A 57671-nucleotide genomic window follows, 5' to 3' on the forward strand; every position below is an offset into this window, starting at 1 on the left:
CATGACGACTTCTTCGAGCTCGGGGGGCACTCGATGCTCGCCATCCAGGTCATCGCCCGCATCAACGACGTCCACGACACCGACATCAACCTGCGGGTGCTCTTCGACACGCCCAGCGTCGCGGCGCTCGCACAGCAGGTTGAGAGTGCGTCCGGCGGCGCGGGCGTCTGACGGCTCGTGGTGAACCGACAGGGGAGAAGACGGGAACTGTGAACCAGGACGTACAGATAACGACGTTGGCCGAGCGACCCGACCTGAGGGGGAAGGTCTCGGCACTCAAGGACAGCTGGCCGGAGTTCATGCGGCACGAGCCGATCGGCGAGCGGTTCCACATCGACGCCCATACGGACTATCCCGACTACGTCCTCGTCGCCGTGTCGGCCACGGATCCGGGGGAGGTGCTCGCACGGGGCTACTGCGTGCCCATCGGCCTTGACGACGTGCCGCCCAAGGGCCTGCCCGACAGCGGGTGGGACGGAGCCGTGCGTCAGGCTCACCTCGCGCGGCTGGCGGGGTACAAGGGCGACGCGGTCTGCGGGCTCGAGGTCGTGGTCCGCCAGGGCCTCCGCGGGACGGGAATCGGCACCCACATGCTGCGGGCCATGCACAGGCTGGCTGAGACGAGGGGCTTCCGTCACTACGTCGCGCCGGTGCGGCCACCCGGCAAGGCGGAGGTTCCGGACCTTCCGATGAGCGAGTACATCCAGAGGACCAGGAACGGGCTCCCGCAGGACCCTCTGCTACGCGCGCACGTCAAGCTGGGTGCGGACATCGTGGGGGTGGCTCCGGCGTCGATGGTGGTGGTGGGGTCGCTGGACAACTGGCGGGAGTGGACGGGCCTCCCCTTCGACACGCACGGTCCGACGATCGTCCCGGAGGCATTGACCCCGGTTCACTGCGACCTGCGCCACGACACGGCGGTCTACGTCGAGCCCAACGTCTGGGTTCATCGGCGTCTCTAGTGCGGTGACCGGCGACGTCCACGGGTCTGCCAGGGACGAAGGGAGAGTGAGGCAGGGCGCGTGCCCCCCGCCGCTGCCGGAAGCCGGATTTCCCGGGCCGCCGCCTCGGCGGCGGCCCGCTCGGTGGCGGCGCGCCCGGCGGAAGCCGGGCTCAGGCCGCTGCCGACGACGTGGTGCCCGGCCAGGGCCAGCCCGATGGCCTGGGTGCCGGTCCCGCACGAGCAGTCCACAACGGTGTGTGGTCCCGCGCCGTGAGTGGGGCGGACGAGCCTGCCCACTCCCTCGGCCTGGCCGGGCATGCCCGTGTCCCAGTCCCGGAACACCAGGCGGTGGTCACGTGCCGGATCGTCGGAGAAGTCCGGCACGGAGAGCTCGGACAGGGATGCCACCGCCACGGAGAGCTCGGACAGATATGCCACCGCAGCGCGTGGCCGCCGGGGAGCGCGGGGAGCTTTCGGGCCCCGGCCGCCGGGCCCCGCCCCCCAGCGGATGCCCACCGCTCATGGTCGCCGTCGGCTGGCCGGGCGTGTGGTGCGAGGCGCCTGGAAGACCCGGTCCGGACTCCAGCGGCGGTCCAGGTGCTGGGGGGACGAACTCTTTCAGCGCTGGGCAGCGCCGCATCCGGCCCTCCTTCGGGCGCGCCCGCCACGGGTCCGCCAGGACCTGCGGCGGAACGACGGCGCTGGCCCCGTACCGACCCCTCGGCCAACCCCGTAACAGCAGCGGCCCGCCGGTGCCCCGGGCCAAGGACGGCGGTCCTTCGGCCCGGCCCCGGCCGCATCCCGCCGCCGGGGCCGCGCCCCACCGGCGACAGCACATGCGTCAACCGCGCGGCGTGAAGGGCGAGCCCGTGTCAGGACACGCGCACGGAGGTCACCACGGATCTCCAACGGATCTCCAGCGGCCGGGCACACCCCAGGGCGTGTGCCCGGCGCCGGGCGGAGGGGCGTCGGCCCGACCGCTCGCAGCTGCCGTGCCAAAGACCGCTGCGCCTGGTCCTGCCTCGCCCGGTTACTCCGCCACCGCGGGGACCAGTTCGAAGAGGTACCCGTTGGGCGGTGTGGTGGTGGGGTGGATCGCCCTGCACTCCCAGCCGCCCTCGGTGAAGGCTTCCAGCCACTGGTCGTACGTGGGCAGATAGTCCCCCATCAGCGCGTGGACCGCTTCGAATCCGAGCGTGAAGATGGTGGTGTCCGGACCCGGCAGCTCGGTCGTGCGCACGACGTCGCAGATGAAGAGCCGCTTGGCCGCGGGGAAGGCCTCACGCAGTGTGCGCAGGGTGTTGACACAGCTCTCGTACGGCCAGAAGTCGTGTCCCATGAAGACGCAGGTGACCGTGTCCACATCCGCGAAGTCGGGCAGTGCCTCCAGCGCCAGGACATTGCCCTGCAGTACGGAGATCTGGTGGGAGAGTCCCACTTCCCCCACGGACTCGGTGGCCAGCTGAACGGCCGCGTCGGAGATGTCCACCCCCACACCGTGGGCATGGGGGTGGTTGTTGACGATCCGGATCAGCCGCTGTCCGGAACCGCAGCCGAGGTCGGCGACCTTCCCGACCTGCACATCGGCGAGAACCTTGTCGAAGAGCCGCTCGACCTCCTCCTCGCCGATGTGGCGCGACCCCATGGCCACGGCCCTCATGTCGCGGTGGTAGAAGTCGCCCGTCCGCTGGTCTTCGTGGGTCACGTCCGGCGCGGTGCTGAAGAGTTCGCCGCACCCCTTGACCAGCCAGTAGAAGTAGCCGCGAGCGGCGTACGCCTCTTCGAAGCGTGCGCCCGGTATAACGAGATCGCTGTCCTTTATCTCTACGACCTGGGCCCAGTGCAGCGTGCGGTAGATGGTGCGCAGCACATGCACGTCAAGTCGCTGGTCGCTGTGGCCGCGGAGCGGAATCTCGCCCTTCTCGGACAGCTCGTCGAGGAGCCCGAGCTGGTACGCGCTGGACAATGCGGAAGCAGCCACGTAGGACGAGAAGAGATTCGCCATCGGGCCGCGGGTCCATTCGGCAGGAGACGGTGCGCTGCCCGTGGAAGAAGTCATCGGGGTACCCTTTCGGTTTGGTGGGTGGACAAGAGAGCTCAGCTTTTGGCTGCGAGCGGCTCAGTCATGCCCACGATGATCTGACGCGGTGGTTTGAACGACTCCCGGCCGTGGGCCACGAGCATGTTGTCGAGCATCAGGATGTCGCCCTCACGCCACGGGACTACGACCTTCTCCGCAAGGTAGGCGGCACGCAGTTCTTCCACGATCTCGGGCTCGATGTCCTCGCCGTCGCCGTAGTAGGTATTGTTGGGAAGCCGGTCCTTGCCCATCGAGAGCATGGCCTTCCGGGCGCTGGGATCAAACATCTGAACGTTAAAGAAAACCAGGTGGTTGAACCATGTCTCGTCGCCCGTGACCGGGTGACGCGCGCTCACGGTGCGAATTTGACGGGTGGACAGTTCGTCCTTCTCGCCCCAGCTGAAGCTGATGGCGTTGCTCCGGCAGTATTCCTCCACCTCGCTCCGGTCCTCCGTCTGGAAGGCCTCGCGCCAGCCGAGACCGAGTGGGCCTCCGAAGTGGCGTACGTAAGAATAATTTCGTTCCTGTAGTTTGCGGCGCGTCTTCTCGGAAATGCGCTGGAATATCTTGCGGCAGTCGGCGATCGGTGTACCACCCCCCGAGCCGGGCTCCGTGACGCAGTGGAAGAAGATGAGCTGGGGCCAGGTGCTGTTGTAGGACTGTTCGTTGTGGAGGAAGATCTCCTGCCCGGCCGGATAGTCGGTCGACGTGTAGACCTTGTCGCCCACCTCATGGCGCGGAGAAGTCCGCTCGATGTATTCGAGGGGGTCGCCGGACAGAGCGGTAATGAGCGTGCGAAACGTCTCGGGAGTGGAATGGGAAAAGCCGCGGAAGAGGATTCCACCGTACTGGAGCAAGCGCTGCCGGAGCTCCGCTCTGTACTCAGTGGCCAGCTCGACCAATGAGAGGTCGGCGGAGCGGGGTTCGAGAACGAGGGGCAGCTCGTGTCCGGGGGCTGCCCATTTCTCCGCCACGGGCGGCAAGTCGGGTAGCTCCGACGACACCTCTGCGGGTACCGGATCAGTCAGATGGAGCTTTCTGGGGCCGTGATGCCCCTGGGGTTCCGACATCTAGAATCCCTCCTCTTCCCTCACGGGGCTTAAATGATTCCGCTTTCCAGGATTTCCGAGTGGAGCAGCCTGGCCCACTGCTGATGGGCCTCGGAGAGAGGGTGCTGTGCAGATGCGCGAGGGGCGCCCGAGCGCACCAGCCACTCCTCGAAGGTGTGCCCGTCCTTGTAGGTCATCTCGTTCTTGCCAGTGGAGTGGACGGACCGATGTGTACCCGGCTTGATGAAGTTGATCAAATGCTGCGTGATGAGAGAGAACCGGTTGACGGGTTCGGCGTTCGTCGCAAGGGCGTCATGGAAATGGAATCTCACGCCGAGCGACGACAGGAAGAACTGCATGTTCAGCAACTGCTGGACGTAGGTGACGGTGGCCTGTTCCTCGGTGAACAGGTACCGGTAATAGAATCGATTCACCTTCAGGGCGGATCGGTCTGCCCCGTGCTTCTTCGTGGACAGATTGGTCTTCATCAGGTTCCAGCCGTCATCGAACGGCGCGTCGGACCTGACGTCGACCCCGGGCATGCTCTCGAAGCGCTCGGTTCTGACCATGTCCGTGAAGCCGATGCAGACGAGGAGTTCTTCGGCCGATCCGCCGGCGGCGAGATAGCTGCAGACGTAGTCGTACGTCATGCGCACGGCGCGCGCGTTCGACCCGCCGCTGCGTCCCGCGTTGATGACCGTCTCGACGTCCAGGAGCTTGCCCAGGTGACCGGGCCACGCCTTCTTGTTCCGATAGGCGCGCACCTGGGTCTGCGTCAGGATGTCCTTGCTCTGTCCGGCCAGGCGCAGCTCCGGGTCTTCCTCTTCGAGTTCCTTGCCCTCGGTGAAACTGCACCCGTTGGCATAGAGCGTACGGATCACGCCACTCACTCCTCAGTCGTCGACGTCTAGCTGCTGCGCAGGCTCTTGGGCCGCATATCGGTCCAGGTGCGCTCGATGTAGTTGAGGCATTCGGCCTTCTGACCGCGCGTGTCCAGGGCTCGCCAGCCCTCCGGAACATCCTGGTGGGCGGGCCAGATCGAGTACTGTTCCTCGATGTTGATGACGACGACGTATTCCATTCCGTCTTTCATGGAGTTCTCCATGTCTTATTCTCCTTGGAGGTCGTCTTCGTGGAGTTTTGATATGAGGTCGGTGATCGCGGAGATCGTGCGGGCATCCAATATGTCCCTGAGGCGGATCTCCACGCCGAATGATTCATTGATCCGCGCGGCGATGCGCATGCCGGAGAGTGAGTTTCCGCCGAGCGCGATGAAATCATCATGCGGGTCGCAGCTCTCGATGCCGAAGACCTCGCACCAGATGGCCTGAACGCCGTCGGCAGTGCCGGTCGGGCGGTGCGGCGCCGGGGAATCAGTAGCGGACGGGCTGCTCGTCAGGGAATTGACATCGATCTTCCCATTGGGCAGCAACGGCAGGGCGCTGAGTATGTCCAGTGTCCTCGGCACCATGAATTCCGGAAGCCGGTCCTTGAGGAACGCCGCGATATCCTCGGTGTCGTCCCGGTCGTCGACGAGCTCCAGGCAGGCCACCAGCCCGGTGAGACCCGAAGACTCGGTCCGTGCCAGGACACAGGCCTTCCTGACCCGTGGGTGGAGGGCCAGCATGCCTTCCACTTCCACGGGATTGACGCGGAATCCCCTGATCTTGACCTGGCGGTCCACGCGGCCGACGAAGTGCAGCAGGCCGGACTCGTCCTGCCTGACCAGGTCGCCGGACCGGTAGAGACGTCCGGGCCCATGGGGGTCGGGTACGAAGGATTTCGCTGTCGCCACGGGGTCACCCCAATACCCCCGTGCTACGCCCGGACCTCCGATGCACAACTCGCCGGCCTCGCCAGTCGGCACACTGCGCATCTCGTCGTCGAGCACCGCTACGGTGACGCTCGGACAGGGAGACCCGAGCGGGAGCCCCTGGAACCGCTCCACGGGAAGGTCCCTGTCGTCGAGGTAGACCGTGGAGGTCACGCAGGTCTCGGTCAGCCCGTAGCAGTTCCACAGGTCGACGTTCCCGGGCACGTGCGTGCGCCAGGTGGTCACATCGGCCAGGGACGCGGCTTCGCCGCCGATGAGCACGCTGCGTACGCACGAGGGGATCCGCACCGTTCCGCGGCTCAGTTCAAGGCAGATCTCATGCCAGTACGAGGTCGGCAGATACAGGTGGGAGACGGACTGCTTCTCCAGCTGCTCCAGGAAATGGGGCACGCCGTAGTCGGCCTCGTCGGTGCGCATCACCAGGGACGCGCCCTTGCTCAGGGGGAGGATGACCTCCTCGATGCTGGAGTCCCATCCGAAGGCGCCGAAGTGCAGCGCCCGGTCCTGGGCCCCGAGCGAGTACGGCTCCACGACGTGCGTCACGAGGTTGTGCAGCGCGTGGTGATCCATCATCACGCCCTTGGAGGGACCGCTCGACCCGCTGGTGTGAACGAGGCAGGCGAGCTGGGGCCCCTGTGGAGCGGAGGGGGGTGTCACGGCGGAGGATCCGCACGCGACGATGGTCTGCTCGATCTCCAGCAGGGGGCTCTCGTTCCAGAGGCCCTTCAGCTGCTCGGCGTTGTCGCGGTCCGTGAGGAGCGCGGCTGGCTGAACCCGCTCGAATATCTCCAGCAGGCGCTCGCGGGGAGTGCCCGCCGCCAGCGGTACGTAGACGCAGTCGGCCCGCCAGACTCCGAGCATCGCTACGACGGCCCATTCACTGCGTCCGGTGATCACGACCACAGGTCGTTCCCCACCGGCCTCGACGCAGGACGTCAGGGTCGCGGCCACGCCGGTGACCAGGTCATCCAGCTCGCCGTAGGTCAGCCAGCGACCGCCGGAAAAGACCGCTTTCGAGTCGGGCTGTGCGACTGCGTGTGCGGCTATGGTCAGATCGACCCGCTCCAGCACGGATATTCTCCCCGTAAGTGAAATAGAGATGAAGGGCCTGATCATTCAGGCGTGATGGGCGCGGAGCCACGCGGCCGACGCCCCGCCTCAGTTGGAGGGGTCGTTGCCTTCGGAGAAGTTGCCCGTCCGGAGTGCGTCGTAGAGCCGCTTTCCGGTGGACGGCGGGGAGAAGAAGAACCGGGTCTCCTCGCGGCGGCCCCGCAGGCCGTGCTCGATGAAGTCCTTGGCGGTGCGCTGCCAGTACGACGGGCCGAGACGGCCCAGCAGTGCCAGGTACTCGGTGAAGCTCTGAGCCGCGCCGAACCAGTGGTTGACCGACACCGACGGTGTGTGCGAGCGGATGTCGTGCCAGCAGCCGCGGGGGATGAAGACGATGTCGCCGGGGCCCACCGTGGTGCTGTAGAACGTGACGTCACGCAGCAGGGGATGACGGGCCACGTCCGGACGCGCCACGTCGATCTGGCTGTTGACCAGGTTGTCGGGGAAGGGGTAGGCGGCGCGGCTGTCCCGCCAGGGCAGGAGCGTCACCGTCTTGGTGCCCCAGATCTGGCAGAACAGATTGTCCTTGAGATCGGAGTGCAGCATGGAGCGGGTGCCCGAGGAGCCGATCCACACCCGTGTGTCCGTGTCCTGCTGTGCGGTGGAGCCCAGCAGGGAAGTGAAGTCGCAGTCCGAGGGGTCCACGAGTTCCGCGGCCCGCTGGTAGGCGAGGTAGCAGGGTCCGTCCCGTTCCTCGTCCAGCATGGCGTCGATGAACTCGGCGAAGCCCAGGGTGCGTTCGTAGTTCTTCTGGTCTTTCGGATAGAGCACGCCGTCGGTGGGCAGGCCCATCAGCGCGGTGACTTCGCGCTGTCCATGGGTCTCGCGCAGGTGCTGGGGAGACCATGTCTGACGAGCGGGCCAGCTCTCCGTCAAGCCACGGAAGATCAGCGGAGTTTCCCGTTGCCGGACAGCCCGGCGCAGTCCGGCGGCCGTCTCGTCGGCGGCCCGGGGAATCGGCCGCACATCGATGCCGGCCTGCCGGAGTGCCTCGCTCGGGTCAGCGTCTGAGGTGCCGCGTTGATGAGAGCCCGCGTTACTGGTAATCGTGGTCACCTTGTCCTCCTGGCGCTGTATGGAGAGTCAGCGCTCCGACGTCGCGCGGTTCAGCCCAGGCGGCCGTCCTTGGAGTAGCACGCCACCCACGCCGAAAGGGTGGACCGTGAAAGGACTGTGAATAGCCCGCATTGCGGGGCCGGTTCCTGGGAATCCGTGGACCGGTGAGGTATGCGTGATAACGCGCTGCATCAAAGCCCCCCAGCCGACACTATCCGCACGAACTCCATGGGCGTACGTCAATTCCTCCAACATCAAACAGGTGTGGTCAGCGTGCCGCAACCGGAGTTCCGAGTGGTGTGCATCACAAGATGATGTTGGAGCACGCCAGTTGAGGGCGGGGTGTTCGCGGTGACGCCTCGGGCGCGGTCTTGCCGGTGTGCTCCGCGGTCGCACACGTCAATGAGGCGTTGTGCGCTGAATGTCTACCGCGCTGCTTTTCCGCGGTGTGGACATCTCTGGCGATGACGGCCGTGTGGCAGGGGCCGATACGGCGGTGGGGCAGCGGGGCAGCGGGGCAGTGGGTTCTGCCCGGAGGCGGAGTGCGGGGTGGACGCCCGGCCCGGCGCTCTCCTCGCCGTGATGCCTTCAGGGAGTGGTGGACCAGTCGTGGGCGAAGTGTTCCATTTGTTTCAGGACCAGGGTGATGGCTTCGGGGGACTCGTCCGGGGGGTAGTTGCGGCGGGCCAGCAGGCGTTTGATGGTGCTGCGGAGGCGGGCGCGTACGGGCTCTCGCGCGACCCAGTCGGGCTTGAGCCGGTCGCGGACCTCGGCGACGAGTTCGCGGGCGAGGGCGGCCAGCACCTCGTCGCCCATGACGGCGCGGGCCGTGCCGTGGTCGGCGACCGCGTCGTAGAAGGCGAGCTCGCGCCAGTCCAGCGGCGGGTCGAACGAGGCGCCGCGGCGGGTGTCCGCCATGACCTCCCTGGCCATCTCCACCAGCCTGGTGATGAGTTCGGCGCTGGTGCACTGCTGGCGGGCGTAGCGGTCCATGAGGTCCTGGAGCCGGTCGGAGAAGGCGGTGCGGCGGACGATGTTGTTCCGGGTCACCTCGCGCATCTTCCGTTCGACGAGGCGGCGCAGGGCCTCCGCCGCCAGGTGCGGGGTCCGGCCAGCCCGGAGCTTCGCGATGAGGGCGTCGTCGAGGTGGGTCAGATCGGCGGCCGACAGACCGGCCTCGGCGAGCAGGTCGGTCACCCCGCTGGTCTCGACGACCGAGGAGGTGAGCCGCGCCAGGTACAGCTCGATGTCCCGGGCCACGGGCAGGCCGCGGGCCTCCCGGTTCAGCGCGTCGATCTTCGTCACGTAGGCGCGGACCTCGACGAGGAACTGGATGTCCCGGCGCCAGTTGGCGCGGTCGGCGAAGCGGGTGGAGAGGTCGGCGGAGCCGGCGCAGAGGGCGTGGAAGCGTTCCAGCCGGTGGGCGTGCTCGCGGAACCGCCGGCCGAGCGTGTGGTGGGGGTCGTCCAGGGTGCCGGGCGCGTTGCCGGGGGTGGCCGGGTCGAGGAGGTGGTTCGCGGCCCGGATCGCGGCGTCGATGAACGCCGTGGCGGACGGCCGGTCCAGCGCGGCCCGCCAGTCGAAGCCGCGCAGGATGCCGTCGAGGATGTCGTACTCGTTGCGCAGCTCGTCCTGGGCGCGGTCGAGGTCCTGGCCGAGGGTGCGGTCCTGCCGGTCGGCGTCGGTGTAGGCGGCGATGGCCTGCCGGAGGCTCTCGGTGAGCGGGGCGTACCCGACGAGGAGGCCGTCCTCCTTGCCCCGGAAGCGGCGGTTCACACGGGCCAGGGCCTGCATCAGTCCGGCGCCCCTGAGCGGGCGGTCCAGGTACATGGTGTGGACGGGCGGTGCGTCGAAGCCGGTCAGCAGCATGTTGTTGACGATGAGGAGCTGCAGCTCGTCGTCGGGGTCCTTGGCCCGGTTGACGACGGCCTTGCGGCGGGTGCCGTTCAGGGCGTGGGCGAGGACCCGCTCGCTGTCCTTGCGGGTGTCCGTCGAGAAGACGATCTTCATCGCGCCCTGGTCGAACGCGTCGTCGTGCCACTCGGGCCGCAGCGCGCGCAGGGCGTCGTACACGCTGACGCAGATCTCGCGGGTGGCGCACACGATCATCGCCTTGCCGGGGGCCCCGCCCGCCTCGGAGACGCCGACGAACGGCCGCATCGCCGTACGCCGGGTCTCCCAGTGCTGTACGAGGTCGGCGGCGAGGTCACGGATGCGGGCGGGCGCGCCGTACAGGTTGTTCATCGTGGCGGCGGCCCGTTCGGCGAGGGCACGTTCGGTGGCGTCGAGGCCCTCGGTGATCCGGTCGGCCTCCTCGTCGATGGCCGTCGGGTCGATGTCCCGGTCCAGGGTGAGCTGGATGACCCGGCTCTCGTGGAAGACCTTGACCGTCGCCCCGTCGTCGGCGGCCCGCTTCAGGTCGTAGACGTCGATGTAGTCGCCGAACACCTCGCGGGTGTCGCGGTCCTCCTCGGCGATCGGCGTCCCGGTGAAGGCGAGGAGCGTGGCGTGCGGGAGGGCGTCGCGCAGGTGGCGGGCGTAGCCGTCGAGGCTGTCGTAGTGGCTGCGGTGCGCCTCGTCGACGACGACCACGATGTTGCGGCGGTCGGAGAGGAGCGGGTGGTCCGTGCCGGACTCCTTCTCCTCCTGGGTGCGGCCGAATTTCTGGAGCGTCGTGAAGAGGATGCCGCCCACCCGCTTGACCGCCAGTGTCTCGCGCAGCTCGGAGCGGGTCATGACCTGCCGCGGCGCCTCCGGGAGGATCTCGCTCTCCAGGAACGTCGCGTAGAGCTGGTCGTCGAGGTCGGTGCGGTCGGTGACGACGAGGACCGTCGGGTTCAGCAGGGCCGGATCCCTCATCACCAGGGTGGTGGTGAGGACCATCTCCTCGGACTTGCCCGAGCCCTGGGTGTGCCAGACGACCCCGGCCCTGCCGTCGCCCGCGGCGGCCTCGCGGACGGCTGCGGCGGCCCGGACGACCGCGTGGTACTGGTGCGGCTTGGCGATGCGCTTCGTCCGCTTCGGCGGTACGAAGTTGATGAAGGACGCGACGAGCGTGAGGAAGCGGCCCGGGGTGAACAGGCCGTGCAGGGCCAGGTTCTGGCCCGAGTCCCGTAGGCCACGGGCGGCGAACGGGCCGACGGGCACGCCCTGTTCGTCCGTGTTCCACGGCGCGAAGTGCTCGTACGGGGTGAACGGGGTGCCGTACGTGGCGGTGATGCCGTCCGAGACGAGGACGACCGCGTTGTACCGGAAGGCGGCCGGGAACTCTTCGACGTAGCGGGATATCTGGGAGTGGGCGTCGCGGAGGGTGGCGTCCTCGTCCCCGGCGCGCTTCAGCTCCAGGACGGCGAGCGGCAGGCCGTTGACGTACAGCACGAGGTCGAAGCGGCGGTGTTTCTCGCCGTCGACGACGGTGACCTGGGACAGGGCGCGGTACACGTTCGCGTCCGGGTCGCCGAGGTCGACGAGCCGCACGGTGGGGTGCTGCTCGGCGCCGGATCCGTCGGTGTACGCGAGGGAGCGCAGGCCGGTGGTCAGGTGGCCGTGGGCGGTGCGGTTCTCCTCGTACGCGTCCTGGGAACCGGGCGTCACGGCGGCGTCGACCGCGTCCCGCACGGCGGCCGGGGGCAGCCCCGGGTTCAGGCGCTCCACCGCCTCGTGGAGGTCCGGGTACAGGACCGGATCGTCCCAGGACCTCCGGTGTCCGGAGCCGGGCGCGAACGTGTTCCCGGGAGCGGGCGACCAGCCGAGCCCGGCCAGCTCGTCGAGGGCGAGCCGCTCCCAGTCGGACTCGTGGGGGCGGTGGCGGTCGCCGGGGGAGCGGGCGCTCATATGCGTTCCCCGACGATCTTCTCGGCCTCTTCGACCCGGAGGCGGCCGGACAGGAGCTGGGGGAGGAGGGTGTCGCGGAGCACGGCGAGGGACAGGGACTCCCGCTCCGCGAGCAGCGCCCGGTCCCAGAGCGGTGCGATCGCCCCGTCGAGGGTGCGGAGCGTGCCGGGGTCCGGTACGGCGACCGGCTCGTCGAGGTGCTTGCGCTGGATGTGGCCCATGGTCGTCGCCTTGTCGGCGGCGATGGCCCGGAACGCGTCGATCTTCCGGTGGACGAGCTGGCTCACCAGCCAGCGCGGATTCCCGTTCTTCGGGACGCACTTGAAGATGTGCTGGTTGATGATCGCCTCGGGCCGGAACCAGCGCATCACGGTCAGCGAGCCCGACCAGGCGAACAGCACGTCGCCCGGTCGTGCCAGGTGCTTCTCGTCCACCTCGATGTCGTTGTGGACGGTGGACGCGCCCGGTCCGCTGTTCATCTCGGCGATGCGTACCACCATGCGCCCGGTGCCGGTGGCTCCCTTGGTGAACGGCTTGCCGTTGACGAACTCCGAGGTGTCCGAGAGGGGCCGCTCGGCGAATCCGTCCGGGTGCTCCAGCAGGGCCTGGCGGAAGAGGGCCGCCGAGAGCTGGCCGGCGGTCCGGGCGATGCGCTCGTCGACGGCGATGCGGTCGTCGAGGGCGCCCAGCACCGCGGCGATCGCCCGCTGCTCGGCGAGCGGCGGCAGCGGGATCTCCACGGCGCGCAGCTCGCCCAGGCTGAGGTTGGCCTGCACGGACTGCACCACCCGGGACTGGGCCTTCCGTACCCGCCGCTGCTCCCGCAGGCAGTACAGGACGAAGCGGGGCTCCACCCGGCGGCGGTCGGGGCGGATGACGGCCACGGCCTGGTTGGTGTTGCCGGGGACGAGGGACGGGGGGACCAGGGCCACCCGCCCGATCGTTCCGGCGATCGTGAAGAGGACGTCGTCGGCCCGGAGCGCCGAGCGGCCCAGCAGCTCATGGGTCTCCGCGTCGATCCGGGCCACCTTGTCCGGGTCGACGACGCCGCTCGCCCGGATGGACTCGACCTTGACGAAGGGTGTTCCCGAGGCGGTGAAGTCCCGGCCGATGCTGGTGGGCGTAGTGCCCTTGGTGACGACCAGCGACACCTCGCCGAGGGTCGCCGAATCCCACGGGCCCGTCCCGGGCTCCTGGGCGCCTGTCCGTGATCCCCCGGGTTCCTGTGTGTCCGTCCGCGGCTCCCCGGGCTCCTGCGTGTCCGTCCGAGGCTTTCCGGGCTCGCCCGCGCCCCTCCGCGGCTCCCCGGGCTCTTCCCGGCTCATCCGAGGCTCCCCAGTACCCGCCGCACCGTCGTGTCCAGGGCCGCCGCCTCGTCGAAGAGGCCGAACAGCTCGTCGGTCAGCGCTGTGACCTGCGCCGCGACCGCCTCCGCGTCCTCTTCCTCCTCCTCGGCGGCTCCCACGTACCGCCCCGGTGTCAGGACGTAGCCGTGCTCGCGGACCGTCTCCAGGCCGGCCGAGAAGCAGAAGCCCGGCTCGTCCTCGTACGTCAGGCCCTCGGCCCGCGCCGATTCCGTGCCGCGCCACGCGTGGTAGGTGCCCGCGATCCTCGCGAGGTCCGCCTCGGTCAGCACGCGCTCGGTGCGGTCGGCCATCACGCCCAGGCCGCGGGCGTCGACGAAGAGGATCTGCCCGCGCCGGTCGGCCAGCCCCTTCGCGCCCTGCGGTGACTTGTCCCTGGCCAGGAACCACAGGCACGCGGGGATCTGCGTCGTACGGAACAGCTGGGACGGCAGTGCGACCATGCAGGCCACCAGGTCCGCCTCGACCATCGACCGGCGGATCTCGCCCTCCCCGCTCGGCTGGGAGCTCATCGAGCCGTTCGCCAGGACGATCCCGGCCGTGCCGCGCTCGCCCAGCTTGGCCACCATGTGCTGGAGCCAGGCGAAGTTGGCGTTGTTCCGGGGCGGTACGCCGTGCTTCCAGCGAGGGTCGTGCTCGTCCCGCGCCCAGTCCTTGATGTTGAACGGCGGGTTGGCCATCACGAAGTCGGCCCTGAGGTCCGGGTGCCTGTCGTCGGCGAAGGTGTCGCCCCAGCGCGCCGCCAGATTGCCGTCGATGCCGTGGATCGCGAGGTTCATCCGGGCCAGGCGCCAGGTCCGCTCGTTGAGCTCCTGGCCGTAGACCGCGATGTCCGCCTTGTGGCCGCGGCCCCGGTGCGCCTCGATGAACTTGCCCGCCTGGACGAACATGCCGCCCGAGCCGCACGCCGGGTCGTAGACCCGCCCGTTGTACGGCTCCAGGATCTCCACGATGAGGCGGACCACCGACTGCGGGGTGTAGAACTCGCCGCCCCGCTTGCCCTCCGCGCGCGCGAAGTTGCCGAGGAAGTACTCGTACACCTCGCCCAGCACGTCCTGGGCGGGCTTGCCCTCGGTGCCGCCGAAGCGGGCGCTGCTGATGAGATCGACCAGTTCGGCCAGGCGCTTCTGGTCGACGGTGTCGCGGTTGAAGATCTTGGGGAGCACACCGTTCAGCGTGGTGTTCTCCCGCATGACCGCGTCCATGGCGCTGTCGAGGAGCTCGCCCACGCCCCGGCTCTTCGCGTGGGCCGCGATCCAGGACCAGCGGGCGGTCTCCGGCACCCAGAAGACATGGGCGCCGGTGTACTCGTCGCGGTCCTCCAGGAAGTCGTCGATCCGGTCCCCGGAGATGCCGTCCTCGGCGAGCTCACGGGCCAGTTCCCCGCGCCGCTCCTCGAAGGCGTCGGAGACGTACTTCAGAAAGATCAGGCCGAGGACGAACTCCTTGTACTGCGCGGCGTCGATGGAACCGCGCAACTTGTCGGCGGCCTTCCACAGGATGGCCTGGATCTCCTTGGGCGTGGAGGCGCTGAACAGCTCCTCCTGCTCGGTGGACTTCTTCTTGCGCGGGGGCATGAGCGGGGGCGTTTCCGTAATGTCGAGGATCGGCAGATCGGCATGGTAACGCCCGACCGGCCCCGTACGCAGGCTCTTGTGCGGCGGTCAGCGTGCGGGGCCGGGCGAGGGGCCGGGTCAGCCCTGTACGCCGCTCTCGGCTTCCGACTTCACACCGGCCAGGGTCGACTCGATACCCGAGCGGAGCAGACCGATGCGGCCGTCGATGATCTCCTCCTCGCGGTCCGGGTGCTTCTCCACGTAGTCGTTCAGCGGGCCGCGGGCCGAGCCGAGGCGCATGCCGTGGCGCAGCCGGGTGGCCGCGCCGTCCGCGAGGGGCTCCAGGGTGTACGTCCAGACGGCCAGCGGCTCACCCGCGGTGTTGTCCTCGTAGACGACCGCCCACGCGAAGGCGCGGTGCTCCGACAGTTCCGTGATGCGGCTGACCGTCCGCCATTCACCCAGCCCCTCGTTGCGGTTGCGGCCAGCGAAACAGGCGCCGATCTCGGGGCGCTCGGCACCGTTGAGCCACTGGACCTCCTGGAGCTCCGGGCTGTGCCGGGCCGACGTGGTGATGTCCGAGACCAGTTCCCACACGCGCTGCGGAGGGGCGGCGATCTCGGTCACACACTCCACATGGGCATCGGCAAGACGCATTTCTTCCTCCAGAGGATGGTTCGGTTACGCGGCTGTCAGGCCGCCGGACGCGCTTCGGGCGGTGCGGTGGGGCGAGTGCGGCCCCCGGATGCGCGGGAGGCGGTCGGCCGGGCCACGATCGCGGCCGCGACGACTCCGTCGGCGACCCGCCACCGGCCCCGGGCCGCCGTGAACGGCCCCGGCCTGCGCAGGCGGGCGGTGACCGTGCCGGAGGAGCCGTTGCCGTTGTCCGTCCGGGACGTCAATTCCGCCTCCAGGAAGCCCAGTTCGGTTCCGGCCAGGAGGTACCAGGCCTTGAGGACCGCCTCTTTCACGCAGAACAGTACGCGCCCCCAGTGGACCTGTGGGCGGCCAGCGTCGCCCCGCGCGCCGCTTCGCCGGGCCCGCGTCCCTCTCCAGCGCGTCCGGCTCCGGCACGTCCCTCTCCAGCGCGTCCGGCGGGAGCGGGGGCGTGCGGTTCGGATACCGCGCGGCAAGGGGGCGGTCTCCTGGCGGAGTTGGTGGTGGGCGTACGGTGCTGGGTGACCAGCAGGAACGGTCTGGGACGGACGTGCGCTACGAACGGTCCACCCCGGACCGTCTGTTCAGCAAGGACGGGGAACCCCCGGCCCGGACGTCGGGTGGCGCCTGACCGACGCCGCCCCGAAGGACCCCCATGAAACGCCCCTTTGTCCCCCTTCTCGCCGCTCTCGTCTGCGTCGGGGCCCTCTTCGCCGCGATCACGGCCAGCGGAAGTCCGGGCACGCCCACGGGATACCACCGTGGCGAGAACGGAACGTTGACGATAGAGAAGGCGTACCGGCCCGGTGCGCCCGACTACACCGGCATCGGGCTCGACGGACGTCCGGTGCGCCTCTCCGACTTCGACGGGAAGACCGTCGTGATCACCTCCTGGTCCTCCGGGTGCGAGGCCTGCCGCGCACAGGCGCCGGTCCTGGCGAGCTTCCAGCGGAAGGCGGCGGAGCGGGGCGATGCCGCCGTCGTGGGGCTGAGCCGGGACGTGTCCGCCGAGATGGCCCAGATCTTCACCGAGAAGCACGACATGCCGTACCCGAACGTCCTCGACCCGGGCGGCAAGCGCCTCCTCTACCTGCCCAAGGGGGTGCTGGCCTCCCACGGAGTGCCCGTCACGCTGATCGTGGACCCGAGCGGGCGGATCGCCGCGACGGCCTCCGAGCCGGTCACCGAGGCCCGCCTGGAAAGCCTGGTCGCGGCCGCCCGCTGACCGGGCGGGCTCACGGACCTGCGGGGCGGGGCCTACGAGCGGGTTATCCGGACCCGGTAGTTCCCGTTCTTTTCCTTGTCGACCACCGCGAGGCGTATGCCGTGCTTCCGGTCGGTGAAGGTGTCGCCGGGCCGGAAGGTGGCGTCGGAGAGCTCGGTGTGCACATTGGGCAGGCGGGTGCATCCCGCACTGCCCTTGGTGCCGTCCACGACGGACACCGGCCCCTGGCCCGTGTCGACCTCCGAGTTCACCTTGTAGATCAGCACCCCCGGCCGGCAGACCGCCCGGTCGTTGCCCGCCGGGGTGCGTACCTCCACCGCGTAGCCGGTCGTTTCGTTCAGCGGGATGAACGCCAGCTTGGTGCCGCCCTTGGTGGCCAGTGGGCCGAGCACGTGGTCGCTGGTGCCGGAGCGGGCGGCGCAACTGATCTGCTTGTTGTCGAGCCAGCCGAGCTTCCACTTGTGCCAGCCCAGCAGGTCGTTGTTGGCCCCCCAGTCCTCGGACATGATGTCCCAGTGCCCGACCGCGCCGCCGCCCGCCGGGGTGTAGAGGTCGGGGAGGCCGAAGACATGGCCGTTCTCGTGCGGCAGTACGCGGTAGCCGTCCCGCGCGAACGTGCCGGAGCCGTCGTCCTGGCGGCTGTAGATGAAGGACGTGTTGGCGAGCGGGACGCCGTCCGCCCGGGGGGCCTCGTTGTTGCCGGAGAAGGTCACCGACAGCACGGTGTCCAGTGCGGAGGGGCCTGCGTTCGGGGTGACCAGCACGTTGACCAGGTCGTACTTCGCGAAGTCGATCTTCGGGTCGGCGACGGTGGCGAGATCCTGGACGAGCTTGCGGTAGCCGGGCTCGTACGGTGAACCCCGGTCTATCCCGTACGCGGAGAACGGCTGGGGCATCCGCAGCCAGCTCTTCAGCGGGGCGTCGGGAAGGTAGCTGAGCCGTCCGTACGACGCGGTCCGGAACCACTGGGTGGTCTGCGGGAAGAACTCCTTGTACCGGTCCATCGCCGGACCGGAGCCCGGCGCGTCCGGGAAGTCGATCATCAGGTTGAGCGCGTGTATCCGGCCCGTGGAGCGGGTGTACTCCACCGGGGTAGGCATCCCCTCCGACATCTGTACGCCCATGGTCGCCGGTATTCGGCACGGGGCCGTGCCCGCCGTGAGGGTGGTGGGCACCGGCCCGCCCGAGGCCCGTCCGAAGCCCGGGAGCGTGCTGCTGGCCGTCGCGCAGGCGGCTATGACCAGGGCGGTGGCGGAGGCGAGCACGATCGGGCGGCGGTGGTCGCGTATCCGGCGGCGGGGATGGTCCATGCAGGCGCCTCGGGGTCCGCGGCAGTCGGCCGGCCCTGACTGCGCTCTGCGGTTCAGCCTGTTGCGGGTGGTGCGGCGCCGCTCGCTGGGTGCGCCGTTCGGCTGGTTCTCCGCCGCGATGGTGTGACCCAGGTCATAGAGGGCGTGGGAAATAACCGGGGACCGCTTCCCCGTTTGCACCCGTGTCCCCGGCGAACCGGGGAGGCGGTCCCCGGTTACGGCAGGGGGTCGTCCAGGGGACACCATGGAGAACGAGGCCACCTCGGTGGCAGCCGGACAGCCGAGCAGGGAGAGGGGACGGTCCTCATGGACACCGCCAGTCGTACCGTGGCCGGAGCGCCCCGGCCCCGCGCGGCCCGCCCGCGGGCCGACGCCCTGCGCAACCGGGAGCGGATCGTGACGGCCGCGCGCGAGATGTTCGTCGAGTTCGGCCCCGAGGTCCCGCTCGACGAGGTCGCCCGCCGTGCGGGTGTCGGCAACGCCACGCTCTACCGGAACTTTCCCGACCGGGCCGCCCTGGTGCACGAAGTCGTCCTGGAGGTCACCTCCCGTACCACCGAACGGGCGCGGGAGGCGGCGGCCGAGGAGGCCGACCCCTTCGCCGCACTCAGCCGCTTCGTGCACGCGGCGGCCGACGAGCGGATCGGGGCGCTGTGCCCGATGCTCTCCGGCCGCTTCGACAAGGACCATCCCGATCTGCTCGCCGAGCGCCGACGCCTCGAAGAGGCCGTCGAGGGGCTCGTGTCGCGCGCCATGACCGCGGGGCGGCTGCGCACCGACATCGCCGTCGGTGACGTGATCGTCGCCCTCTCCCAGCTCACCCGGCCGCTGCCCGGCACCGGCTGCCTGAACATCGACCGATTCGCCCACCGTCACCTGCAGCTGTTCCTGGACGGACTCCAGACCCCGGCCCGGTCCGAACTCCCGGGATCGGCGGCGACCTTGGAGGACCTGCGGCACCGGCCCTGACTGCCGCGGCGGGCCGCTGAGGCCCCGCTCACCGTCTTCACCAGCACAACTTCACAACTTCAGAACTTCACGAATTCACGAATTCGCTGACTTACTGACTTCGCCACTTCACCGTTCACCGACTTCACCGACTTCACGACTTCTCCGGTGTCACCGACTTCACCGGCGTTGCCGGTTTCACGACTCCTCACGTACGCGCACGTTCCTAGGTGGATACCTCCATGCCGAAAACAGCCGACCTCCGACTCCCGGACCCCAGCCGCTGGAAAGCGCTGGCGTTCATAGCCCTGGCGCAGCTGATGGTGGTGCTCGACGCCACGATCGTGAACATCGCGCTGCCGCACGCCCAGACGGCCCTGCACATCTCCGACGCCAACAAGCAGTGGGTCATCACGGCGTACGCCCTCGCCTTCGGCGGGCTGCTGCTCTTCGGCGGCCGGATCGCCGACCTCTGGGGCCGTAAGCGGACCTTCGTCGTCGGCCTGGTCGGCTTCGCGCTGGCCTCCGCCCTGGGCGGCGCCGCGCAGAACCAGGCCATGCTCTTCGGCTCCCGCGCACTCCAGGGTGTGTTCGGGGCGCTGCTCGCCCCGGCCGCCCTGTCGCTGCTCGCCGTGATGTTCACCGATGCCAAGGAGCGCGCCAAGGCGTTCGGTATCTACGGTGCGATCGCCGGGGGCGGCGGTGCCGTCGGGCTGATCCTCGGCGGTTTCCTGACGCAGGCGCTGAACTGGCGCTGGACGTTCTTCGTCAACATCCCGTTCGCCGTCGTCGCGGCGGCGGGCGCGTACTTCGTGATCCGCGAGCCGTCCGGCAGCCGCAACCGTTCCGCGCTGGACATCCCGGGCGTCGTGCTCTCCGCGCTGGGCCTGGTCTCGCTGGTGTACGGGTTCACCCGCGCCGAGTCCGCGGGCTGGTCGGACGGGCTGACCATCGGCATGTTCGTGGCCTCCGCCGTCCTGCTGCTGGCCTTCGTGCTGACCGAGTCCAAGGTCGCGTCGCCGCTGCTGCCGCTGCGCGTGGTGCTGGACCGCAACCGCGGCGGCGTCTACCTCTCGCTGGGGCTCGCCGTCATCGCGATGTTCGGGCTGTTCCTCTTCCTGACGTACTACCTCCAGGTCGTGAAGGGCTACTCGCCGATCAGGACCGGCTTCGCCTTTCTCCCGATGATCGCGGGCATGATCACCGGTTCGACGCAGATCGGCGCCCGGCTGATGACCCGGGTTCCGGCCCGCAAGCTCATGGGGCCCGGCTTCCTGGTCGCCGCCATCGGCATGCTGCTGCTGACGCGGCTGGACATCGACTCCTCCTACGCCGCGGTCATCCTCCCCGGACAGCTGCTGCTGGGCCTCGGTATGGGTACGGCGTTCATGCCCGCCATGTCGCTGGCCACGCACGGCGTCGAGCCCCGGGACTCGGGTGTCGCCTCCGCCATGGTCAACACCTCGCAGCAGGTGGGCGGTGCCATCGGTACGGCGCTGCTGAACACCATCGCCGCCTCGGCCGCGACCGCCTACGCCTCCTCGCACGCCGCGCTCGGCGCCAGGGATCCGGAGCTGCTGAAGCTCCAGGCCATGGTGCACGGCTTCACCGGTGCCATCTGGTGGGCCGTGGGCATCCTGCTGGCGGCCTCCGCGATCGCGGTGACCTTCATCAACGCGGGCCGTCCCTCGACGGGCCCGGCGGCCGGCGGCCCGGGTGCGGGCGGGGCCGACGGCGTCGAGGACGAACTGAGGATGCCGGTCGTCGCCCACTGACGCACTGGCGTACTGACGCGCACAGCACCGCGCCCCGGTCTCCGCAGGGAAGGAGGACCGGGGCGCGGTGTGTCGTACGTCAGGCGGTGGTCAGCGGAGCCAGGGCAGGTCCGCGTCCGTCCCCTCCGGCTGGAGCCCGGCGGCGAGGACCTGCATGATCTCGCCCAGCGACCGCACCTGCTCGGGCGTGAGCCGGTCGAAGATCGCCTGCCGTACGGCGTCCACGTGGCCCGGGGCGGAGCGGCGCAGCATCTCGTAGCCGTCGTCGGTGAGGACCGCGTTCTGGCCGCGTTTGTCGGACGGGCAGTCCTCGCGGCGCACCCATCCGTTCTTCTCCAGCCGGGCGACGGCGTGCGAGAGCCGCGAACGGGTGATCTTGGCGTCCTTGGCCAGCTCCGTCATCCGTTTCTGGCGGCGAGGGGCCTGGGAGAGCTGGACGAGCAGGCCGTAATAGATGTGCGGCATGCCGGCATCGCGCTGCAACTGGCGGTCGAGGTGATCCTCCATGAGCGTGGTGGCGTGGAGGTAGGCACGCCAGACGCCTTGCTCTTCGTCGGAGAGCCAGCGGGGCTCGCCGGTGGATGCCGTGGTCATGTGCTTCACTCTACGCCTTTTCTTGAATGTTGAACTAGATAGAGCTAAGGTCTCCGGCAGAAGGAAACTTGAAGATTAAAGAACGTTTCCTTCTCAAAGAGACACCAGCAGAAGACTTACCCGGATGAGCAGCGGATGGGGAGTGCCATGACAGTCACCGCGGAGCGCATGCCCGCCCTCTACCTCTCGCACGGCGCCCCGCCGCTGGCCGACGACCCGGTCTGGCCCGGCGAGCTGGCCGCCTGGTCGGCCGGGCTGCCCCGTCCCCGCGCGATCCTGATGGTCTCCGCGCACTGGGAGGAGGCCCCGCTCGCCCTCGGCGCCACCGAGCGGGTTCCGCTCGTCTACGACTTCTGGGGCTTCCCGGAGCACTACTACCAGGTCCAGTACGCCGCCCCGGGCGCCCCGGGGCTGGCGGAGAACGTACGCAAACTGCTGCGCGGCGCCGGTACGCCGGTCCAGGACGTCCCGGACCGCGGACTCGACCACGGCGCGTACGTCCCGCTCGTCGAGATGTTCCCGGACGCCGACATCCCCGTACTCCAGATCTCCCTGCCGACCCTGGACCCGCAGAAGCTGATGGAGGTCGGGCGGAAGCTCGCGCCGCTGCGCGACGAGGGTGTGCTGATCGTCGGCAGCGGCTTCTTCACCCACAACCTGGCCGCCCTGCGTCATGCCGGCGGTGGCGTTCCCGGCTGGTCGGCGGAGTTCGACGACTGGGGGAACCGGGCGCTCCAGGAGCAGGACGTCGACGCGCTGCTGGACTTTGAGCACAAGTCCCCGGCCGGTCGGCTGGCCCACCCGCGCACCGAGCACTTCGCGCCGCTCTTCGTGACGCTCGGCGCCTCGGAGGGTGAGCTGGACCGGGGACGCAGCGTCATCGACGGCTTCTGGATGGGACTCGCGAAGCGCTCGGTGCAGTTCGGCTGAGTGCCGCCCGCCGCCCGCCGTCTGAAGCCCGGAGCCCAGGAGGGCTGCCGGGTTCAGCCACCGGTCGGCGGTTTCGGCTGACGGCCGCCGGGTTCAGCTGCCGACCGGCGGGTTCAGCTCGATCGAGCGGAGCGCGGCGGCGAGGGCCGTCGCGTCGCCGACATCCAGCGCGGTGTCGGTGAACTTGATGGTGTGGTCGTCGCCGTGCGCCGCCGCCCGCGCGAACAGTTCCTCGGCGGAGGAGTCCGCCGGTGGGTACTCAGCAGCCTCGGCCGGGCCGTACGCGGCGGTGACCGCGGCGCTCGCCGCCCACGCGGCCGCCACGCTCGGCGCCCACAGCGCGCGGGGGAGCGCGGGGAGGGCGCGCAACACCGCGTTGGGCGCGGTCGCGGCGTGCACCAGCATGACCGGCTCACCGTGCCCGTGCGTGGCGTACCGGTGTGTAGCGGCCCTGACCAGTTCTGTCAGCCGGTCCCGCGCCTCGTCCGGGGCGCCGGTGACCTCACCGGGCCACACCGGGAACGCGGTGAGCTGCGCCAGCCGGTCCCGGATGCCGCCACTCTGCTCCGGAACGAGAGGTACCGCGTCCAGTGCCGCCGCGGCGGACCGCGCGGGCGCCAGTGGGGCCAGTGCGGGCAACGGCTGATGGCGGGCGGCCCAGTAGCCCAGCCCGTGCGCCAGCTCGGCGACCCGGGGCGCGGTCGCCTCGCCGGAGAGCAGGGTGCGCACGGAGTGGCCGACCCGGATCACCGGATGGGTGGCGCCCGCCGCGATGCCAGGGAGCAGCCGGGGCCACCACGTGGCCAGGACCTCCCGCCAGGGGCGCTCCCTGGTCTCCCGTGCGAAGTACTCCGTCCAGTCGGCGATCCGGCGGGGGTCGCCGAGGGCCTCGCGCCAGTTCGCGGCGGTCACCCGGACCGAGGTGTCCGGCATGTCCTCCAGCTTGTGCCGGTAGCCGTCGAGCCAGTGGTGGACGGCCGGGGCCTGGCCGTGCCTGACCAGCGCCTCTACGGCCATCGGGGCATGGTTGCTCAGCCAGCCGTCGCGCTCGGGGCCGGAGGCGTGCAGTCGCTCCAGCGCTTCATCCAGTGTGCCGGTCGGGTCGCTCTGCGTGTCATCCATGCGGCACCACGCTAGGCGCGGCCCTGGCACGGCGTAACGGACCACGGTCCCGGATCGTGCCGTACTCCAGCCCTAGGGCCTCTCGTTTGGATCATGCCGGGCTCGCGGGGGCCGGCACGCACATCTGCCGCGTTGTCGTCAGTCACCGACGCTCCGCGTCGGCTCCTTCCTCCGCCTTGCAGCTGCACGCACCAGCCCCCGCTCCCTGATCCAGCCTGATCCAAACGAAAGACCCTAGGGCCGTGGTTGCGTGCCCCGCGAGCAACCCGGGCGCGCGGCGGACCGTCTTCGGGAGGGGAACGCGAGCGGGGTGTCCGCCGTTCAGGAAACGAGAGGGCGTACGGAATGTGAGCGCGGTCTCATGTGTGCAGAGTGGCAGATGTCCGGGAGTGCCACCAAAAAGCCCGTAAAGCCTGGCCTGACCTGCGATTCCGTGGGGCTCTTCGGTATGCCCTCCAGCGGTGCGGCGACGCAGGATACTGCATGATCGCGAAGATGAGTGCCAGGCGTGGGAATTCTGTCCGGATTCCAGTCGTTGTTTCCATCGGATGCAGGGCACCCGGGAGGGTGTCGCGACCTACTCAGCAAGGGAGCACGCATGGCAACCCGTGCCGTCGCCCGTCGTTCGTCCGCCACTTCTGGGACCAGCCGGGCGAGCAGTGTTCGCGCCTCGGGCGGAGAGATCGCCGATCGCGACCTGGTCGGCATGTACCTGGACGAGATCGCGCGGACACCCCTGCTCGACGCAGCGAAGGAAGTCGAGCTGTCGCAGGCCGTGGAGGCAGGTGTCTACGCCCGTCGGATACTCGACGGCTCGGTGGACAGTGAGGCCGGTGGGGCCACGCGTGAGGAGCTGGAGGCGCTGGTCGCCGAGGGCGAGCGCGCCAAGGACGTGTTCATCCGCTCCAACCTCAGGCTCGTCGTCGCCGTGGCCCGCCGCTACCCCCGGGCCGGGCTGCCCCTGCTCGACCTGATCCAGGAGGGCAACGCGGGCCTGGTGCGCGCGGTCGAGAAGTTCGACTACGCCAAGGGCTTCAAGTTCTCCACGTACGCCACCTGGTGGATTCGCCAGGCCATCACCCGCTCCATAGCCGACCAGTCCCGCACGATCCGGCTCCCCGTCCACCTGGTGGAGGAGCTCGGGCGGATACGCCGGGTGCAGCGCGAGTTCAACCGCGAGCACGGCCGCGAGCCGGAGCACGCGGAGATCGCGGCCGAGCTGGATTCCACGCCGGAGCGCGTGGGTGACGTCCTGGACTGGGCCCGTGACCCGGTCAGCCTCAACATGTCCGTGGACGACGAGGGCGACACACAGTTCGGTGATCTGCTGGAGGACACCTCCGCGGTCTCGCCCGAGCAGTCCGTGCTGACGCTGCTGCGCAGCGAGGAGCTGGAGGACCTGATCGGCAAGCTCGACAGCCGCACGGCGTCGATCATCCGCATGCGGTACGGCATCGAGGACGGCCGCGAGCGGACTCTCACCGAGGTCGGCAAGCAGCACGGGCTCACCCGTGAGCGGATTCGCCAGATCGAGAAGCACGCGCTGCTGGAGCTGAAGCGAATGGCCCACGACACAGGCTTTGATGCTGTGGCCTGACCCCTTTATCCGGTAACATCCGAAATGGGTCACTTCGCGTGACCCGCCCCGAGCTGAGTCCCGGCGCCCACCCCCCCCTGGCGCCGGGGCTCATTTCTTTTCCGGCGTCCCGCGTCGGCTTCTCCTTCCGCCGACGCCTTCCGGCGGCCGAAGAGCGGGCTGGACGAGAACGGGCTGGACGAGAACGGGCTGGACGAGAGCGGGCCGGCCGGTCAGCGGGTCACCGCGCGGGTCAGCCGGGCGCCCAGCCGGGCCAGGTGGTCCACCAGCTGCGGCGGCTCGTGCACGGTGAACTCGCAGTCCACGAGTGCCAGCCGGAGCGCCACCCACTCCAGCGAGTCCGCGAGCACCGTCCGCAGCCGGCAGCTGTCCTCCCCGGTCCGTTCCAGCGGGCCGATCGACCCCGGCAGCCGCGCGGAGACGAAGTCCGCCGGAGCCGCGAAGCTCACGTCCACCGCCAGCTCCGGCTGACGCCGGGTGATGGAACCGGCGAGGAACTCGGCCGCGTCCCCGGTGGGCAGCTCACGCGGTGTGAAGCGGGCCCCGGTCGGGAACGGCTCGCTGACCCGGTCGACCCGGAACGTGCGCCAGTCCTCGCGCCCCAGGTCGTACGCGACGAGGTACCACCGCCACCCCGTGCTCACCAGCCGGTACGGCTCGGCCTCCCGCTGCGTCCCGGTGCCGTCGCCCGCCCGGTACGCGAACCGCAGCCGCTCCTTCCCGGTGACCGCGGACGCCATCACCGTCAGCGTCCTTGGATCGACGGTCGAACCGTCGCCCCTGGCCAGCGGCATCGTCGCGTTCTGCAAGGTCGAGACGCGGTGCCGCAGCCGGGACGGCAGTACCTGCTCCAGCTTCGCCAGCGCCCGAACGGACGCCTCGTCCACCCCCTCGATGGCGTGCCCCGCCCCCGCTCGCAGCCCCACCGCGATGGCCACCGCCTCCTCGTCGTCGAGGAGCAGCGGCGGCATCGCGGCGCCCGCGACGAGCCGGTAGCCGCCGACGGACCCCCGTGTGGCCTCGACCGGATAGCCCAGCTCGCGGAGCCGGTCGATGTCGCGGCGGATGGTGCGCGCACTGACGTCGAGCCGTTCGGCCAGCTCGCTGCCCGGCCACTCGCGGGGCGTCTGGAGGAGCGACAGCAGGTTCAGCAGTCTTGCCGGGGTGTCGGTCATGGCCAGCCTTCCGCCGGTGTCTCGGGCATCCGTGTGTCAGGTGTCGGCAGGTGCCGGCGAGGCCGTCCGCAGGGCATGCGGGCCGCCTGGCGTGCCAGCCTTCCAGGGGGTCGGCCGCCCGGGGTGCCGGTCGTCCGATGTGTCGGGCGTCCCATCAGGATGACGGCTCATTGGGTCACCCCCTGGCCTAATGGGTGTTTAGGTTCTTCCCATGACTTCCTCCCCCTCTCTGTCGTCCGCTCCATCCGGACCCACGGCGTCCCCGGACCCGTCGGGCCGGCGGCGCTGGTTCGCGCTCGCCATCGTGATGACCGCGGCCTTCATGGACCTGGTCGACGTCACGATCGTCAACATCGCGATACCCAGCATCCGGGAGGACACCGGAGCCTCCTTCACCTCGATCCAGTGGATCACCGCGGGATACGCCCTGGCCTTCGCGGCCGGTCTGATCACCGGCGGCCGACTGGGTGACATCTACGGCCGCAAGCGGCTGTTCCTCATCGGCATCGGCGGCTTCACCGTGGCCTCCGCGCTCTGCGGTTTCGCGGGCGGCCCGGAGATGCTGGTCGCCTCCCGCATTCTCCAGGGCGCCACCGCCGCGCTGATGGTTCCGCAGGTGCTGTCGATCGTGCACGCCACCTTCCCGGCGCACGAGCGCGGCAAGGTCTTCGGTCTCTTCGGCGCGATCGTCGGCCTCGGCGCGGTCTCCGGGCCGCTGCTGGGCGCACTGCTCACCGAGTGGAACATCGCCGGTCTCGAATGGCGGCCGATCTTCCTGATCAACCTGCCCGTCGGCATCGCGGGCCTGCTCCTCGGCCGTAAGTTCATCACCGAGTCCAAGGCCCCGAAGGCGCTCCGGCTCGACCTGGTCGGCGTCTTCCTGGTGACCCTCGGGATGCTGATGCTGATCTACCCGCTGACCCGTGGCCACGAGCTGGGCTGGCCGCTGTGGGGCCACCTGTCGATGGCGGGCAGCCTGCTGGTCTTCCTGCTGCTGGTGCTGTTCGAGCGGGCCAAGGCGCGCAGGGACGGATCGCCGCTGATCGAGCTGGAGCTGTTCCGGGTCAAGAGCTTCGCCGCGGGCATCGCCGTGCAGCTGACCTTCGGTATCGGGCTCGGCATCTTCTTCCTGGTCTGGACGCTCTACATGCAGATGGGCCTCGGCTGGAGCGCGCTGCGGGCCGGTCTGACCGGTGTGCCGTTCTCGGTCGCCGTCTCCCTCGCCGCGGGGATCTCCGTGCAGAAGCTGGTGCCCCGCTTCGGCCGCAAGGTGCTTCAGACCGGTGCGCTGCTGATGGTCGTCGGCCTGCTGATCTACATCTGGGAGTCCGACCACTACGGCATGGCGATCACGTCCTGGCAGATGATCCTGCCGCTGGTCGTCATGGGTCTCGGCATGGGCCTGATCGTGGCGCCGCTGACGGACGCGGTCCTGTCCGGGGTGCCCAGGGAGCACTCCGGCTCGGCCTCCGGACTGATCAACACCGTGCAGCAGATGGGCAACGCGCTCGGGCTCGGGCTGGTCTCGGTCGTCTTCCTCGGTGCGATCGGTGACCGGCTGACGCCGCAGCAGGTGGGCCCGGCGTTCGCGGAGGCGTTCCGCCACTCGCTGTGGTGGGTGGCCGGAGTGCTCGCGGTGATCTTCCTGGTGATGTTCGCGCTGCCCGCACGGTCGCGGCAGCACCTGGAGGGCGGCGACCTCGCGGAGGAGGGGGCCGCCGAGTCCCCGGCGGCCGGTGCCGAGGGCGTCAGGGAGCCCGCGCTGACCCCCTGATTGCCGACCGGCCTTCTGGCTGCCGGAACACCGGACACGGAACACGGTGCCCGCACCCCGCCCCGGGGTGCGGGCACCGCCGCGTCCGGGCGGCGGTGCCCGGACGCGGCGGTGGTCCGGGTCAGCAGATGTGCGTACGGCTCTCCATCGCCCCGCGCGCGGTGTCCTCGTCGCCGTACACCTCGCACATGTGGCGGCCGTCCGGCGTGGCCGTGTGCTCGATCTCCCACAGGCTCGTCTCGCTGCCGTCCAGCAGCAGGAAGGCGTGCTCGTACAGCGTGAACCCGGCGTCCCGCCCGTCCAGCCGGCAGTGACGGCCGCAGACCTGGGTGATGTGGTGGGCGAAGGCCGCGCGCAGCAGCCGGGCGGTCTCCTCGCCGGGGCCGTCGCTGTTCTCCGCGCGGCGCAGGACGCGGCGGGCGTGGTCGGCGGAGTTGTCCGGGGCGTACTCCCGGGGGAGCGGGGCCGGGGGAGCCGCCATCAGCAGCGAGAGCGCTTCCAGATCGGCCTGGGGGACATCGTCCCCGAACAGCGTGATGTCACCGAAGCTGCCAGCCAGCCGGGCCGCGGCGACCTGGGCGTCGGCCTCGTCGTCGTACAGCTCGTGGTGGGTGAGGCCGGGCTCCGTGCGCGCCTGCGGGCCCGCCGTGCTCCGCGGTCCGCCGTGCACCAGCTCCCACAGGCTGAGCGCCGTGCCGTCGGACAGGAGGTACGTGTGCCGGTAGGTCTCGCGGTGGAGCGCGGAACTGTGGTGCGAGGAGTGCAGGGAACTGCTGTGGGCGAGCGCGCTGCCGAGTCTGTCGACCGTGCTGTCGGGCAGGTCGAAAGAGTTGAGTGCCCGTCGCAGGAGTCGGTCGAGGTGCTGCTCGGTTGTCTCGTACGGATCGCTCAAGGTGCTGTCTCCAGGCCGTTGCCGCGTGTTACTTGCTGCGTGCTTAACGTAGTCCCTGGGTCTGACATCGTGACCGGGGTTCGGGAAAACGTATGGCGTACGCCGATGGTTCCTGAGGATTCGCCCGAACTTCTGAACTGCCCTACCCGGCGGGCGAGTCGACGGCCGGTAAGCCGCCCTCCGGTGCGGGCGGGAGGTGCGGCCGTATGCCGTACAGCTCGGTGTACGAGGGGTAACAGCCCCCGTCCGGCCGGGTGTCGACGCCCCGGGCCGCGCGGACGGCCTTCACGACGGCGCGCGCCAGCACCTCCGCACCGGCCGCCAGCAGCTCGTTGAGCGCGACCGGGTCGCGCGGGTCGAGCGGCCGGGCGCCGGTGGCCAGTGTGAAGACGGTGTCCCCGTCGTTGAGCAGGTGCACCGGGCGCACGGCGCGCGCGAGCCCGTCGTGCGCCGTGCCCGCGAGCTTCTGCGCCTGGGCCCGGGTGAGGTCGGCGTCCGTGGCGACCACGGCGAGCGTGGTGTTGAGCGGCGGCCGGGCGTTCTCCTCCCGCAGCCTGGTCAGGCGCTGTCGCGCCGCGTGCACCACCTCGGGTGCCGGGTGGTGCGCCGGTGCTCCGGCGGTGCCGTACTCCCCGTACAGCACTCCGGTGCGCGGATCGACCACCGAGCCCGCCGCGTTCACCACCGCGAGCGCGGCCACCGTGATCCCGGAGGGCAGCCGCACGCTCGCCGTGCCCGTGCCGCCCTTGAGCTGATCGGCGACCGCCCCCGCCCCGGCCCCCACGCACCCCTCGGCGACCGGGGCCCCCGGCCCCGTATCCGCCGCGTCCTGCACCGCCGCGCGGCCCGTCGCGGCGTTCGGGCGGGCCCGCCAGTCACCGCCCCGCCCCAGGTCGAAGAGACAGGCGGCGGGGACCACCGGCACCACCTGCGCCGGACCGGGGCCGACCCGCACCCCACGCCCCCGCTCCTCCAGCCAGGCCATCACGCCGGACGCCGCGTCCAGGCCGTACGCGCTGCCGCCGGTCAGGACCACGGCGTCGATCCGCTGCACCAGATTGCGCGGATCGAGCGCGTCCGTCTCCCGGGTGCCGGGGCCGCCGCCGCGTACGTCGACGGCCGCGACCACGCCGCCCTCGGGGGCGAGGACCACGGTGGTGCCGCTCAGCGCGCCCTCGCCGGGCACCCGGGCGTGGCCGACGCACAGCCCCGCGACATCGGTCAGCGCGTCGAGCGGCCCGGCGTCCGGAGGCGTGATGTCCGACGGTCCGGCACCGGGTGGTGCGGCGTCCGGTGGTGCGGCATCGGACGGTCCGGCACCGGGCGGTCCGGCGTCCGGCAGCGCGGCGCGTTCCAGCGGTTCCCTGGATGCTTTCGTCATCCGCATGCTCCTCACCATGCCCGCCCGGCTCGTACGCCGTGCTCAGCCCGCCACCATCGAGCGCCGGGACAGCAGCACCCCGGCGGCCACGGCCGCCGAAGCCACCAGACCGGCCGCGAGCACCGCCCACCCGCCGACGAACGTGCAGGCCAGGATGGCCGCGGCGGCCACGGGGAGCGGCAACTGCTCCGCGAGGTCACGCTTGAAGTGGCGGGCGTGCAGCGCCCATACCGTCAGCAGGAAGAGCGCGGAGGGGAGGGTCACCGAGGCGGCGGCCACCGTGGTCGGGACGTGGGCCTTGCCCACGGCCTCCTCCACCGAGACCTCGATGCCCGCGCCGATGGCCGCCGCGGAACCGAGGATCAGATAGTGCCCGTACCCCCAGATGAACGCTTCCCTGCTGCCGCGCAGGTAGTCATGGATCGGCACGGCGAAATAGATCCACCAGGCGGAGAAGACGATCAGCAGCCCGCCCGCGGCGATCGGCAGCAGCTCACCGAGCGCCTCGTGCTCGTCCAGGGCCTCCTGCACCGCGATCGTGGCCGACGCGATCGACTCGCCCAGCACGATGATCGTGAACAGCCCGTACCGCTCACCGATGTGATGCGGATGCCAGCTCGTCGCGCGGTCGCGCTCGGCGATCACCGGAACGGCCATCTCCATCAGCGCGAGCACGGCGAAGACGGTTCCCCGGGTCCAGGCCGTGGCGTCACCAGGCCGGAACAGCATGGCGATCCAGCCCAGCTGCACCACCGTGATCCCGGCCGCGTACCGCTGCGCGACGCGCCGCTCGCCGTCCTGGGTGCAGTGCGCGACGCGCAGCCACTGACTGGTCAGCGCGAGCCGCATCACCACGTACCCGATGACGACGACCGTCCAGTCGCCCGCGCTGAAGGCGCGCGGCACCCCGGCGGCGAGGATGAGCACCCCGGTGATCTGGACCAGCGTCACGAGGCGGTACAGCGGATCGTCGGTGTCGTACGCCGAGGCGAACCAGCTGAAGTTGACCCAGGCCCACCAGATCGCGAAGAAGACGGCCGCGTAGCCGCCGATCCCGGTCAGGAAGTGATCCCCGGCGACGGCGTGGACCAGCCGCGCGCCGGCCTGGGACACCGCGACCACGAAGCAGAGGTCGAAGAAGAGCTCCAGCGGTGTCGACGCGCGGTGTTTCTCGGTACGGCTGCGAGCCGTCATGACGGGCATGGGAGCCAGCAGACCAGACGCGCTCCGCCCTGCCGGACGGGGCACGCCCCCGGACGGACGAACGGTTCACCCGGCCGAACCGCAAAACAAGAGCAAACACCGCAAAACGCCCTACGTTGGCGAAGTGAACGAGCCGCCAGAAGCCCCCGACGTCCCCGACGCCACGCGCACCGGCGGCCCCCCGGCCGATGCCCCCCGCACCGGCGCCCCGCACACCGGCGGCTCCGGAACCACCGGCCCCCGCTCCGTCGCCGCCCGCGCGACCGCCGCCGGTGTGATCGTCTCCGTGCTGCTGATCCTGGCGATCGTGTTCGGCAGCCGGCTGCTGGAGAACTTCGACTCCGCCCTCCTCCCGTACGCCGTCGCCACCGTCTTCCTCGCCTTCGGCGTCGCCTACCGCTACACGGTCTGGGTCTCCGCCCCCGGCGCCCGGCGGCTGTTCAAGCAGGGCTGGCGGAGCTTCTTCTCGGTGGCCAACTTCCGCAAGGCGCCGACCGCGCTGCCCCGGATGATCGCCACCTACCTCGGCTTCCAGAAATTCCTCGGCGCCCGCTCGCACGCCCGCTGGGCCGCCCACCAGCTGATCTTCTGGGGCTGCGTCCTCGCCGCGCTGATCACCTTCCCGCTGACCTGGGGCTGGTTCACCTTCACGTCAGGCACCGGCTCGGGGCCCGGCTACGAGATGCGCATCTGGGGCTTCAAGATCCTCGGCTTCGACTCGCTCGACATCGTGGGCTGGCTGATGTTCCACGGCCTGGACATCGCGGCCGTGCTCGTCATCCCCGGCGCCTCGTACTTCCTGTGGCGCCGGATGAAGGACCGCGGCGCCATCACCGGTCAGCGCTTCGGCTACGACCTGGTGCCGCTGATCGCGCTCATCGTCATCTCGGTGACCGGTCTGCTGCTCACCTTCTCCTCGATCTTCCTGCACGGCGGCGGATACCAGTTCCTGGCGATCCTCCACATGGTGGCGGTGGTGTTCACCCTCATCTACATCCCGTTCGGGAAGTTCTTCCACATCGTCCAGCGCCCGGCCGCGGTCGGCATGCAGCTGTTCAAGTACACCGCCCGGCAGGGCCAGGAGGTCCTCGGCTGCCGCCGCTGCGAGGAGCCCATCGACACCGGCCCGTACGTCGAGAACCTGCGCGGCACCATGCGCGACCTCAGCCTCGGTTTCGACGAGTGGGCCGAATACTGCCCGCGCTGCAAGCGGGTACTGCGCGGCAGTGCCTATCTCTCCCAGGTGAAGAAGGGCTTCAAGTGACCGTGGACCCGCGTGCGGCCGAACCCGGCGCCACCGCCCCCCGTACTGGCTCCCGTGCGGCCGTCCCGCTCGACCCGTCCCTCGCTCCGCCCGGCACCCGCGCCTTCCGCGACGCCGGAGGCATCCCCGCCGACCAGTGGCACGCCGACCAGGAGGGCGAGACGCTCGTCCCCACCCACTGCTGCTTCTGCGGAGTGCAGTGCGGGATGTATCTGCGCGTCGACCACGGAGGCAAGGTCTTCGGCGTGGAACCCCGCAACCACGACATCAACCGGATGCGGCTCTGTCCCAAGGGCATCAACGCGTATCAGCAGGTCAACCACCCCGACCGGCTCACCGCCCCGCTGCTGCGCCGCTCCCGCGACGAAGAGTTCCGCGAGGTCTCCTGGGAGGAGGCGCTCGACTTCACCGTCTCCGAGATCAAGCGCATCCAGCAGAGCTACGGCAACGACGCCTTCGGGCTCCTCGGCGGCGCCAGCCTCTTCTCCGAGAAGACGTATCTGGTCGGCAAGTTCGCCCGGGTCGCCCTCAAGTCCCGGCACGTCGACTACAACGGGCGGCTCTGCATGGTCAGCGCCGCCGGTGCCAACAAGCTCGCGTTCGGTATCGACCGGGCCGGGAACCCCTTCTCCGACATCCTGCTCACCGACTGCCTGCTGATCGCGGGTTCCAACGTCGGCGAGTGCTTCCCCGTGATGACCCAGTACGTGTGGGGAGCCCGGGACCGCGGCGCGAGCCTGATCGTGATCGACCCGAGAGAGACCGCGATCGCCCGCACCGCCGACATCCACGTCGCCCTCAGACCCGGCACCGACTCGGCGTTCTTCAACTCCCTCCTCCACGTCGTCGTCGAGGAGGGGCTCACCGACGAGGCCTACCTCGCCGCCCACGCCACCGGCTGGGCGGAGGTGAAGGCCAAGGTCGCCGAGTACCCACCGGCCCGCGCCGCCGAGATCTGCGGCATCCCCGCCGGACAGATCGTCCAGGTCGCCCGTACCTTCGCCCGCGCGCCCAAGGCCATGGCCTGGCACGCCCGGGGCATCGAGCACCACTCGCAGGGCGTCGAGAACTGCCTCAGCGTGATCAACCTCTGCACCGCCACCGGGCACATCGGCAAACCCGGCGCCGGGTACGGCACCCTCACCGGCCAGGGCAACGGCCAGGGCGGCCGGGAGCACGGGCAGAAGGCCGACCTCCTTCCCGGCGGACGTTCGATCATGAACGAGGAGCACCGCAGACAGATCTGTGAGATCTGGGGCATCGAGGAGTCCGAACTCCCGCCCGCCGGAACCTCGATGATGGAAATGGTCTGGCAGATGCAGCGCGGAGAGATCCGCGGACTGATCGGCATCTGCAACAACCCCTTCGTCTCCCTCCCCAACTACCGGGTGGTCAAGGACGGGTACGACGCCGCCGAATTCCATGCCCAATGCGACTTCTTCCTCTCCGAGACCGCCGCCAACGCCCATGTCGTCTTCCCCGTCACCACCTGGGCCGAGGACGAAGGAGTGATGGCCAACGCCGAGGCCCGGGTCGTCAAGCACAACAAGGCACAGGACCCGCCGCCCGGCGTGCGCACCGACACCTGGGTGATGTGCGAACTCGCCAGACGCCTCGGCGCGGGCGACAAATTCGCCTTCGCCGACTCCCGCGCGGTCTTCGACGAGCTGCGCATCGCCTCCGCGGGCACCGTCAACGACTACTACGGCATCACCTACGAACGGCTGGAGGAGACCGGCGGCATCGCCTGGCCCTGCCCCGGCACCGACCACCCCGGAACCCCCCGGCTCTTCGAGGACGGGAAGACCTACCACCCCGACGGCAAGATCCACATGCAGGTCGTCGAGTGGCACGCCCCGATGGACCCCTACGACGACGCGTACCCCATGAGCCTCACCACCGGGCGGACCGTCGCCCACTTCCTCTCCGGCAACCAGACCCGCCGTCTCGGCGCCCTCGTCGAACAGACCCCGCGCCCGTGGGCCGAGCTCCACCCCTCCCACGGCTTCCGCAACGGCGAACCGGTCCGCGTCACCACCCGGCGCGGCAGCGAGGTGTTCCCCGCGCTGGTCACCGAGGCGATCCGCCCCGACACCGTCTTCATCCCGTACCACTGGCCCGTCCCCACCTCGGCCAACGCCCTGACCATCGATGCCCTCGACCCCCGTTCCAAGATCCCCGAGTACAAGGTGTGCGCCTGTCGCATCGAGCACGCCGAGACGATCGACGAGGTCCCCGCGCCCCCCGTCGCGCCCGGCCACGTCGCCTACCCGGAGACCCAGGTCTCCCGCACCGACCCGCTGCCGCCCACCTCTCCGCAGGGACGCGGCACCTCGGAGAGGAGCTGAACGCCGCATGATGGGCCGAACGATCTTCATCGACCCCGGGCGCTGCATCGGCTGCCAGGCCTGCGTGTCCGCCTGCCGGGAGTGCGACTCGCACCGCGGCACATCGATGATCCACCTCGACTACACCGACGAGGGCCATTCCGTGGCCTCCCTTCCCACGGTCTGCATGCACTGCGAGGACCCGGTCGCCCCGTGCGCCGAGGTCTGCCCCGCCGACGCGATCCTGGTGACCGCCGACGGCGTGGTCCAGCAGGCCGACACCACCCGGTGCATCGGCTGCGCCAACTGCGTCAACGCCTGCCCCTTTGGCGTACCGAAGATCGACCTCCAGGCGAAGCTCCAGATGAAGTGCAACCTCTGCTACGACCGCACCGCCTACGGCCTCGCCCCCATGTGCGCGACCGTCTGCCCGACCGGGGCCCTGTTCTACGGGACCGTCGAGGAACTCCAGGCCGAGCGCCCCGGCGTCCAGGTCGCCGACACCTTCACCTTCGGCCAGAGCGAAGTGCGGACCGGCGTGGCCATGGTCGTGCCCGCCGACCGGGTGCGGTGGCCGGTCCCCGGCGGCCTCCCCGTCGTCGAGATCAACGGGAAGGACGTCCGCCGATGAGCGTCACCGACCAGCCACCCCCCGGCGACCCGCGCGAAGCCCTGCACGACCGGATCGCCGCCGACTCCCTCACCACCCGGCGCGACTACCTCCGGATCGTGACGACCGTCTCCGGCGGGCTCGCCGTCGGCGGCCTCGGTGTGGCCACCGGGATCCTGCCGCGCCACGGTGAGCCCGAGGACGCCGAGGCGCTCACGCCCAGGCGGATCGCCGCTCAGCTCCTGCCCGGGGAGTCCCTCGCGTTCCGTTACCCGGGGGAGGAGGACAGGGCGGTCGCCGTGCGGCTGGACGACGGCACCCTCGTCGGCTACTCCGCGATCTGCACCCACCTGGCCTGCGGCGTGCTCTGGCGCAAGGACCGCGGCGCCGAGGGCGAGCTGTACTGCCCGTGCCACGAGGGAATCTTCGACGCCCGTACCGGTGAGGTCACCGCCGGGCCGCCGCCCCGTCCGCTGCCCAAGGTGGTGCTCGCCGAACAGCCCGACGGGAGCATCTGGGCGGTCGGTACGACGCGCTCGGGCGAGAGCGTCCAGCACGGACTGTGCCGCCAGCTCGGCGAGAACCACCCGGACCTCGCCGCCCGTATCGGCTGCCCGGCCGTCAAGGACGGCGGCGCGGAGGCACCTGCGGACGGCACCGCCGCCAAGACCGCGGGCAGGCCGTCATGACCGACACCTCCCAGCCCGGGGACCGGCGGTACCCCGAGTACCACCCGGGAAGCGCCCGCCCCGAGCTGAACCGTCCCGTCCACGAGCGCTACCCGCAGATCCGGGCCACCAGCGGCTACGGCGACCCCCGCGTCCGCCACACCGGGCCCGGACCCGGAGCCGGTACCGACCAGGAGCCCGAGCGGTCCTCGAAGCTGACGGCCCGGCTGACCCTCGCCATGACGGTGGTCATCGGCCAGCTCTGGGGCCTGACCGTCATCATCGACGCGTGGATGGAGGGCCACACCGGCACCGCCTGGTGGGGCGCGGGCTTTCTGTGCCTGTCGTTCCTCGTCGTTCTCGGGCTGTGGCTGATCGACCCGGAGGATCGCTGACCGCCGCCGTACCCTTTACGTATGAGCACCGCCCCCGCCCCCGGCCCGCGTGATCCGAAGCAGCAGCCGGAACCGAAACCGAAACCGGCTCTGGTCTTCGGCGATCCGCTGGACCAGCGGTCCGCGGACGATACGGACCAGGGATGGGGTGAGCGGGCCCCGGCCGGTGGCAGCGCCGCCGATCTGGCGCGCTTCCTCGACGAGAAGCCGCCCCACCACATCTGAGACTCTGCCCCGTGGTGATCCGGCAGCGCTGCCGCCCGCTCACGCCGCGGCAGGACGCCTTCTAGCTCGCCGGGCCGCCGCGCTGCGCGACCAGGGCGTCGCGGATCTCCTTCAGCACTTCCAGCTCGCTCACCTCCAGCGTCTCCTGGACACCGTCCTTCGCGGCCTGCATCGCCGCCCGCCTGGCGAGGTACTTCGACATCGGCAGGATCAGCAGGAAGTAGACGACCGCGGCGGTGATCAGGAAACCGAGCGCGGCGCTGAGCACCGAGCCCCACAGGATGCGGATGCCCTCGATCGCCTCGCCCGTCTTGGGGTCCGTCACGCAGGGCCCCTTGAGGCATGAGCTGTAGCTCTCCAGGTCCTTGGTGCCGAACGCACCGACCAGCGGGTTGATGACGCCCGTGACGAACGCGTTCACGATCTGGGTGAACGCGGCGCCGATGACGACAGCGACCGCCAGGTCGACCACGTTCCCGCGGGTCAGGAAGGCTTTGAACCCTTCCAGCAGACTGACCTTCTTCTCGCTCACGGATGGGCCTTCCTTCGCATGTGCCGTAGGCGGAGCAAACTCGTGTGCAACTTACGGCAGTAAGCGGAGAAAACGCCCTATTCCGGGCTCGGGCGAGGTGGTGCGACCGGGCGCCGGGGTGCATGCGGATCAGCACAGGGTCACCGCCAACGGGGATGAGAGGGCCGCGCCCGCCAGGGCGGTGGCCGTGCCCCGGGGGACGGACAGCACGATCAGCGCACCCTCCAGCGCGGTGCCCTCGGCCGGTGGCGGCGGAACCTCCGCGACCAGCGCGCCCTTCGCCAGCACCCGGCCCCCGGCCGCGGCGCCGCTCCCGGCCTGCCCTGCCGCGATCACGTCCACGTGGTCGCCGGGACGCAAGAGGCGCACCGCCCCCGCATCCGCGATCCGGACCGGCGCGGAGACCTGCCGCCCAGGCCGCCGGACCCGCTCCGGCACGTCCCCGGCCTTGCTCCCGGCCCCCGCCCCGTACGCGGCCCCGCCGCCCGGGGCCGCACCGCCGCCCAGCCCCGTGGCACCGAGCACGGCGGCCGTCAGGGCCAGGGCGGCGGCCAGGGCCCGGCGCTGCCGCCACACGGCCTGCCGCAGCCGACGCCCACCGCCCCCGCCGCGCACCCGCAGCGGCTCGAAGGCGGGCACCCCGCGGGTGGGCGGTGCCGCGAAGGGAGCGCGCAGCGGCACGGGGCGGGCGAGCGGCGCGGCCGAAGGAGGGGAAGGGGCGGGCGGTGCGGCAGAAAGCGCGGATGGGGCAAGCGATGCGGCAGAAAGCGCGGAAGGGGCGAGCGGCGCGGCCGAAGGCGAAAGCATGATCGGTACCACCTGTCGTGAGGAGATCCGGACGGACATCCCTCACGATCCACCGTTCACGCGATTCCCGGCGGAGCCTGTGGACACCCCCGGCCTTGTGGACAACTCCGTCGCCCACTCACGCCACAGCCGCCACTGTCACGGCCACTATCACCAGCCGCCACTGTCACCAGCCGCACCCGCAGCCGCAGCCGTCACTGGCACCAGCCGCCTACGGCAGTTCGAACCCCGGCTCCATGCCGTCCAGCGCGCGCGAGCACGGGCAGTTCCGGTCCGCCTCCGCGGGCAGCGCGGCGACCACGTCGAAGAGCACCGTGCGCAGCCGGTCCACATTGGCCGCGAACACCTCCAGCACCTCCGCGTGCGAGACCCCCTCACCGGCCTCCGCGCCCGCGTCCAGGTCCGTCACCAGGGTCGTCGTCGTGTAGCAGAGGCCCAGCTCACGGGCGAGGACGGCCTCGGGGTGACCGGTCATGCCGACCACCGACCAGCCCATCGCCGCATGCCAGCGCGACTCCGCCCGGGTCGAGAAGCGCGGCCCCTCGACCACCACCAGCGTGCCGCCGTCCACCGCGTCCCAGCCCGTGGCCCGCGCCGCCGCCAGCGAGGCCCGGCGCCCCTCGGGGCAGTACGGGTCGGCGAAGCCCAGGTGCAGGACGTTCGGCCGGACGCCGTCGGCCCGGGTCTCCCCGTCGTAGAAGGTCTGCGTCCGGGACTTGGTGCGGTCCACCATCTGATCGGGGACGAGCAGGGTGCCCGGCCCGTACTCCGGACGCAGGCCGCCCACCGCGCACGGGCCGAGCACCTGGCGCACCCCGACGGAGCGCAGCGCCCACAGGTTGGCCCGGTAGTTGATGCGGTGCGGCGGCAGATGGTGACCGCGGCCGTGGCGGGGGAGGAAGGCGACCCGGCGGCCGCCGACCTCGCCGAGGAAGAGGGAGTCGCTCGGTTGCCCGTACGGGGTGTCCACGCGGACCTCCGTCACGTCCTCCAGGAAGGAGTACAGGCCCGAGCCACCGATGACACCGATCTCTGCGCCGATCTCTGCGTTCGCCATGCGATCACACTATCGGCGACGGAAACGCGGAAAGCCCCGGCCGAACGAATCGGCGGGGCTCCCGGAAGAACGCGAAGCGGCTCAGGCGGCCGACGTACCGCTCGTCGAGGACGACGAGGACGACGAAGAAGCCGTGGACGTCGACGTCGGGGAAGAGGACGAGGCGGAAGAGGAGGACGACGAACCGGAGTCCGACGAACCGGAACCGGAGCCGGACGTCTTCGCCGAGGACGAGGCCGGCGTGCTGCTCGACGAGGAGCCGCGGCTGTCGTTCCGGTAGAAACCGGAACCCTTGAAGACGATGCCGACCGCCGAGAACACCTTCTTCAGGCGTCCGTCGCAGTTCGGGCACACGGTGAGGGCGTCATCGGTGAACTTCTGCACCGCCTCAAGGCCCTCGCCACATTCGGTGCACTGATACTGATAGGTCGGCACTTGCTCCTCCTGGCACTCTGACTCAATGAGTGCTAACGACGCTCCATACTGACGTATTCCGCTGCATCAGTCCACCGTGACCGGCTTCCGGTGACCGATGCCACGTGCCACGGTCCTCCCCCGGAGGGTCGGCGCCAGCCTCGATCGCAGTCCCACCAGGGTGAGCAGCGCCAGGATCGTACCGACCAGGGGCACCACGAATCCCGTGCTCGCCCCGTGAGCGTCCGCGAGCCGTCCGGCCACCGTCACCGCGCCCGCCTGGCCCAGTGCCACCGAGCCCGTGAGCCAGGTGAACGCCTCGGTCCGGGCTGACCCTGGCACCAGCGCCTCGACCAGCGTGTACCCGCTGATCAGGGCCGGGGCGATGGAGAGCCCCACCAGCAGACCGAGCCCGGCCAGCAGTGGCACCGAGTGCACCGCCCACAGTCCGGACGCGGTCAGGGTCAGCGCCGCGTATCCGGTGATCAGCCGACGGCGCGGCCCGCTCTTCCAGGCGATGGCGCCGCAGGCGATCCCGGCGAGCATGTTGCCCGCCGCGAAGATCCCGTACAGCAGTCCGTTGGCCCCCGGGCGGCCGATCTCCTCGGCGAAGGCGGTCAGCGAGACCTGCATGCCGCCGAAGACCGCCCCGATCCCGAGGAAGGCCACCGCGAGCACCCGCACACCCGGTACGGACAGAGCGGAGGCGTGCCGCTCGGAGGGGTCGGACGCGGCGGCGCGCACCGCCGGCTGGGTGCGGTGCTGCGCGGCGAAGAGCAGCCCGCCCGCCAGGGTCAGCGCGGCCTCCGCGATCAGGCCGGCCGCCGGGTGCACGCCGGTGCACAGCGCGGTGGCGAGCACCGGGCCGATGACGAAGGTGAACTCGTCCGTCACCGATTCGAAGGCAGCCGCGGTGGGCAGCAGCGGCGAGGCCGCACGCCCCGGCGCCGCTCCCAGCAGCGCCGCCCAGCGGGCCCGCACCATCGGCCCGACCTGCGGAACGGACGCGCCCGTGGGCACGGCCGCGAGGAACAGCGCCCACAGCGGTGCCTCCGCCAGCGCCAGCGCGGTCAGCGCCGACACGGACGCCGTGTGCACCACGACACCGGGCAGCAGCACGGCGCGCTGCCCGAGGCGGTCGGCCAGCTTGCCGGTCTGCGGCGCGAACAGCGCCATGGAGACACCGGTCACGGCGGCGACGGCGCCCGCGCTGCCGTACGAGCCGGTCGTGTGCTGGACCAGGAGGACGATGCCGATGGTCAGCATCGCGAAGGGCTGCCGTGCGGCGAAGCCCGGGAGAAGAAAAGTCCACGCACCCGGGGTGCGCAGCAACTGCCCGTATCCGGGGCGGTCGGTGACCGTGGACGCCACGGTCCATGCCTTTCTGCCGCCTGGTGGCGGGGCTCCCGCGAACCTCGGCACGGGGTGCCGGCACGCTCGTACGGGTGCTGCCGAGAGCTGTCCTCTTCGCGCGGAACTGCGGTAGATGCCGGGCGCTCAGCAGAGGCGGAGGACGCCACGACCGCCATACGGTCGCGCCAGCTCTGCGTCAGGCAGAGTTGGTCGTTCGGGTTGGTCGATCGGGCCGACCGGCCCCTGACCGGGGACGAACGGCTTCCGTCATGGTACAGGCAGGGGCTCTTGTGAACCTGTGAACGCGTGCGGGAACCCCCGCCCGTCCCGAGGGCTCAAGCTTGCCGAGCCCCGTCCGCACTGAGGACCCAGGCCTCCCAGCCCCCGTCCGTACCGAGGGCCCAGGCCTTCCCAGCCCCCGCTCGTCCCGAGCTCAAGCCTTCCCAGCCCCCGTCCGTACCGAGGACTCAAGCCTTCCGGGCCTTCCGTGCCCCGCCCGTCCCGAGGGCTCGGGCGCTCCCCGGGGGTTCGGGCCCGGGTTCGGGCCGCCCCTCAGCGGTGGGCCTTCGGCGGCCCGCCGGTTCCCAGCCAGCCCGCGAGCTTGCCGCCCTCGCCGACCGCGCGCAGCCGTTCCTCCGCCGCGTCGCGCACCGGATCGGTGGCGATCACCAGCAGCTCGTCTCCGCGCCGCAGCACCGTGGAGGGGGCGGGGACGAAGCTCTTCCCGTCCCGCACCACCAGGGTGACGGCGGCTCCGGACGGCAGCCGCAGCTCGCCGACCTCCACGCCGTGCATCTTCGACCGGCCGGGGATCGCCACTGACAGCAGATGGCCGCGCAGCCGCTCCAGCGGCGCCGACTCGATGCCCAGGTCGGCGGCCTCGGCCGGGTCCTCGGCGATCTTCAGGGCCTTCGCCAGCCAGGGCAGGGTCGGTCCCTGGATCAGGGTGTAGACGACGACGAGGACGAAGACGATGTTGAAGATCCGGGTGGAGCCGTCGACCCCGGCGACCATCGGAATGGTCGCCAGGATGATCGGTACGGCGCCGCGCAGCCCCGCCCAGGACATCAGCGCCTTCTCCTGCCAGGGCAGCTTGAACGGCGCCAGCGAGACGAAGACCTCCAGCGGGCGCGCGACCACGGTCAGCACCAGGCCCACGATGACCGCGGGCCAGAAGTCGTCCAGCAGGTCGTGCGGGGTGACCAGGAGGCCGAGCAGGACGAACATCCCGATCTGGGCCAGCCAGCCGAGCCCGTCGGCGAAGCCGCGGGTGGCGGGCCAGTGCGGCAGCTTGGCGTTGCCGAGGATCATCGCGGCCAGGTAGACGGCCAGGAAGCCGCTGCCGTGGACCAGGGCGCCCGCCGCGTACGCGGACACCGCGATCGCCATCACGGCGATCGGATAGAGGCCGGAGGCGGGGAGGGCCACGTGGCGCAGCCCGTACGAGCCGAGCCAGCCGACGGCGATGCCCATGGCCGCGCCGATGGCGAGCTCCAGGGCTATCTCGCCGACCAGGACGTACCAGCTGTCCACCGGCCCGCTGGTCGAGAAGGCGACGACCAGGATGACCACGGGGGCGTCGTTGAAGCCGGACTCCGCCTCCAGCACACCGGTGATCCGGGAGGGCAGCGGCACCTTGCGGAGCACGGAGAAGACCGCGGCGGCGTCCGTCGACGAGACGACCGCGCCGATGATCAGCGACTGCCGCCAGTCCAGCCCGACCAGGTAGTGGGCCCCGGCCGCCGTGACGCCCACGCTGATCGCGACACCGGCCAGGGAGAGCACGGCCGCGGCGGGCAGCGCGGGCCGGATCTCCTTCCACTTCGTGCCCAGGCCGCCCTCGGCGAGGATCACGACCAGTGCGGCGTAGCCGATGACCTGGGTCAGTTCCGCGTTGTTGAACGAGACGTCGAAGATGCCGTCCTGCCCCATCACGATCCCGATGCCGAGATACAGCAGCAGGCTGGGGAGCCCGCTGCGCGACGAGACGCGTACCGCCGCCACCGCGACGAGCAGGACAAGCGAGCAGACGAGCAGGAGTTCGTTGAGCGTGTGGACAGACAGTGGCCGTTCCTTCCCCGCGTGCGCCTGCCGAGTCGGTCGATCTTCGGCATCGGCCGTCAGCGGCCGGTACTTCGTTACCTTACCTAATCTTTAACGCTTTCTTGACGGCTTCGGGCATCCGTACGATCGCTGCGACATACGAGCCATTCCCATACCGCGTCGGAGCAGCCCCGGCGCTGCGCCTATGGTTGCTCCTGCACTCCCAGGACCACCTGCCCCTCGAAGGACAGCGATGCCCGCCAATACCACCGCCTCTTCCGACGCCACCGGTGCTGCCGGTGCGAAGACCGGCCGGAAGAAGGGGCGACGTGCCCGCCTGATCGTCATCGTTCTGGTGCTGGCGCTTGTCGCGGGTATCGGGTACGGGGCGTTCTGGTCCGTATCGACCGTGCGGGCCTCGTACCCGCAGACCACCGGGTCGGTCAAGCTCGACGGCCTCGACGCCAACGTCGACGTCAAGCGCGACAGTTACGGCATCCCGCAGCTGTACGCGGACACCGACGCCGACCTCTTCCGCGCCCAGGGCTACGTCCAGGCGCAGGACCGTTTCTGGGAGATGGACGTACGCCGTCACATGACGGCCGGGCGGCTCTCCGAGATGTTCGGCTCCGGACAGGTCGAGACCGACGCCTTCCTGCGCACGCTGGGCTGGCGCAAGGTCGCGCAGGAGGAGTACGACAAGGTCCTGTCCAAGGACACCAAGAAGAACCTCCAGGCGTACGCGGAGGGCGTGAACGCCTACCTCAAGGGGCGCGACGGCAAGGACATCTCCGTCGAGTACGCGGCCCTCGGCCTCACCAACGACTACAAGCCCACCGAGTGGACCCCGGTCGACTCGGTCGCCTGGCTCAAGGCCATGGCCTGGGACCTGCGCGGCAACATGCAGGACGAGATCGACCGCTCGCTGATGACCAGCCGGCTCAGCGAGAAGCAGATCAAGGACCTCTACCCGGCGTACCCGTACAAGGACCACCAGCCGATCGTCGACCAGGGTGCCGTCTCCCCGGTCACCGGGAAGTTCGACCCGGACGCGACGCCGTCCGACGCCATCGGCTCCGACACCGCGCAGGGCGTCGGGCAGGCGCTGAACACCCAGCTCGCCTCGCTCTCCGAAACCCTCGACCAGGTCCCGGCGCTGCTCGGCCCGAACGGCAACGGCATCGGCTCCAACTCCTGGGTGGTCTCCGGCAAGTACACGACCACCGGCCAGCCGCTGCTGGCCAACGACCCGCACCTGGCGCCGCAACTGCCCTCGCTCTGGTACCAGATGGGCCTGCACTGCCGCGAGATCTCGGCGACGTGCCAGTACGACACGGCGGGCTACACCTTCTCCGGTATGCCCGGTGTGATCATCGGCCACAACCAGGACATCGCCTGGGGCTTCACCAACCTCGGCGCCGACGTCACCGACCTCTTCCTGGAGAAGGTCTCGGGCGACGGCTACCTCTACGACGGCAAGGTCCAGCCCTTCACCACCCGTGAGGAGACCATCAAGGTCGCGGGCGGCAAGGACCGGACGATCACCGTCCGCGAGACCAACAACGGCCCGCTGGTCTCCGACCGGAGCGGCGAGCTGGAGACGGTCGGCCAGAAGGCCCCCGTCACCAACGCGGCCCCGGACCGCGCCGAGGGGTACGCGGTCGCCCTGAAGTGGACCGCGCTCCAGCCCGGCCACTCCATGGACGCCGTCTTCTCGCTGAACCGGGCCAAGGACTTCGAGTCCTTCCGCAAGGCTGCCGCGTACTTCGAGGTCCCCTCGCAGAACCTGATCTACGCCGACACCAAGGGCAACATCGGCTACCAGGCCCCCGGCACGATCCCGGTCCGCCTCAAGGGCGACGGCACGATGCCCAGCCCCGGCTGGTCCCCGGAGTACGGCTGGGAGGAGAAGCCGGTCCCGTTCGACGAGCTGCCCTACGAGTTCAACCCGAAGCGCGGCTACATCGTCACCGCCAACCAGGCCGTGATCGACGAGAAGAAGTACGCGCACCTGCTGACCAAGGACTGGGGCTACGGCACCCGCAGCCAGCGGATCAACGACCTGATCCAGCTGAAGATCAAGGACGGGGGGAAGATCTCGACCGAGGACATGCAGAAGATGCAGATGGACAACCTCAGCGAGATCGCCGTCAAGCTGGTCCCCGAGCTGGTGAAGCTCAACATCTCGGACAAGAGCGTCCGTGAGGCGCAGAAGCTCCTGGAGGGCTGGGACTCCATCCAGGAGCCCGACTCGGCGGCGGCCGCGTACTTCAACGCGGTCTGGCGCAACATCCTCAAGCTGGCCTTCGGCAACAAGCTCCCCAAGGAGCTGCGGGTCGAGGGCGAGTGTCTCAACGTGCGCCAGGCCGACGCCTCGGGCCCCGTCGACGAGCAGAACAAGCTGGTCCGTGAGTGCGGCAAGCGCGACGCCGACTCGGCCCAGCCGGACGGCGGCGACCGCTGGAACCAGGTGGTCACGCAGCTGATGGACGACCAGGACAGCGACTGGTGGAAGACGCCCGGGAACGGCCGCGACGAGCCGACCGAGAACCGCGACGAGCTCTTCGCCCGCGCCATGAAGGACGCCCGCTGGGAGCTGACCGCCAAGCTCGGCAAGGACATCACCACCTGGAACTGGGGCCGGCTGCACCAGCTGACGCTGAAGAACCAGACCCTCGGCACCGAGGGCCCCGACCTGCTCCAGCGGGCCCTCAACCGCGGCCCGTGGAACCTCGGCGGCGGCGAGGCCGCGGTGAACGCCACCGGCTGGAACGCCGCGGGCGGCTACGAGGTCGTCTGGGTGCCGTCGATGCGGATGGTGGTCAACGTGGACGACTGGGACAAGTCCCGCTGGATCAACCTGACCGGGGCCTCCGGGCACGCGTTCAACGCGCACTACACCGACCAGACCGACAAGTGGGTCAACGGTGAGCTGCTGGACTGGTCCTTCGGCACCAACGCCGTCGCCAGGTCGACGACCGACACCCTGACCCTCAAGCCATGACCCGCTGAGGTCAGCGGCCCGTGCGACGGGCCGCCGACGGTGTCACCACCACGTTCACGGGGTGGTCGTGCGGTTCCTGCGGGACCTGCGCGACCACCTCGTCGTCGTAGAGCAGGACGATCAGGGCGGGGTGGGCGCCGGCCGCCGTGAGCCGGGCCAGCACCCGGTCGTAGCTGCCGCCGCCCCGTCCCAGCCGCATGCCGCGCCCGTCCGCCGCGAGGCCCGGCAGCAGCACCGCGTCGGCCTCCAGCACCGCCTCGGGCCCGAGGCGCGTGCCGTCCGGCTCCAGCAGCCCCCGGCCCGCCCGGACGAGCCGGTCGGCCCCCTCGTACGGCGCCCAGTCCAGGTCGTTGTCCGGGAGGAGGACCGGCAGCAGCACCCGGACGCCGCGCTCGCGCAGGGCGTCCAGCAGCACCCCGGTGCCCGGCTCGCCGCCCACCGAGACGTACGCGGCGACGGTACGGGCCCCGGACAGCTCCGGGAGGGCCAATGCGCGACGGGACAGAACCGATGCGGCGTTCTTCACGTCTTCCCCGGTCAGAAGGCGTCGCGCGGCCAGCAGTTCACGCCGCAGCAGCGCCTTTCGGGACATCTCAGTGTTCAACGGACACTCCTGGTCTCCTTCGGCCCCTGCATGGGCATATAGGCGTACAAAGTTAACCGGACCCTCATCTTCCACGCATACACACCGGTTATCGTTCTGCGCATGACTCAGTCGCACCTCAGGATCAGCAAGGCTGTCATTCCGGCCGCCGGGCTCGGAACCCGCTTCCTTCCGGCCACCAAAGCCACTCCCAAGGAGATGCTCCCTGTGGTCGACAAGCCCGCGATCCAGTACGTCGTCGAGGAGGCCGTGACCGCGGGCCTCTCCGACGTACTGATGATCACCGGACGCAACAAGCGTCCGCTGGAGGACCACTTCGACCGCAATTACGAGCTGGAGTCCGCGCTCACCCGGAAGGGAGACGCCGAACGGCTCAAGAAGGTCCAGGAGTCGAGCGACCTGGCCACCATGCACTACGTCCGTCAGGGCGACCCGCGCGGTCTCGGCCACGCCGTGCTGTGCGCCGAGCCGCACGTGGGGGACCAGCCGTTCGCCGTCCTCCTCGGCGACGACCTGATCGACCCGCGCGACCCGCTGCTGTCCCGCATGGTCGAGATCCAGGAGCGCGAGGGCGGCAGCGTCATCGCGCTGATGGAGGTCGCGCCGGAACAGATCCACCAGTATGGCTGCGCGGCCGTCGAACCCACCGCCGAGGGCGATGTGGTGAGGATCACCGGACTGGTCGAGAAGCCCGAGCCGGCCGAGGCGCCCAGCAACCTCGCCATCATCGGACGCTACGTGCTGGACCCGGCCGTCTTCGGGATACTGCGCAGGACCGGGCCGGGCCGCGGCGGCGAGATCCAGCTCACCGACGCGCTCCAGCTCCTCGCCGAGGACGAGACCGTCGGCGGCCCCGTGCACGGCGTCGTCTTCAAGGGCCGCCGCTATGACACCGGCGACCGGAGCGATTACCTCCGTGCCATTGTCAGGCTCGCGTGCGAACGTGAGGATCTGGGTCCGGACTTCAGGGCCTGGCTCCGCAGTTACGTCACCGAGGAGATGTAGCACCTTGAGCAGCACGATGTGGTCGGTGGAAGAGCACCTGAAGGACATTCTCGACGCGGTGCGCCCGCTCGAACCCATCGAGCTGCAACTGCACGACGCCCAGGGGTGCGTCCTGGTCGAGGACGTCATGGTGGAGATCGCCCTGCCTCCCTTCGACAACAGCTCGATGGACGGGTACGCGGTCCGCGTCGCCGACGTCGAGGGCGCCGACGAGGAGTTCCCCGCGGTGCTCACGGTCATCGGGGACGTCGCGGCGGGCAGCGACGGCCTGGGCGAGGGCCGGGCGGTCGGCCCGGGGGAGGCCGCGCGGATCATGACCGGCGCCCCGCTCCCGGCCGGTGCCGAGGCGGTGGTCCCGGTCGAGTGGACCGACGGCGGCGCCGGGGAGGGCCCCGCCGCCGCCATGCGGGCGCACAGCGAGGCCCCGGAGGCGTCGGGCGGCGAGGTGCGGGTGCACCGGCCCGTCGAGGCCGGTGCGCATGTCCGGGTCCGGGGCAGCGACGTGAAGCCGGGCGATCTGGCGCTGGGCGCGGGGGCGGTGCTCGGCCCGCCGCAGATCGGCCTGCTCGCCGCGATCGGCCGCTCGACGGTGAAGGTGCGGCCCCGGCCCAGGGTCGTCGTCGTCTCCACCGGCAGCGAGCTGGTGCAGCCCGGCGAGGAGCTGACCGGCGGCCGGATCTACGACTCGAACAGCTTCGCGCTGACGGCCGCCGCCAAGGACGCCGGGGCGCTCGCGTACCGCGTCGGTGCCGTCACCGACGACGCCGAGACGCTCCGCGCCACCATCGAGGACCAGCTGATCCGGGCCGACATCGTCGTCACCACCGGCGGGGTCAGCGTCGGCGCGTACGACGTCGTCAAGGAGGCCCTCGCCTCGGTGGGCGACGAGGACGAGGAGGGCGGCGGCATCGACTTCCGCACCCTCGCCATGCAGCCGGGCAAGCCGCAGGGCTTCGGCTCGATCGGCCCGGAGCACACCCCGCTGCTGGCCCTGCCCGGCAACCCCGTGTCGGCGTACGTCTCCTTCGAGCTCTTCGTGCGGCCCGTGATCCGTGCGCTGATGGGTCTGTCCGAGGTGCACCGCCCCACCGTCCGGGCCGAGCTGAAGAGCGAGAAGGCGCTCACCTCACCGTCCGGCAAACGCCAGTTCCTGCGCGGGACGTACGACGCGGAGTCCGGCACGGTCACCCCTGTGGGCGGTTCCGGATCGCATCTGGTCGCCGCGCTCGCCCGCGCCGACGCGCTCATCGTGCTCCCCGAGGACGTCACCTCCGCCGAGCCCGGTACGGACACCGAGGTGATCCTGCTCCGCTGATTCCCGGGCGGTGGCGGTACGGTGTCTGCCGCTGTGCCGTCCCGGGGACACCCCCGGGCCCTGCGGCCCCGCACCCCGGTGCGGGCCGCGCGGGAAACCGGCGCCCTACCGCGAGGCGGAGTGAGTTGAGTACGCAGAACAGCCTGACGCACATCGACGACGCGGGCGCGGCCCGGATGGTCGACGTGTCCGAGAAGGGCGTCACGGCACGGGTGGCCCGCGCGAGCGGACGGGTCCTCGTCGCGCCGCGCGTCGTCGAACTGCTCCGTGGCGAGGGCGTCCCCAAGGGTGACGCGCTCGCCACCGCCCGGATCGCCGGGATCATGGGCGCCAAGCGCACCCCCGAGCTGATCCCGCTCTGCCACCCGCTGGCCGTCTCCGGCGTCACGGTCGACCTGGCCGTGGCCGACGACGCGGTGGAGATCACGGCCACCGTGAAGACCACCGACCGCACGGGCGTCGAGATGGAGGCCCTGACCGCGGTGTCGGTCGCCGCGCTCACCGTGATCGACATGGTCAAGGCGGTCGACAAGGCGGCGGTCATCACCGACGTACGGGTCGAGTCGAAGTCGGGCGGCGCATCCGGCGAGTACCGTCGCGCCGGGGCGGACGCATGACCGGGCACGACGGCGCCGCCCCCTACCGCGCCCTGGTCGTCACCGCCTCCAACCGCGCCTCGGCCGGCGTCTACGCGGACCAGGGCGGTCCCCTGATCGCCGAGGCGCTCACCGCGCTCGGCCTCGCCGTCGACGGCCCCCGGGTCGTACCCGACGGCGACCCGGTCGAGCAGGCCCTGCGCGACGGCGTCGCCGCCGGGTACGACGTCATCGTCACCACCGGCGGTACGGGCATCTCGCCCACCGACCGCACCCCCGAGGCCACTCGCCGTGTCCTGGACCGCGAGATCCCCGGCATCCCCGAGGCGATCCGCGCCGAGGGCGGCGGGAAGGTCCCCACGGCCGCGCTCTCCCGGGGTCTCGCCGGTGTCGCGGACCGCACCCTCATCGTGAACCTGCCGGGCTCCACCGGCGGGGTGCGCGACGGCCTCGCCGTCCTCACCCGTCTCCTGGTGCACGCCGTCGACCAGTTGCGCGGCGGCGATCACCCCCGACCGGGGAGCTCGATCTGAACGTCTCGACCTGGCCGGTCGTCCTCAGCGACGGAGACGTCGCGCTCCGGCCGATCAAACTGCGCGACCAGCGCATGTGGCGCGAGGTCAACCGGCGCAACCGCGACTGGCTGCGCCCCTGGGAGGCCACCGTCCCGCCGCCCGCCCCGGGCGGCCCGGTGGCCCAGCGGCCCACATACCGTCAGATGATCCGCCACCTGCGGGCCGAGGCCAACGCGGGCCGGATGCTGCCCTTCGCCATCGAGTACCGGGGCCGGCTGGTCGGCCAGCTGACGGTCGCCGGGATCACCTGGGGCTCGATGTGCTCGGGACATGTCGGCTACTGGGTCGACCAGGACGTGGCCGGTCGTGGCGTGATGCCGACCGCCGTCGCCCTCGTCGTCGACCACTGCTTCCGCACGGTCGGACTGCACCGCGTCGAGGTGTGCATTCGGCCGGAGAACGGGCCCAGCCGAAGGGTCGTGGAGAAACTGGGATTCCGCTCGGAAGGGCTGCGCCCGCGCTATCTCCACATCGACGGAGCCTGGCGGGATCACCTCATCTACGCGCTCACCGCGGAGGAAGTGCCGGACGGGATGCTCCAGCGCTGGCACCGGGCCCGACCTGCGACACCACGAGAAATCAAATAGGTGTTCGATATTTCTCCTTCGTTCGAGCGATGCCACCCGTGCAAACACCCATGATTGATCCGAACAAACACAAAAAACGTTTGTGATATCAGCCGGATCGTGCGACACACCGGCCCAATTGGCGGATGCCCCCGCGCAAACCCCTCTACGGTGTGAGACGTGAGCAGCAGCGGCCTCATTTACGCAGTCATCGTCGGGGCCTGGGCCGCCTACTTGGTGCCGATGTGGCTCCGCAGGCAGGACGAGCTCAACGAAGCCCGTCCGACGGAACGCTTCAGCACGGCCATCCGGTTGCTGTCCGGACGGGCGGCGATGGAGCGCCGGTACGCCAAGGACCTGCGGGAGCGCACCGCCGAGGAGGCCGGGCCCGCCGACGCCGACCCGGACGTCAGCACGGACCGACTGGATTCCGTGGACGTCCGGGCCTTCGCCGCGCCCGAGGCGCGTACCGGAACCCGGGCGCCCGCCCCGGCACCGGCACCGGCCCAGGCGCAGGCGCAGGTACCGGCCCAGGCACCGGCCCCCGTGCGGCGGGCCCGCCCGGCTCCGGGCGGCGGCGGAACGGAGGCCGAGCGTGCCCGCCGGGCCCAGCGCCTCCAGGTCCTCGCGCGCCGTCGGCGCACCACCGTGGTCCTCTTCCTGGCCTTCACCCTCGGGTCGGTCGTCGCCGCGGTCGGCGGCATCCACTTCCTCTGGGCTCCCGCGGTCCCGGCCGTGCTGCTGAGCACGTACATCGTGCATCTGCGGTCCCAGGAGCGGCGCCGGTTCGCCTTCACCATGGACCGGCGCATGGCCGAGGTGGCCGCGCAGCATCTGCGCGAGAGCCGCACCCGCAGGCACCAGCCGGTCTCCCCGTCCTCGGTGGAGCCCGAGGAGGAGCCCGAGGCGCGCCGCCCCGAACCGGAGCCCGCGCCCGAGGTCTCCCCGCAGGAGGCCGGGCGCCGCGCCCTGGTCGAGCAGACGGACCACGCGGAATGGGTCGACCAGCAGCGCGAGCGCGGCCCGGCCCGGGGCGACAGCTGGGAGCCGGTCCCGGTCCCGCTGCCGACGTACGTCACCGCCCCGGTCGCCCCGCGCGCCACGGGCGGCGTCGAGGTCGGCAACCCGGAGACGTGGAGCGCCGCCCGCTCCAGCGCCGCCGAGCCGAGCCAGACGGGCACCTCGCACCCCACGGCGCCCCCGGCCGACCCTGCCCCGCGCCGCCGCACGGGCCAGTCCCGCCGTACCCGCGACCGCGGCCGGACCCCGCTCTTCGACCAGTACGAGGACGGCGAACGCCCACGGGCCGCGAACGAGTGAGCCCCTCCGGGCCCGCCGCTCCGCCGTATCGGCTGACCAGCACGGACCGGATTTCCGAGCACCCCTTCGAGGATGCTAGAGTTTCACTCGTTGCAAGGGCCTGTGGCGCAGTCTGGTAGCGCACCTCGTTCGCATCGAGGGGGTCTGGGGTTCAAATCCCCACAGGTCCACCGCACATCAAAGCCCCTACCGGGTTCACTCGGTAGGGGCTTTGAGCTGTCGCACAGCAGCGAAGTACAGCAACTACTTCGGATCTTGCCGACCCAGGTGCTTGCCGGGCTTCCGCAGTGCCTTCCGTGCCGCCTTGGACGGGACGCGCGTGCGGACCTCCGTCGCCGGGTGTGGTGCAGGCGGATCCTGCGGGCACGGGTCTTCGCGGACCGATCGGTGAACGAGCGGTTGGCGTTCCTCGGCCCGATCGGTGCCCCGAGCACTTCACCGTGCCGGAGGCCGAGGACGGGACTCTGCGCGTACGCCGGACGGCGCGGGTCATGGGCGGCCTGTGCGGCTTCGAGGCGCTGGCGCGCCTTCTCCACCGGCCGGGGTGCGCCTCACTTTCCTTCCGGACCGCAGTCGCCTGAGGGCTGTCCCGTATTCCCTGGCGGGCGTGCGACGACAGCCAGGGCACCTCGTCGCGTTGTCGGGACGCCCGGATACATCCGGTTTTCGGGTGTCGCTCCGCCGTGCGATGCGCCGCGTCTGACGCCGCACCCTGATCCACCAGGGATTACTGGACAGCCCTTAGAGTGCGGAAAGCCAGATCAGGACCCCTACCGGAGTCAGCCCGCCGACGAGACCAACGGTCAGGCACACGTACGCCAGGCCCTTGAACACGCGCCGCTGTTGAGCACGGCACGCAGCGAAGCAGGTGAAGCTTGCGATGGCCAGGCACGGCAGGATGATGAAGAAGAACCCCAGTGCTGCCATGATCCCCCCGAACGTGTGGCCGCTGTCCAGCAGGAAAGCACAGCCGCCACCGCGACCGCAGCCGACCGTCACCGCCCCCGGCCAGCCCTGTTTTCCGGGGCTTCGGACTTCGGGCTCGGGCTGGGGCTTGGGGGCCTGGTCGGAGGCCGGGTTGCGGGAGGGGTGGAGCGGGCCGCGGCGGTGGATGTCGTCGCCGGTGTCCGCGGCCATCGAGGACGGCATCGCCGCAGCCGCGGCTCGGGCCGTCGCCCGCACACCCCTCGCGGGCGGTGCCTCGGAGCGGAGGGGACGAAGCCGGGGTGTGCGGAATCCGGTCGTGGGGGAGACGTGGGGCCCGGCCGGTGAGGGCGGGGCGGGGGCGTGTGGACGCATTCTCCCCGGCCTGGGCCGTGACGCCCGCGGCTTCCGGGACTGGGCCAGAGCCAACGGGCATCGCGCTCCCGCCCGGCCGGGGGCCGAGGCTGACGAGAAGGCCGCCGCGGCACGCGTGGCGTTGGCCGTCCGGGTCACCAGAGCGACCGGCCACTGCCGTGGCCCGGGAGGCGGCTCCGCCGTGATCACCTCGTTCGGGCCGGTCGGCCTGACCGCCGCCGACGTCGGCGTCTCCCACGTCGGCGTCACTGTCGACTGGCGCCGGCGAGCTGGGCGGCGGGCCCCCAGCGCCTCGGGGGACCGGCGTGGTCGCCGGTCCCCCGAGGTGTGGTGCGGTGTGGTGCGTCGTCAGCAGCCGCTGGTGCGGATACCGCAGGCGGTGATCAGTGCGGCGGCGTGCTCCTCGCCACGGGTGTTCTCGGCGCGCAGGTCCTCGGGGAGGATCTGCAGGGCGTCGATGTCGTGCTCCATCATGTCGGTCTCCTTCGTTCGGGAGGGGGCCGGTCCGGGTGCGGAACGGCTGCCGGTGGCCGGGTGGCCGCCGGACGTCTCAGGGGGTGGTGCCCTCGGGGAGCCAGGCGCGGGGCCCGCCGTGCCGCATGCGCAGCAGGAGCGAGAGGCTTCCGGCGAGGCCGGTGCCGTACTCGGCGAGGACGGTGCGCCGGTTCTCTTCGGGCACCAGGAGGCGGCCGTCGCGCAGGACGGCCTGGGCGGCCAGGTGCTCGACGAGCAGTTCCGTGTCGGCGCGGTACCGGTCTTCGCCCGTGAACTCGGCTACGTCCAGGATGAGTTCGGCGTTTCCGGCCAGTCCGTGGCAGGTGGCGGGGGAGTCCGTCACCCGGCCTGCCCGGACCGCGTCGACCGCGCCGTCGACCAGGGTGCGCAGGGTGTCGTCCGCGGCACCCCCGGCCGCCCACAGCCGGACCAGGAAGGTCCCCACGCCGGACGAGCCGCTGCACCAGTGACGGGCGAGGTCCGGCGAGTCGGAGAGGTGCCGGGCGCGGTCGACGGGCCAGAGCGTCCCGGCGGGACCGCCGCGGGCGGCCGTCGTCAGGGTCTCGCCCGCCGCTGTGGCCGCGTCGCGCAAGCGGGTGTCCCCGGTGGCCTCGGCCGCCAGCAGCAGGAAGGTGCCGACCCCGGCGACGCCGTGGGCGAAGCCGTAGTACCAGGAGCCCGCCAGCGCCGAACCGTGGTCCTCGGGCACCGGCCAGAAGACGCCCTCGGGGGTCTGCCGCGCCGCGTCGAGCAGTCCGTTCGCGATCTGGGCGGCCCGGTCGAGGAAGGGGGCGTGCCCGGTGGTGTGCCAGAAGTGCAGCTGGGCCAGGCCCGCACCGGCCGCGCCGTGCGTCACATCGGGACTCGGCCACCGCACAGGCAGGCTCAGGGCCAGCTTCGTGGCGCGTTCGGCGAGGTCGCAGTCGTCGAGCGCCCGCGCGGCGTCGAGCAGTGCCCAGGCCGTACCGGACCGGCCGAAGTGCAGGCCGGGCAGGTCGCCGGGCAGTTCGTCCTGCCGGTCCGCGGTCCAGTACGCGGCGGTCCGCAGGTGCTCGCGCACCTTCTCGGCGGGCCCCGCACCGTGGCGCAGCGCCCGTGCGAGCACCGCCACCCCGCCCGCCGAGCCGTGCTGGAGGGCGACCGGGTCGCAGGTCTCGCCGAAGCCGTCCGAGGCCCAGAGCCGTTCCGGGTGGGCGGGGCGCATGGTGGCCATCAGATGGGCGAGGCCGTCGTGCAGAAGGCGTTCACGGGTGTGCGCGGCGCGGTCGGTGAGCTCCGTGACGTCCGTGACGTCCGTGTGGCTGGGCGTGGTGGTGCGGCTGCTGTCGGGCTGTGCCGGGCGGAAGGCGCGGGCCTGTTCCAGGCTCCACCGTGCGGCGGGCTCGTCCCGCATCAGCCCGAGGACGAGCGGGGCGTACGCGCGAACCACCGGCCGGTCGCGGCCGAGGAGTTCGACGAGCCCGGCCAGACGCTCCTCGTCGGGGCGGGCCGACGCCCGGGGCCGGTCCGGGGCGAAGAGCGGATCGGCACCGCTCAGCGCGTGCAGCACGGTCGCGCCCAGGGCGAACAGGTCGGCGGACGGCTCCAGCGCGGGCGCCACCTGCTCGGCGGCGCGCAGTTCCGGGGCGGTGTAACCGGGGGTCGCGCCGAGCACCCAGCGCTCGCCCTGCGGCGCCGCCATCTCCAGGTCGATCAGCAGCAGCCGCCCCTCCGGGGTGACCATGATGTTGTTGGGGTTGAAGTCGTGCAGGGTGACACCCAGCCCATGGGCGGCGGCCACCAGCTCGATGAGCTGCCCGACCAGGGACGCGGCCGTTTCCGCGTCCGGGCAGGCGGTGCCGTCCCCGGCCAGCCGCTGGGCGACGGTGAGACGCAGCGTGGCGCCGGGCACCGACTCCACGGCCATGAGGGCGCTGCCCTGCTGTTCGAACACCTCGACGAGGCGCGGTACGACGGGGTGGCCGGGGTCCGGGTCCGGGGCCTGGTCCGGGCGGAGGCTGCCGAAACGTTCCAGCAGCGCCGCCTCCCGGCGCAGCAGGTCCCGTACGTCGAACCCCTCCACCCCCGCGCCCACGTGGGGCCGGGCCTGCTTGACGACGACCTGCTCCCCGGTCCGGGTGTCCTCGGCCCGGAACACCCCGCCCTTGTTGGAGTGCTGGATCGCGCCCCGTACGAGGTAGCGCCCGTTCAGGAGCACGGGCTTGGCCGTGGCGGCGGTGCGGACCGGGGCCGCCGGGCGGTCGGGGAACGGATCGCCCGCCCAGGCCGGCGGGCTGTACCAGGCGTTGCGCTCGTCGGCCACCGGCCGCCCCTCGGGGTCGGTGAGGAGCGGGACGTACCCACCGTCGGGGGTGAGCTGACGAGGGGCGGAGAACACCCCGTAGCGGTAGAAGACCTGGCTGTCGGGGAGATAGCGCCGGTCGGAGAGGACGGCGGGGCCGGGCAGGCCGACGGTGGCCCGGTGCAGTTCCTCGGCGAGCCGCCGGAACTGCTCGTCGTCCGCCGGGTACACGGTGATGAACTTGCCGGACCCGCCGCGTGCGAAGCGGCCAGAGACCAGCTCGGTGACCCGGGCGGGGCTCCCCGCGAACTTGAACCGGCACCGGTGGGCGACCAGTACCTCGGCGGCCCTGGCCAGGGTCAGCGGCGCGGCGAGCGGGGTGGCCGAGACGTGCAGCTTCCAGCCCTGGTCGCGCCGGACCGATCCCCCGGGCACCACATGGCACCAGAAGTCGGCCTGGGTCACCCGCCACTCGTGCTCCGTGTCCGGGTCCTGGCGGGCGATGGCGGCCCGCACCAGATCGGGGAGCAGCGCGAGGTCCTCCGGGCGTTCGGCGCGGGAGCGCCTCGGCCCAGGTCCAGGCTCCGGCTCCGGCTCCGCCGGTGTGGCGGTCTCTGGCAGTGCTGACACGCGGTTCGACCTCGCAACTCGTGACGGTGATGGAGGGGAGTGGTCTCGGCGAAGCCGCGGCTGCGGCTCCGGCTGCGAGGTGAGGGCCGCGGGGCCTACTGGAGGGGCGGGGTGTAGTGGTCACCCCAGCTGGTGTCGTAGGGGGACGCCGCGACCGTGCCCTCCAGGTCCGCGCCGTGCTGCGCGGTGCCGGCCAGCACGGCGCCCGCGCCGGTGGCGAGCAGGGCCGTGAGGACGAGGAGGCTGCGGACGGCTGAGGACATGAGCACGGCTCCTGGGTGCGGGAGGTGGGGGTGGCGGCGAGCACCGCGTGGGACGGAGTCCGCCGCCAGATGTCGCAGCTGAGGGGGTTTCGGCTGGACGACCAAAGTTCATCCTTCAACGCCCTCTTGGTCCAGCGATCCGGGCTGGCAATACCCTGCATGGCACGGAAGTAGCAGGGCCGCATTGCGGGGAAGAACATGACTACAAGGACAAATTTCGGCGAACTGCCGCGCCTCGACCAGGCGGCCGTCGCGGTCTTCGAGCACGCGCTGGCGCTGGGTGGTGTCGAGCGGCGGCGGCCCGACGTGCCGCCCGGCCTCGGCCTGACCTCGCAGGAGGTCGAGCGGGCCTGCCGCGCTCTGCTGGCCCTGCGCCTGCTCCGGCCGGCCCCGGACAACCCCGACCGGCTGATCCCGGTCAGCCCGGACGCCGCGGCGGCCGAGGTGGTCGGGCCCCGGGAGGCGGAGCTGACGCGGGCGGCGGCGCACATCCAGGCGGTGCGTGACGAGTTGCAGTCCCTGATGCCGCAGTACCGGGCCGCCCGGCGGGCGCGGAGCGGCGAGGAGGGCGTCACCGTACTGCCCGACCTGGCGGCTGCTTCGGCGATGCTCAC

General features: G+C 70.9%; 52 protein-coding genes and 1 tRNA gene (1 of these 53 running past the window's edge). 23 read left to right on the top strand and 30 right to left on the bottom strand.

Going from position 1 to position 57671, the window contains the following annotated elements; all coding sequences use genetic code 11:
* Both ACFVWY_RS20530 and ACFVWY_RS20535 read left to right on the top strand, forming a co-directional pair.
* On the top strand, nt 1-171 hold a 171-nt coding region (locus ACFVWY_RS20530; RefSeq protein WP_389874667.1), incomplete at its 5' end, for a phosphopantetheine-binding protein.
* Nucleotides 172-236: 65 nt separating this feature from the next.
* Complete coding sequence (locus ACFVWY_RS20535; RefSeq protein ID WP_389874272.1) at nt 237-962, top strand: N-acetyltransferase; 726 nt, start codon at nt 237-239, stop codon at nt 960-962.
* Here the strand turns inward: ACFVWY_RS20535 and ACFVWY_RS20540 are convergent.
* The 12 genes from ACFVWY_RS20540 to ACFVWY_RS20595 form a co-directional block, all read right to left on the bottom strand.
* Nucleotides 959-1381, bottom strand: coding sequence for a hypothetical protein (locus ACFVWY_RS20540; RefSeq protein WP_389874274.1), 423 nt, complete (start codon nt 1379-1381; stop codon nt 959-961). The genes ACFVWY_RS20535 and ACFVWY_RS20540 overlap by 4 nt on opposite strands.
* A 592-nt stretch (nt 1382-1973) precedes the next feature.
* Nucleotides 1974-3002, bottom strand: a complete 1029-nt coding sequence (locus tag ACFVWY_RS20545; RefSeq protein ID WP_389874277.1) for a methyltransferase domain-containing protein — start codon at nt 3000-3002, stop codon at nt 1974-1976.
* A 38-nt stretch (nt 3003-3040) separates the two neighbouring features.
* Nucleotides 3041-4093 (bottom strand): TauD/TfdA family dioxygenase, encoded by a 1053-nt coding sequence (locus ACFVWY_RS20550; protein WP_389874280.1) that lies wholly within the window; start codon nt 4091-4093, stop codon nt 3041-3043.
* Between the two features lie 29 nt (nt 4094-4122).
* Nucleotides 4123-4953, bottom strand: a complete 831-nt coding sequence (locus tag ACFVWY_RS20555) for a DUF6071 family protein (RefSeq protein ID WP_389874282.1) — start codon at nt 4951-4953, stop codon at nt 4123-4125.
* A gap of 26 nt (nt 4954-4979) precedes the next feature.
* On the bottom strand, nt 4980-5165 hold the full coding sequence (locus ACFVWY_RS20560) for an MbtH family protein (RefSeq protein ID WP_389874284.1): 186 nt from the start codon (nt 5163-5165) through the stop codon (nt 4980-4982).
* A gap of 15 nt (nt 5166-5180) precedes the next feature.
* The gene (locus ACFVWY_RS20565; protein ID WP_389874287.1) at nt 5181-6977 is read right to left on the bottom strand and encodes a non-ribosomal peptide synthetase; all 1797 of its coding nucleotides are present in this window, start codon (nt 6975-6977) and stop codon (nt 5181-5183) included.
* Nucleotides 6978-7064: 87 nt separating this feature from the next.
* Nucleotides 7065-7982, bottom strand: coding sequence for a cupin-like domain-containing protein (locus ACFVWY_RS20570; protein WP_389874669.1), 918 nt, complete (start codon nt 7980-7982; stop codon nt 7065-7067).
* A 678-nt stretch (nt 7983-8660) separates the two neighbouring features.
* Nucleotides 8661-11906, bottom strand: a complete 3246-nt coding sequence (locus tag ACFVWY_RS20575) for a type I restriction endonuclease subunit R (protein WP_389874289.1) — start codon at nt 11904-11906, stop codon at nt 8661-8663.
* Complete coding sequence (locus tag ACFVWY_RS20580) at nt 11903-13231, bottom strand: restriction endonuclease subunit S (protein ID WP_389874292.1); 1329 nt, start codon at nt 13229-13231, stop codon at nt 11903-11905. Before ACFVWY_RS20580 ends, ACFVWY_RS20575 begins: the two co-directional genes overlap by 4 nt.
* Nucleotides 13228-14847 carry a type I restriction-modification system subunit M gene (locus ACFVWY_RS20585; protein WP_389874295.1) on the bottom strand — a complete coding sequence of 540 codons (1620 nt, stop codon included), beginning with the start codon at nt 14845-14847 and terminating at the stop codon, nt 13228-13230. Before ACFVWY_RS20585 ends, ACFVWY_RS20580 begins: the two co-directional genes overlap by 4 nt.
* 117 nt (nt 14848-14964) lie before the next feature.
* Nucleotides 14965-15483: an SRPBCC family protein gene (locus tag ACFVWY_RS20590; RefSeq protein ID WP_389874297.1), complete on the bottom strand. Its 519-nt coding sequence runs from the start codon at nt 15481-15483 to the stop codon at nt 14965-14967.
* A 35-nt stretch (nt 15484-15518) separates the two neighbouring features.
* Nucleotides 15519-15959 (bottom strand): 4'-phosphopantetheinyl transferase superfamily protein, encoded by a 441-nt coding sequence (locus ACFVWY_RS20595; RefSeq protein ID WP_389874300.1) that lies wholly within the window; start codon nt 15957-15959, stop codon nt 15519-15521.
* 179 nt (nt 15960-16138) lie between these two features.
* Between ACFVWY_RS20595 and ACFVWY_RS20600 the strand changes: the two genes are divergently transcribed.
* Entirely contained in the window at nt 16139-16708 is a 570-nt protein-coding gene (locus ACFVWY_RS20600) for a TlpA family protein disulfide reductase (protein ID WP_389874303.1), read from the top strand.
* 32 nt (nt 16709-16740) lie between these two features.
* Here the strand turns inward: ACFVWY_RS20600 and ACFVWY_RS20605 are convergent, their stop codons facing one another.
* Complete coding sequence (locus tag ACFVWY_RS20605; RefSeq protein ID WP_389874306.1) at nt 16741-18018, bottom strand: M6 family metalloprotease domain-containing protein; 1278 nt, start codon at nt 18016-18018, stop codon at nt 16741-16743.
* A 306-nt stretch (nt 18019-18324) separates the two neighbouring features.
* On the opposite strand from ACFVWY_RS20605, the gene ACFVWY_RS20610 reads away from it, so the two are divergent.
* Nucleotides 18325-18987: a TetR/AcrR family transcriptional regulator gene (locus ACFVWY_RS20610; RefSeq protein ID WP_389874308.1), complete on the top strand. Its 663-nt coding sequence runs from the start codon at nt 18325-18327 to the stop codon at nt 18985-18987.
* Nucleotides 18988-19208: 221 nt separating this feature from the next.
* A complete protein-coding gene (locus tag ACFVWY_RS20615; RefSeq protein WP_389874311.1) occupies nt 19209-20741 on the top strand; it encodes an MFS transporter in 1533 nt (510 codons plus the stop codon).
* A gap of 90 nt (nt 20742-20831) precedes the next feature.
* Here ACFVWY_RS20615 and ACFVWY_RS20620 read toward each other — a convergent pair whose 3' ends face one another.
* Complete coding sequence (locus tag ACFVWY_RS20620) at nt 20832-21344, bottom strand: MarR family winged helix-turn-helix transcriptional regulator (RefSeq protein WP_389874313.1); 513 nt, start codon at nt 21342-21344, stop codon at nt 20832-20834.
* A gap of 138 nt (nt 21345-21482) precedes the next feature.
* On the opposite strand from ACFVWY_RS20620, the gene ACFVWY_RS20625 reads away from it, so the two are divergent.
* The gene (locus ACFVWY_RS20625; RefSeq protein WP_389874316.1) at nt 21483-22265 is read left to right on the top strand and encodes a dioxygenase; all 783 of its coding nucleotides are present in this window, start codon (nt 21483-21485) and stop codon (nt 22263-22265) included.
* Nucleotides 22266-22358: 93 nt separating this feature from the next.
* Here the strand turns inward: ACFVWY_RS20625 and ACFVWY_RS20630 are convergent, their stop codons facing one another.
* Nucleotides 22359-23387: a questin oxidase family protein gene (locus tag ACFVWY_RS20630; protein WP_389874319.1), complete on the bottom strand. Its 1029-nt coding sequence runs from the start codon at nt 23385-23387 to the stop codon at nt 22359-22361.
* A 598-nt stretch (nt 23388-23985) separates the two neighbouring features.
* On the opposite strand from ACFVWY_RS20630, the gene ACFVWY_RS20635 reads away from it, so the two are divergent.
* Nucleotides 23986-24984, top strand: coding sequence for an RNA polymerase sigma factor RpoD/SigA (locus ACFVWY_RS20635; RefSeq protein WP_389874321.1), 999 nt, complete (start codon nt 23986-23988; stop codon nt 24982-24984).
* 212 nt (nt 24985-25196) lie between these two features.
* Here the strand turns inward: ACFVWY_RS20635 and ACFVWY_RS20640 are convergent, their stop codons facing one another.
* On the bottom strand, nt 25197-26159 hold the full coding sequence (locus ACFVWY_RS20640; RefSeq protein WP_389874323.1) for a helix-turn-helix transcriptional regulator: 963 nt from the start codon (nt 26157-26159) through the stop codon (nt 25197-25199).
* A gap of 211 nt (nt 26160-26370) precedes the next feature.
* Here ACFVWY_RS20640 and ACFVWY_RS20645 point away from each other — a divergent pair, with 211 nt between their 5' ends.
* The gene (locus ACFVWY_RS20645; RefSeq protein WP_389874326.1) at nt 26371-27933 is read left to right on the top strand and encodes an MFS transporter; all 1563 of its coding nucleotides are present in this window, start codon (nt 26371-26373) and stop codon (nt 27931-27933) included.
* A gap of 121 nt (nt 27934-28054) precedes the next feature.
* Here ACFVWY_RS20645 and ACFVWY_RS20650 read toward each other — a convergent pair whose 3' ends face one another.
* From ACFVWY_RS20650 to ACFVWY_RS20660, 3 genes are all read right to left on the bottom strand, one after another.
* Entirely contained in the window at nt 28055-28825 is a 771-nt protein-coding gene (locus tag ACFVWY_RS20650) for a DUF6227 family protein (RefSeq protein WP_389874329.1), read from the bottom strand.
* A 142-nt stretch (nt 28826-28967) separates the two neighbouring features.
* Complete coding sequence (locus ACFVWY_RS20655) at nt 28968-30206, bottom strand: P1 family peptidase (RefSeq protein ID WP_389874331.1); 1239 nt, start codon at nt 30204-30206, stop codon at nt 28968-28970.
* A 42-nt stretch (nt 30207-30248) separates the two neighbouring features.
* Entirely contained in the window at nt 30249-31409 is a 1161-nt protein-coding gene (locus ACFVWY_RS20660) for a low temperature requirement protein A (RefSeq protein WP_389874334.1), read from the bottom strand.
* 124 nt (nt 31410-31533) lie between these two features.
* Here ACFVWY_RS20660 and ACFVWY_RS20665 point away from each other — a divergent pair, with 124 nt between their 5' ends.
* Genes ACFVWY_RS20665 through ACFVWY_RS20690 form a run of 6 tightly spaced genes read left to right on the top strand, consistent with a single transcriptional unit; the run spans nt 31534 to nt 36898 of the window.
* Entirely contained in the window at nt 31534-32673 is a 1140-nt protein-coding gene (locus ACFVWY_RS20665; protein WP_389874336.1) for an MFS transporter, read from the top strand.
* Entirely contained in the window at nt 32670-35021 is a 2352-nt protein-coding gene (locus ACFVWY_RS20670) for a molybdopterin oxidoreductase family protein (protein ID WP_389874338.1), read from the top strand. Before ACFVWY_RS20665 ends, ACFVWY_RS20670 begins: the two co-directional genes overlap by 4 nt.
* Nucleotides 35022-35028: 7 nt before the next feature.
* Nucleotides 35029-35631: a 4Fe-4S dicluster domain-containing protein gene (locus ACFVWY_RS20675; RefSeq protein ID WP_389874340.1), complete on the top strand. Its 603-nt coding sequence runs from the start codon at nt 35029-35031 to the stop codon at nt 35629-35631.
* Nucleotides 35628-36299 (top strand): ubiquinol-cytochrome c reductase iron-sulfur subunit, encoded by a 672-nt coding sequence (locus tag ACFVWY_RS20680; protein WP_389874342.1) that lies wholly within the window; start codon nt 35628-35630, stop codon nt 36297-36299. Before ACFVWY_RS20675 ends, ACFVWY_RS20680 begins: the two co-directional genes overlap by 4 nt.
* A complete protein-coding gene (locus ACFVWY_RS20685; protein WP_389874344.1) occupies nt 36296-36673 on the top strand; it encodes a hypothetical protein in 378 nt (125 codons plus the stop codon). Before ACFVWY_RS20680 ends, ACFVWY_RS20685 begins: the two co-directional genes overlap by 4 nt.
* 21 nt (nt 36674-36694) lie before the next feature.
* Entirely contained in the window at nt 36695-36898 is a 204-nt protein-coding gene (locus ACFVWY_RS20690; protein WP_389874346.1) for a hypothetical protein, read from the top strand.
* 61 nt (nt 36899-36959) lie between these two features.
* On the opposite strand, the gene ACFVWY_RS20695 is transcribed toward ACFVWY_RS20690, so the two are convergent.
* The 6 genes from ACFVWY_RS20695 to ACFVWY_RS20720 form a co-directional block, all read right to left on the bottom strand.
* On the bottom strand, nt 36960-37430 hold the full coding sequence (locus tag ACFVWY_RS20695) for an MscL family protein (RefSeq protein ID WP_389874350.1): 471 nt from the start codon (nt 37428-37430) through the stop codon (nt 36960-36962).
* A gap of 129 nt (nt 37431-37559) precedes the next feature.
* Nucleotides 37560-38111: a hypothetical protein gene (locus ACFVWY_RS20700; protein WP_389874352.1), complete on the bottom strand. Its 552-nt coding sequence runs from the start codon at nt 38109-38111 to the stop codon at nt 37560-37562.
* 337 nt (nt 38112-38448) lie between these two features.
* Nucleotides 38449-39294, bottom strand: coding sequence for an S-methyl-5'-thioadenosine phosphorylase (locus ACFVWY_RS20705; RefSeq protein WP_389874355.1), 846 nt, complete (start codon nt 39292-39294; stop codon nt 38449-38451).
* An 81-nt stretch (nt 39295-39375) separates the two neighbouring features.
* A complete protein-coding gene (locus ACFVWY_RS20710) occupies nt 39376-39729 on the bottom strand; it encodes an FmdB family zinc ribbon protein (protein ID WP_389874358.1) in 354 nt (117 codons plus the stop codon).
* Nucleotides 39730-39795: 66 nt separating this feature from the next.
* Nucleotides 39796-41079, bottom strand: a complete 1284-nt coding sequence (locus ACFVWY_RS20715) for an MFS transporter (RefSeq protein ID WP_389874361.1) — start codon at nt 41077-41079, stop codon at nt 39796-39798.
* 534 nt (nt 41080-41613) lie between these two features.
* A complete protein-coding gene (locus tag ACFVWY_RS20720) occupies nt 41614-43098 on the bottom strand; it encodes a potassium/proton antiporter (RefSeq protein WP_389874671.1) in 1485 nt (494 codons plus the stop codon).
* Nucleotides 43099-43357: 259 nt separating this feature from the next.
* Between ACFVWY_RS20720 and ACFVWY_RS20725 the strand changes: the two genes are divergently transcribed.
* Nucleotides 43358-46108: a penicillin acylase family protein gene (locus tag ACFVWY_RS20725; protein WP_389874364.1), complete on the top strand. Its 2751-nt coding sequence runs from the start codon at nt 43358-43360 to the stop codon at nt 46106-46108.
* 10 nt (nt 46109-46118) lie between these two features.
* Here the strand turns inward: ACFVWY_RS20725 and ACFVWY_RS20730 are convergent, their stop codons facing one another.
* Nucleotides 46119-46700 (bottom strand): 5-formyltetrahydrofolate cyclo-ligase, encoded by a 582-nt coding sequence (locus ACFVWY_RS20730; protein WP_389874673.1) that lies wholly within the window; start codon nt 46698-46700, stop codon nt 46119-46121.
* A 114-nt stretch (nt 46701-46814) separates the two neighbouring features.
* On the opposite strand from ACFVWY_RS20730, the gene galU reads away from it, so the two are divergent.
* The 7 genes from galU to ACFVWY_RS20765 all read left to right on the top strand — a co-directional run bounded on the left by galU (nt 46815) and on the right by ACFVWY_RS20765 (nt 52259).
* Nucleotides 46815-47717 (top strand): UTP--glucose-1-phosphate uridylyltransferase GalU, encoded by a 903-nt coding sequence (gene galU, locus ACFVWY_RS20735; RefSeq protein WP_389874367.1) that lies wholly within the window; start codon nt 46815-46817, stop codon nt 47715-47717.
* Between the two features lie 4 nt (nt 47718-47721).
* Nucleotides 47722-49032: a gephyrin-like molybdotransferase Glp gene (gene glp, locus ACFVWY_RS20740; RefSeq protein ID WP_389874369.1), complete on the top strand. Its 1311-nt coding sequence runs from the start codon at nt 47722-47724 to the stop codon at nt 49030-49032.
* Between the two features lie 125 nt (nt 49033-49157).
* On the top strand, nt 49158-49649 hold the full coding sequence (moaC, locus tag ACFVWY_RS20745; protein WP_389874372.1) for a cyclic pyranopterin monophosphate synthase MoaC: 492 nt from the start codon (nt 49158-49160) through the stop codon (nt 49647-49649).
* On the top strand, nt 49646-50161 hold the full coding sequence (locus ACFVWY_RS20750) for a molybdenum cofactor biosynthesis protein B (RefSeq protein WP_389874374.1): 516 nt from the start codon (nt 49646-49648) through the stop codon (nt 50159-50161). The genes moaC and ACFVWY_RS20750 overlap by 4 nt, the downstream gene beginning before the upstream one ends.
* Nucleotides 50158-50790: a GNAT family N-acetyltransferase gene (locus ACFVWY_RS20755; RefSeq protein ID WP_389874675.1), complete on the top strand. Its 633-nt coding sequence runs from the start codon at nt 50158-50160 to the stop codon at nt 50788-50790. Before ACFVWY_RS20750 ends, ACFVWY_RS20755 begins: the two co-directional genes overlap by 4 nt.
* A 159-nt stretch (nt 50791-50949) precedes the next feature.
* Nucleotides 50950-52089, top strand: a complete 1140-nt coding sequence (glpR, locus tag ACFVWY_RS20760) for a gephyrin-like molybdotransferase receptor GlpR (protein WP_389874376.1) — start codon at nt 50950-50952, stop codon at nt 52087-52089.
* Nucleotides 52090-52185: 96 nt separating this feature from the next.
* A tRNA-Ala gene (locus ACFVWY_RS20765) sits at nt 52186-52259 on the top strand.
* A 571-nt stretch (nt 52260-52830) separates the two neighbouring features.
* On the opposite strand, the gene ACFVWY_RS20770 is transcribed toward ACFVWY_RS20765, so the two are convergent.
* The 4 genes from ACFVWY_RS20770 to ACFVWY_RS20785 form a co-directional block, all read right to left on the bottom strand.
* Nucleotides 52831-53226, bottom strand: a complete 396-nt coding sequence (locus ACFVWY_RS20770) for a hypothetical protein (RefSeq protein WP_389874379.1) — start codon at nt 53224-53226, stop codon at nt 52831-52833.
* A 510-nt stretch (nt 53227-53736) separates the two neighbouring features.
* On the bottom strand, nt 53737-53862 hold the full coding sequence (locus tag ACFVWY_RS20775) for a hypothetical protein (protein ID WP_389874382.1): 126 nt from the start codon (nt 53860-53862) through the stop codon (nt 53737-53739).
* 76 nt (nt 53863-53938) lie between these two features.
* Nucleotides 53939-56794, bottom strand: a complete 2856-nt coding sequence (gene lanL / locus ACFVWY_RS20780) for a class IV lanthionine synthetase LanL (RefSeq protein WP_389874385.1) — start codon at nt 56792-56794, stop codon at nt 53939-53941.
* Between the two features lie 95 nt (nt 56795-56889).
* A complete protein-coding gene (locus ACFVWY_RS20785; RefSeq protein WP_389874387.1) occupies nt 56890-57057 on the bottom strand; it encodes a hypothetical protein in 168 nt (55 codons plus the stop codon).
* A 198-nt stretch (nt 57058-57255) separates the two neighbouring features.
* On the opposite strand from ACFVWY_RS20785, the gene ACFVWY_RS20790 reads away from it, so the two are divergent.
* A protein-coding gene (locus ACFVWY_RS20790) for a hypothetical protein (RefSeq protein WP_389874389.1) crosses the window boundary here: on the top strand, nt 57256-57671 show its 5' portion. It continues 754 nt past the right edge of the window; 416 of the gene's 1170 nt are visible here — the first part of the coding sequence; the start codon lies at nt 57256-57258; its stop codon lies beyond the right edge, outside the window.

The organism is Streptomyces sp. NPDC058195 (assembly GCF_042883525.1).
Lineage (GTDB): Bacteria > Actinomycetota > Actinomycetes > Streptomycetales > Streptomycetaceae > Streptomyces.

Coding starts and splice junctions, on each gene's coding strand:
- ACFVWY_RS20775 (WP_389874382.1), bottom strand. CDS start 53,862: ATGATGGAGCACGACATCGACGCCCTGCAGATCCTCCCCGAGGACCTG.
- ACFVWY_RS20590 (WP_389874297.1), bottom strand. CDS start 15,483: ATGCGTCTTGCCGATGCCCATGTGGAGTGTGTGACCGAGATCGCCGCC.
- ACFVWY_RS20630 (WP_389874319.1), bottom strand. CDS start 23,387: ATGGATGACACGCAGAGCGACCCGACCGGCACACTGGATGAAGCGCTG.
- ACFVWY_RS20705 (WP_389874355.1), bottom strand. CDS start 39,294: ATGGCGAACGCAGAGATCGGCGCAGAGATCGGTGTCATCGGTGGCTCG.
- ACFVWY_RS20560 (WP_389874284.1), bottom strand. CDS start 5,165: ATGAAAGACGGAATGGAATACGTCGTCGTCATCAACATCGAGGAACAG.
- ACFVWY_RS20640 (WP_389874323.1), bottom strand. CDS start 26,159: ATGACCGACACCCCGGCAAGACTGCTGAACCTGCTGTCGCTCCTCCAG.
- ACFVWY_RS20730 (WP_389874673.1), bottom strand. CDS start 46,700: ATGTCCCGAAAGGCGCTGCTGCGGCGTGAACTGCTGGCCGCGCGACGC.
- ACFVWY_RS20690 (WP_389874346.1), top strand. CDS start 36,695: ATGAGCACCGCCCCCGCCCCCGGCCCGCGTGATCCGAAGCAGCAGCCG.
- ACFVWY_RS20660 (WP_389874334.1), bottom strand. CDS start 31,409: ATGCCCGTCATGACGGCTCGCAGCCGTACCGAGAAACACCGCGCGTCG.
- galU (WP_389874367.1), top strand. CDS start 46,815: ATGACTCAGTCGCACCTCAGGATCAGCAAGGCTGTCATTCCGGCCGCC.
- ACFVWY_RS20725 (WP_389874364.1), top strand. CDS start 43,358: ATGCCCGCCAATACCACCGCCTCTTCCGACGCCACCGGTGCTGCCGGT.
- ACFVWY_RS20635 (WP_389874321.1), top strand. CDS start 23,986: ATGGCAACCCGTGCCGTCGCCCGTCGTTCGTCCGCCACTTCTGGGACC.
- ACFVWY_RS20655 (WP_389874331.1), bottom strand. CDS start 30,206: ATGACGAAAGCATCCAGGGAACCGCTGGAACGCGCCGCGCTGCCGGAC.
- ACFVWY_RS20610 (WP_389874308.1), top strand. CDS start 18,325: ATGGACACCGCCAGTCGTACCGTGGCCGGAGCGCCCCGGCCCCGCGCG.
- ACFVWY_RS20685 (WP_389874344.1), top strand. CDS start 36,296: ATGACCGACACCTCCCAGCCCGGGGACCGGCGGTACCCCGAGTACCAC.
- ACFVWY_RS20625 (WP_389874316.1), top strand. CDS start 21,483: ATGACAGTCACCGCGGAGCGCATGCCCGCCCTCTACCTCTCGCACGGC.
- ACFVWY_RS20785 (WP_389874387.1), bottom strand. CDS start 57,057: ATGTCCTCAGCCGTCCGCAGCCTCCTCGTCCTCACGGCCCTGCTCGCC.
- ACFVWY_RS20675 (WP_389874340.1), top strand. CDS start 35,029: ATGATGGGCCGAACGATCTTCATCGACCCCGGGCGCTGCATCGGCTGC.
- ACFVWY_RS20770 (WP_389874379.1), bottom strand. CDS start 53,226: ATGGCCGCGGACACCGGCGACGACATCCACCGCCGCGGCCCGCTCCAC.
- ACFVWY_RS20680 (WP_389874342.1), top strand. CDS start 35,628: ATGAGCGTCACCGACCAGCCACCCCCCGGCGACCCGCGCGAAGCCCTG.
- ACFVWY_RS20580 (WP_389874292.1), bottom strand. CDS start 13,231: ATGAGCCGGGAAGAGCCCGGGGAGCCGCGGAGGGGCGCGGGCGAGCCC.
- ACFVWY_RS20575 (WP_389874289.1), bottom strand. CDS start 11,906: ATGAGCGCCCGCTCCCCCGGCGACCGCCACCGCCCCCACGAGTCCGAC.
- ACFVWY_RS20550 (WP_389874280.1), bottom strand. CDS start 4,093: ATGTCGGAACCCCAGGGGCATCACGGCCCCAGAAAGCTCCATCTGACT.
- ACFVWY_RS20545 (WP_389874277.1), bottom strand. CDS start 3,002: ATGACTTCTTCCACGGGCAGCGCACCGTCTCCTGCCGAATGGACCCGC.
- ACFVWY_RS20645 (WP_389874326.1), top strand. CDS start 26,371: ATGACTTCCTCCCCCTCTCTGTCGTCCGCTCCATCCGGACCCACGGCG.
- ACFVWY_RS20585 (WP_389874295.1), bottom strand. CDS start 14,847: ATGCCCCCGCGCAAGAAGAAGTCCACCGAGCAGGAGGAGCTGTTCAGC.
- ACFVWY_RS20750 (WP_389874374.1), top strand. CDS start 49,646: ATGACCGGGCACGACGGCGCCGCCCCCTACCGCGCCCTGGTCGTCACC.
- ACFVWY_RS20600 (WP_389874303.1), top strand. CDS start 16,139: ATGAAACGCCCCTTTGTCCCCCTTCTCGCCGCTCTCGTCTGCGTCGGG.
- ACFVWY_RS20615 (WP_389874311.1), top strand. CDS start 19,209: ATGCCGAAAACAGCCGACCTCCGACTCCCGGACCCCAGCCGCTGGAAA.
- ACFVWY_RS20605 (WP_389874306.1), bottom strand. CDS start 18,018: ATGGACCATCCCCGCCGCCGGATACGCGACCACCGCCGCCCGATCGTG.